This is a genomic window from Streptomyces sp. NPDC102406 (assembly GCF_044765725.1).
GTDB lineage: Bacteria > Actinomycetota > Actinomycetes > Streptomycetales > Streptomycetaceae > Streptomyces.
In genome coordinates this window covers 111,606-167,093 of the sequence record NZ_JBIWKP010000009.1, presented here as the reverse complement: position 1 = coordinate 167,093, position 55,488 = coordinate 111,606, and the positions used below count along the sequence as shown (strand labels likewise).

General features: G+C 71.0%; 53 protein-coding genes and 7 tRNA genes (2 of these 60 running past the window's edge). 16 read left to right on the top strand and 44 right to left on the bottom strand.

What is annotated here, in order from left to right; all coding sequences use genetic code 11:
* The 3 genes in view from alaS to ACIRF8_RS29670 are tightly spaced (at most 7 nt apart) and all read right to left on the bottom strand, a layout consistent with a single transcriptional unit that may run on beyond the window.
* On the bottom strand, positions 1–647 hold the start of the coding sequence (alaS, locus tag ACIRF8_RS29680; protein ID WP_404219667.1) for an alanine--tRNA ligase. 2,026 nt of this gene lie to the left of the window's left edge; only the first 647 of its 2,673 coding nucleotides appear in the window; its start codon is at positions 645–647; the stop codon falls past the left edge of the window.
* Positions 647–976 carry a DUF6167 family protein gene (locus ACIRF8_RS29675; RefSeq protein ID WP_404219665.1) on the bottom strand — a complete coding sequence of 110 codons (330 nt, stop codon included), beginning with the start codon at positions 974–976 and terminating at the stop codon, positions 647–649. The genes alaS and ACIRF8_RS29675 overlap by 1 nt, the downstream gene beginning before the upstream one ends.
* 7 nt (positions 977–983) lie before the next feature.
* The gene (locus ACIRF8_RS29670) at positions 984–1,430 is read right to left on the bottom strand and encodes a DUF948 domain-containing protein (RefSeq protein WP_404219663.1); all 447 of its coding nucleotides are present in this window, start codon (positions 1,428–1,430) and stop codon (positions 984–986) included.
* Positions 1,431–1,587: 157 nt separating this feature from the next.
* Between ACIRF8_RS29670 and ACIRF8_RS29665 the strand changes: the two genes are divergently transcribed.
* Positions 1,588–3,798, top strand: coding sequence for an ATP-binding protein (locus tag ACIRF8_RS29665; RefSeq protein ID WP_404219661.1), 2,211 nt, complete (start codon positions 1,588–1,590; stop codon positions 3,796–3,798).
* A 30-nt stretch (positions 3,799–3,828) separates the two neighbouring features.
* Here the strand turns inward: ACIRF8_RS29665 and rpsD are convergent, their stop codons facing one another.
* The 5 genes from rpsD to ACIRF8_RS29640 form a co-directional block, all read right to left on the bottom strand.
* A complete protein-coding gene (gene rpsD, locus ACIRF8_RS29660; RefSeq protein WP_404219659.1) occupies positions 3,829–4,443 on the bottom strand; it encodes a 30S ribosomal protein S4 in 615 nt (204 codons plus the stop codon).
* A 376-nt stretch (positions 4,444–4,819) separates the two neighbouring features.
* The gene (locus ACIRF8_RS29655) at positions 4,820–6,178 is read right to left on the bottom strand and encodes a replication-associated recombination protein A (RefSeq protein WP_404219657.1); all 1,359 of its coding nucleotides are present in this window, start codon (positions 6,176–6,178) and stop codon (positions 4,820–4,822) included.
* Between the two features lie 45 nt (positions 6,179–6,223).
* Entirely contained in the window at positions 6,224–6,865 is a 642-nt protein-coding gene (locus tag ACIRF8_RS29650; RefSeq protein WP_404219655.1) for a vitamin K epoxide reductase family protein, read from the bottom strand.
* Between the two features lie 137 nt (positions 6,866–7,002).
* A complete protein-coding gene (hisS, locus tag ACIRF8_RS29645) occupies positions 7,003–8,265 on the bottom strand; it encodes a histidine--tRNA ligase (protein ID WP_404219653.1) in 1,263 nt (420 codons plus the stop codon).
* A gap of 13 nt (positions 8,266–8,278) precedes the next feature.
* On the bottom strand, positions 8,279–8,989 hold the full coding sequence (locus ACIRF8_RS29640; RefSeq protein WP_404219651.1) for an MBL fold metallo-hydrolase: 711 nt from the start codon (positions 8,987–8,989) through the stop codon (positions 8,279–8,281).
* Positions 8,990–9,156: 167 nt separating this feature from the next.
* On the opposite strand from ACIRF8_RS29640, the gene ACIRF8_RS29635 reads away from it, so the two are divergent.
* Both ACIRF8_RS29635 and ACIRF8_RS29630 read left to right on the top strand, forming a co-directional pair.
* Entirely contained in the window at positions 9,157–10,011 is an 855-nt protein-coding gene (locus tag ACIRF8_RS29635; protein WP_404219649.1) for a peptidylprolyl isomerase, read from the top strand.
* A 136-nt stretch (positions 10,012–10,147) separates the two neighbouring features.
* Complete coding sequence (locus ACIRF8_RS29630) at positions 10,148–11,380, top strand: DUF349 domain-containing protein (RefSeq protein WP_404219647.1); 1,233 nt, start codon at positions 10,148–10,150, stop codon at positions 11,378–11,380.
* A gap of 75 nt (positions 11,381–11,455) precedes the next feature.
* Here ACIRF8_RS29630 and ACIRF8_RS29625 read toward each other — a convergent pair whose 3' ends face one another.
* The 15 genes from ACIRF8_RS29625 to pgsA form a co-directional block, all read right to left on the bottom strand.
* Positions 11,456–14,002: a RelA/SpoT family protein gene (locus tag ACIRF8_RS29625; protein ID WP_404219645.1), complete on the bottom strand. Its 2,547-nt coding sequence runs from the start codon at positions 14,000–14,002 to the stop codon at positions 11,456–11,458.
* A 170-nt stretch (positions 14,003–14,172) separates the two neighbouring features.
* The gene (locus ACIRF8_RS29620) at positions 14,173–14,712 is read right to left on the bottom strand and encodes an adenine phosphoribosyltransferase (RefSeq protein WP_404219644.1); all 540 of its coding nucleotides are present in this window, start codon (positions 14,710–14,712) and stop codon (positions 14,173–14,175) included.
* Between the two features lie 155 nt (positions 14,713–14,867).
* Complete coding sequence (secF, locus tag ACIRF8_RS29615) at positions 14,868–15,986, bottom strand: protein translocase subunit SecF (protein WP_404219643.1); 1,119 nt, start codon at positions 15,984–15,986, stop codon at positions 14,868–14,870.
* Position 15,987: 1 nt separating this feature from the next.
* A complete protein-coding gene (gene secD / locus ACIRF8_RS29610) occupies positions 15,988–17,766 on the bottom strand; it encodes a protein translocase subunit SecD (RefSeq protein WP_404219642.1) in 1,779 nt (592 codons plus the stop codon).
* Positions 17,767–17,915: 149 nt separating this feature from the next.
* Positions 17,916–18,419, bottom strand: a complete 504-nt coding sequence (yajC, locus tag ACIRF8_RS29605; protein ID WP_404219641.1) for a preprotein translocase subunit YajC — start codon at positions 18,417–18,419, stop codon at positions 17,916–17,918.
* A gap of 168 nt (positions 18,420–18,587) precedes the next feature.
* Positions 18,588–19,661: a Holliday junction branch migration DNA helicase RuvB gene (ruvB, locus tag ACIRF8_RS29600; protein WP_404219639.1), complete on the bottom strand. Its 1,074-nt coding sequence runs from the start codon at positions 19,659–19,661 to the stop codon at positions 18,588–18,590.
* Positions 19,662–19,712: 51 nt separating this feature from the next.
* Positions 19,713–20,324, bottom strand: a complete 612-nt coding sequence (ruvA, locus tag ACIRF8_RS29595; RefSeq protein WP_404219637.1) for a Holliday junction branch migration protein RuvA — start codon at positions 20,322–20,324, stop codon at positions 19,713–19,715.
* Positions 20,321–20,869, bottom strand: coding sequence for a crossover junction endodeoxyribonuclease RuvC (gene ruvC / locus ACIRF8_RS29590; protein ID WP_404219635.1), 549 nt, complete (start codon positions 20,867–20,869; stop codon positions 20,321–20,323). Before ruvC ends, ruvA begins: the two co-directional genes overlap by 4 nt.
* A 105-nt stretch (positions 20,870–20,974) precedes the next feature.
* Complete coding sequence (locus tag ACIRF8_RS29585; RefSeq protein ID WP_404219633.1) at positions 20,975–21,727, bottom strand: YebC/PmpR family DNA-binding transcriptional regulator; 753 nt, start codon at positions 21,725–21,727, stop codon at positions 20,975–20,977.
* A gap of 47 nt (positions 21,728–21,774) precedes the next feature.
* Entirely contained in the window at positions 21,775–22,383 is a 609-nt protein-coding gene (gene pdxT, locus ACIRF8_RS29580) for a pyridoxal 5'-phosphate synthase glutaminase subunit PdxT (RefSeq protein WP_404219631.1), read from the bottom strand.
* Positions 22,384–22,388: 5 nt separating this feature from the next.
* Complete coding sequence (pdxS, locus tag ACIRF8_RS29575; RefSeq protein ID WP_404219629.1) at positions 22,389–23,333, bottom strand: pyridoxal 5'-phosphate synthase lyase subunit PdxS; 945 nt, start codon at positions 23,331–23,333, stop codon at positions 22,389–22,391.
* Positions 23,334–23,432: 99 nt separating this feature from the next.
* Entirely contained in the window at positions 23,433–23,978 is a 546-nt protein-coding gene (locus ACIRF8_RS29570) for a hypothetical protein (protein WP_404219627.1), read from the bottom strand.
* 85 nt (positions 23,979–24,063) lie between these two features.
* The gene (locus tag ACIRF8_RS29565; RefSeq protein ID WP_404219625.1) at positions 24,064–25,227 is read right to left on the bottom strand and encodes a glycosyltransferase family 4 protein; all 1,164 of its coding nucleotides are present in this window, start codon (positions 25,225–25,227) and stop codon (positions 24,064–24,066) included.
* Positions 25,224–26,117: a phosphatidylinositol mannoside acyltransferase gene (locus ACIRF8_RS29560; RefSeq protein ID WP_404219865.1), complete on the bottom strand. Its 894-nt coding sequence runs from the start codon at positions 26,115–26,117 to the stop codon at positions 25,224–25,226. Before ACIRF8_RS29560 ends, ACIRF8_RS29565 begins: the two co-directional genes overlap by 4 nt.
* A gap of 17 nt (positions 26,118–26,134) precedes the next feature.
* Positions 26,135–26,794, bottom strand: a complete 660-nt coding sequence (gene pgsA / locus ACIRF8_RS29555) for a phosphatidylinositol phosphate synthase (protein WP_404219623.1) — start codon at positions 26,792–26,794, stop codon at positions 26,135–26,137.
* A gap of 258 nt (positions 26,795–27,052) precedes the next feature.
* On the opposite strand from pgsA, the gene ACIRF8_RS29550 reads away from it, so the two are divergent.
* Both ACIRF8_RS29550 and ACIRF8_RS29545 read left to right on the top strand, forming a co-directional pair.
* Positions 27,053–29,269, top strand: a complete 2,217-nt coding sequence (locus ACIRF8_RS29550; protein ID WP_404219621.1) for an elongation factor G-like protein EF-G2 — start codon at positions 27,053–27,055, stop codon at positions 29,267–29,269.
* Positions 29,270–29,436: 167 nt separating this feature from the next.
* The gene (locus tag ACIRF8_RS29545; RefSeq protein ID WP_404219619.1) at positions 29,437–31,185 is read left to right on the top strand and encodes a hypothetical protein; all 1,749 of its coding nucleotides are present in this window, start codon (positions 29,437–29,439) and stop codon (positions 31,183–31,185) included.
* 87 nt (positions 31,186–31,272) lie between these two features.
* Here ACIRF8_RS29545 and ACIRF8_RS29540 read toward each other — a convergent pair whose 3' ends face one another.
* Positions 31,273–31,836: an HIT family protein gene (locus ACIRF8_RS29540; protein ID WP_404219617.1), complete on the bottom strand. Its 564-nt coding sequence runs from the start codon at positions 31,834–31,836 to the stop codon at positions 31,273–31,275.
* 67 nt (positions 31,837–31,903) lie between these two features.
* On the opposite strand from ACIRF8_RS29540, the gene ACIRF8_RS29535 reads away from it, so the two are divergent.
* Positions 31,904–32,587, top strand: a complete 684-nt coding sequence (locus tag ACIRF8_RS29535) for a potassium channel family protein (RefSeq protein WP_404219615.1) — start codon at positions 31,904–31,906, stop codon at positions 32,585–32,587.
* Positions 32,588–32,589: 2 nt separating this feature from the next.
* Here the strand turns inward: ACIRF8_RS29535 and thrS are convergent, their stop codons facing one another.
* From thrS to ACIRF8_RS29520, 3 genes are all read right to left on the bottom strand, one after another.
* Positions 32,590–34,569, bottom strand: a complete 1,980-nt coding sequence (gene thrS / locus ACIRF8_RS29530) for a threonine--tRNA ligase (RefSeq protein ID WP_404219613.1) — start codon at positions 34,567–34,569, stop codon at positions 32,590–32,592.
* A 120-nt stretch (positions 34,570–34,689) separates the two neighbouring features.
* Positions 34,690–35,898 carry a hypothetical protein gene (locus ACIRF8_RS29525; RefSeq protein WP_404219611.1) on the bottom strand — a complete coding sequence of 403 codons (1,209 nt, stop codon included), beginning with the start codon at positions 35,896–35,898 and terminating at the stop codon, positions 34,690–34,692.
* 50 nt (positions 35,899–35,948) lie between these two features.
* On the bottom strand, positions 35,949–36,515 hold the full coding sequence (locus ACIRF8_RS29520; RefSeq protein ID WP_404219609.1) for a DUF4365 domain-containing protein: 567 nt from the start codon (positions 36,513–36,515) through the stop codon (positions 35,949–35,951).
* A gap of 212 nt (positions 36,516–36,727) precedes the next feature.
* On the opposite strand from ACIRF8_RS29520, the gene ACIRF8_RS29515 reads away from it, so the two are divergent.
* Complete coding sequence (locus tag ACIRF8_RS29515; protein ID WP_404219607.1) at positions 36,728–37,453, top strand: 3'-5' exonuclease; 726 nt, start codon at positions 36,728–36,730, stop codon at positions 37,451–37,453.
* A gap of 92 nt (positions 37,454–37,545) precedes the next feature.
* Here ACIRF8_RS29515 and ACIRF8_RS29510 read toward each other — a convergent pair.
* The 9 genes from ACIRF8_RS29510 to ACIRF8_RS29470 all read right to left on the bottom strand — a co-directional run bounded on the left by ACIRF8_RS29510 (position 37,546) and on the right by ACIRF8_RS29470 (position 45,489).
* Positions 37,546–37,617, bottom strand: a tRNA-Val gene (locus ACIRF8_RS29510).
* Positions 37,618–37,656: 39 nt separating this feature from the next.
* The gene (locus tag ACIRF8_RS29505; protein WP_404219605.1) at positions 37,657–38,112 is read right to left on the bottom strand and encodes an SRPBCC family protein; all 456 of its coding nucleotides are present in this window, start codon (positions 38,110–38,112) and stop codon (positions 37,657–37,659) included.
* A gap of 38 nt (positions 38,113–38,150) precedes the next feature.
* A complete protein-coding gene (locus ACIRF8_RS29500; protein ID WP_404219603.1) occupies positions 38,151–40,907 on the bottom strand; it encodes a Tat pathway signal sequence domain protein in 2,757 nt (918 codons plus the stop codon).
* A gap of 71 nt (positions 40,908–40,978) precedes the next feature.
* Complete coding sequence (locus tag ACIRF8_RS29495) at positions 40,979–41,557, bottom strand: hypothetical protein (RefSeq protein ID WP_404219601.1); 579 nt, start codon at positions 41,555–41,557, stop codon at positions 40,979–40,981.
* Positions 41,554–42,429 carry a carbohydrate ABC transporter permease gene (locus ACIRF8_RS29490; protein WP_404219599.1) on the bottom strand — a complete coding sequence of 292 codons (876 nt, stop codon included), beginning with the start codon at positions 42,427–42,429 and terminating at the stop codon, positions 41,554–41,556. The genes ACIRF8_RS29495 and ACIRF8_RS29490 overlap by 4 nt, the downstream gene beginning before the upstream one ends.
* Entirely contained in the window at positions 42,426–43,388 is a 963-nt protein-coding gene (locus tag ACIRF8_RS29485; RefSeq protein ID WP_404219597.1) for a carbohydrate ABC transporter permease, read from the bottom strand. Before ACIRF8_RS29485 ends, ACIRF8_RS29490 begins: the two co-directional genes overlap by 4 nt.
* Before the next feature lie 13 nt (positions 43,389–43,401).
* Positions 43,402–44,709, bottom strand: a complete 1,308-nt coding sequence (locus tag ACIRF8_RS29480; protein ID WP_404219595.1) for an ABC transporter substrate-binding protein — start codon at positions 44,707–44,709, stop codon at positions 43,402–43,404.
* Positions 44,710–44,918: 209 nt separating this feature from the next.
* Positions 44,919–44,990, bottom strand: a tRNA-Val gene (locus ACIRF8_RS29475).
* A gap of 61 nt (positions 44,991–45,051) precedes the next feature.
* The gene (locus tag ACIRF8_RS29470) at positions 45,052–45,489 is read right to left on the bottom strand and encodes a TIGR02611 family protein (protein WP_404219593.1); all 438 of its coding nucleotides are present in this window, start codon (positions 45,487–45,489) and stop codon (positions 45,052–45,054) included.
* Positions 45,490–45,679: 190 nt separating this feature from the next.
* Between ACIRF8_RS29470 and ACIRF8_RS29465 the strand changes: the two genes are divergently transcribed.
* Positions 45,680–46,093, top strand: coding sequence for an SsgA family sporulation/cell division regulator (locus ACIRF8_RS29465; protein ID WP_004002642.1), 414 nt, complete (start codon positions 45,680–45,682; stop codon positions 46,091–46,093).
* Between the two features lie 257 nt (positions 46,094–46,350).
* Complete coding sequence (locus tag ACIRF8_RS29460) at positions 46,351–46,920, top strand: CGNR zinc finger domain-containing protein (protein ID WP_404219591.1); 570 nt, start codon at positions 46,351–46,353, stop codon at positions 46,918–46,920.
* A gap of 15 nt (positions 46,921–46,935) precedes the next feature.
* Here ACIRF8_RS29460 and ACIRF8_RS29455 read toward each other — a convergent pair whose 3' ends face one another.
* Positions 46,936–47,145, bottom strand: a complete 210-nt coding sequence (locus ACIRF8_RS29455) for a hypothetical protein (protein ID WP_404219589.1) — start codon at positions 47,143–47,145, stop codon at positions 46,936–46,938.
* A gap of 152 nt (positions 47,146–47,297) precedes the next feature.
* Complete coding sequence (locus ACIRF8_RS29450; RefSeq protein ID WP_404219587.1) at positions 47,298–47,765, bottom strand: hypothetical protein; 468 nt, start codon at positions 47,763–47,765, stop codon at positions 47,298–47,300.
* Positions 47,766–47,954: 189 nt separating this feature from the next.
* On the opposite strand from ACIRF8_RS29450, the gene ACIRF8_RS29445 reads away from it, so the two are divergent.
* Positions 47,955–48,458 (top strand): DsbA family protein, encoded by a 504-nt coding sequence (locus ACIRF8_RS29445; protein ID WP_404219585.1) that lies wholly within the window; start codon positions 47,955–47,957, stop codon positions 48,456–48,458.
* 24 nt (positions 48,459–48,482) lie between these two features.
* Here ACIRF8_RS29445 and ACIRF8_RS29440 read toward each other — a convergent pair whose 3' ends face one another.
* The 3 genes from ACIRF8_RS29440 to ACIRF8_RS29430 are packed head-to-tail and all read right to left on the bottom strand — an operon-like array spanning position 48,483 to position 51,283.
* Entirely contained in the window at positions 48,483–49,307 is an 825-nt protein-coding gene (locus tag ACIRF8_RS29440) for a GNAT family N-acetyltransferase (RefSeq protein ID WP_404219583.1), read from the bottom strand.
* A gap of 43 nt (positions 49,308–49,350) precedes the next feature.
* Positions 49,351–50,172: an aminotransferase class IV gene (locus ACIRF8_RS29435; protein ID WP_404219581.1), complete on the bottom strand. Its 822-nt coding sequence runs from the start codon at positions 50,170–50,172 to the stop codon at positions 49,351–49,353.
* Between the two features lie 46 nt (positions 50,173–50,218).
* A complete protein-coding gene (locus ACIRF8_RS29430) occupies positions 50,219–51,283 on the bottom strand; it encodes a chorismate-binding protein (protein ID WP_404219579.1) in 1,065 nt (354 codons plus the stop codon).
* A gap of 167 nt (positions 51,284–51,450) precedes the next feature.
* Here ACIRF8_RS29430 and ACIRF8_RS29425 point away from each other — a divergent pair.
* The 5 genes from ACIRF8_RS29425 (at position 51,451) to ACIRF8_RS29405 (ending at position 51,947) form a co-directional block, all read left to right on the top strand.
* A tRNA-Gly gene (locus ACIRF8_RS29425) sits at positions 51,451–51,523 on the top strand.
* A gap of 35 nt (positions 51,524–51,558) precedes the next feature.
* Positions 51,559–51,632: transfer RNA gene (locus ACIRF8_RS29420), tRNA-Cys, on the top strand.
* A 1-nt stretch (position 51,633) separates the two neighbouring features.
* Positions 51,634–51,705, top strand: a tRNA-Val gene (locus ACIRF8_RS29415).
* 52 nt (positions 51,706–51,757) lie between these two features.
* Positions 51,758–51,829: transfer RNA gene (locus ACIRF8_RS29410), tRNA-Val, on the top strand.
* 43 nt (positions 51,830–51,872) lie between these two features.
* A tRNA-Val gene (locus tag ACIRF8_RS29405) sits at positions 51,873–51,947 on the top strand.
* Between the two features lie 58 nt (positions 51,948–52,005).
* Here the strand turns inward: ACIRF8_RS29405 and ACIRF8_RS29400 are convergent.
* The 3 genes from ACIRF8_RS29400 to ACIRF8_RS29390 all read right to left on the bottom strand — a co-directional run bounded on the left by ACIRF8_RS29400 (position 52,006) and on the right by ACIRF8_RS29390 (position 53,737).
* On the bottom strand, positions 52,006–52,299 hold the full coding sequence (locus tag ACIRF8_RS29400; RefSeq protein WP_404219577.1) for a zf-TFIIB domain-containing protein: 294 nt from the start codon (positions 52,297–52,299) through the stop codon (positions 52,006–52,008).
* A gap of 69 nt (positions 52,300–52,368) precedes the next feature.
* Positions 52,369–53,319 carry a phosphotransferase gene (locus ACIRF8_RS29395; RefSeq protein ID WP_404219575.1) on the bottom strand — a complete coding sequence of 317 codons (951 nt, stop codon included), beginning with the start codon at positions 53,317–53,319 and terminating at the stop codon, positions 52,369–52,371.
* A gap of 208 nt (positions 53,320–53,527) precedes the next feature.
* Positions 53,528–53,737 carry a hypothetical protein gene (locus ACIRF8_RS29390; protein ID WP_404219573.1) on the bottom strand — a complete coding sequence of 70 codons (210 nt, stop codon included), beginning with the start codon at positions 53,735–53,737 and terminating at the stop codon, positions 53,528–53,530.
* Positions 53,738–54,369: 632 nt separating this feature from the next.
* Here ACIRF8_RS29390 and ACIRF8_RS29385 point away from each other — a divergent pair.
* On the top strand, positions 54,370–55,488 hold the 5' portion of the coding sequence (locus tag ACIRF8_RS29385) for a serine/threonine-protein kinase (protein WP_404219571.1). The gene runs 114 nt beyond the window's last position; only the first 1,119 of its 1,233 coding nucleotides appear in the window; the start codon lies at positions 54,370–54,372; the stop codon falls past the right edge of the window.

Here is a 55,488-nt window from a genome sequence, read left to right as displayed (position 1 = left end):
TCCTCCTTGCCGATGCCCTGGCCGCGCTCGTACTGCATGAAGACCAGGTTCCAGATCTCCACGTACCGCTCGTCGTTGACCGCCGGGCCGCCCTCTTCGCCGAACTCGGGGCCGCGGTCGTAGTTGATCTCGGAGCAGGGGCCGCAGGGGCCGGGGACGCCCATGGACCAGAAGTTGTCCTTCTTGCCCAGGCGCTGGATGCGCTCCTTGGGGACGCCGACGACCTCGTGCCAGATGCGCTCGGCCTCGTCGTCGTCGAGGTAGACGGTGATCCAGAGCTTCTCCGGCTCCAGGCCGTAGCCACCCTTGTCCTGGGGCGAGGTCAGCAGCTCCCAGGCGTACTTGATGGCGCCTTCCTTGAAGTAGTCGCCGAACGAGAAGTTGCCGCACATCTGGAAGAACGTGCCGTGGCGGGTCGTCTTGCCGACCTCTTCGATGTCCGGTGTCCGCACGCACTTCTGCACGCTGGTCGCGCGCGGCGCGGGCGGCTTGACCTCGCCCAGGAAGTACGGCTTGAAGGGGACCATGCCCGCCGGCACGAGCAGCAGAGTCGGGTCGTCCGCGATGAGCGACGCCGAGGGCACGACCTTGTGGCCACGCTCCTCGAAGAAGCTCAGCCAGCGGCGACGGATTTCAGCCGACTCCATCAGTGGTCCTCATTCCCATGGTTCTCGATGTACTTGGGGTGTGTCGTGGTGCGGTTCTCGACGATCGCGAAGCGGCGCGCGGGCAGGGGCTCGGCGTCGACCGGGCCGGTCAGGCCCAGGGCGTCGCCGAGCTGGGCCTCGCGGTCGGCCATGTTGTCGCGGACGTCGAGAGCGAAGTCCTTGAGCTTGTGACCCGCCTCGACCGCCTTGTTGGCGGCCTGCACGGCGAGGCTCTCGGGCGTCAGTTGCCTGAGCTTGCGGTTGACCTTGGTGGTGGCCCACACGCCGGCGGCGGCGCCGGCGCTGAACCAGAACGTACGACGGAACATCGCTGGGTCAGTCCCTCTTATTCCGGTTGGCCCGCTCGGCCCGGCGCGCCTTCGTGACCGGGCGCCCCACGATCACGGTGCGACGGGTCTGCTTGGGGGGCGCGTCCTTGGTGCGCCCGCCGATGGCCCGGCGCACCCCGTACCCGAACGCCGCGACCTTGACCAGCGGGCCGCCGAAGGTGGAGGCCACGGTGGAGGACAGGGCCGACGCGTTCGACGTGACTTCCTGGACGTCCGAGGCGATCGCGTCGACCCGGTCGATCTGGGTCTGCGCGGAGCGCACCGCGCTCGACGCGTCGGCGAGCAGCGGGACGGCCTGGTCGGTCACGTCCGCGACCAGCTTCGTGGTCGCCCTGAGCGTCTGGGCCAGTCTCGCGAGCGCCACCGCGAGGAAGGAGACCAGGATCGCCCAGAAGACAGCCACCAGGATCCCGGCCACCTCTCCACCGGACACTCGGCACCGCTCCCTAGCTCTGCTGGACATCGAAAAGTCGTCCCCCGAGCCTATCGCGCCCCGCCCCGCTCTCCGTACCGCATTCCCGCTGGGTGCGGGGCCGGTTCGGCCGGAGCGATTGTACGGACTGCGTACGGATGGGTACGCTCCGTGTCCCATGCGACGCTTTCCGCGCCCCGACGGCCCCGCGGCCGGTCCTCCGCGCCCCGGGAACCTGCCCCATGAGACGAACCGTTTCATCGGTCGTGCCGCCGAACTCGGCGCGCTGCGCGGGACGCTGGAGACCGCCCGCCTGGTCACGGTCACCGGCGCGGGAGGGGTCGGCAAGTCCCGGTTCGCCGCGCATGTCGCCGCCCGCACGCCGGAGCACACGCGCCCGGACGGGGTGTGGCGGGTGGAGCTGGCCGCGGTGCGGCAGCCCGAGCTCGTCGCGTACACGGTCCTGGAGGCGCTCGGGCTGACCGACCACACCACGCGCCCGCCGCGCCGGGTCCTGGTCGACCATCTCGCCGAGCGACGGCTCCTGCTCGTCGTCGACGGCTACGAGCATCTCGTGGACGCGTGCGCCTCGCTCGTCCGGGACCTGCTCCGGGCCGCGCCCGGGCTGCGGGTCCTCGCCGTGGGCCGCAGGCCGCTGTCGCTGGAGGGCGAGCATCTGTTCCCGCTGGCCCCGCTGACGGCGGCGGACGCCGTGGAGCTGTTCGCGGACCGCGCGGCGGCGCTGCTGCCCGGCTTCGCCCTGGACGACGACCGCCTGGGCGACGTGACGGAGGTGTGCCGGCGCCTGGACTGCCTGCCGCTGGCGGTGGAGCTGGCGGTGGGGCGGCTGCGGGCCCTGTCCCCCGCCCAACTGATGGAGCGCCTCGACGACCGGTTCCGGCTGCTGACGGGCGGCGGCCGGGACACGCTGCCGCGCCACCAGACGCTGCGGACGGCGATCGGCTGGAGCCATGAACTGTGCACGGCGCAGGAGCGGCTGCTGTGGGCACGGCTCTCCGTCTTCTCCGGCCAGTTCGACCTGGAGGCGGCCGAGTACATCTGCGGCGGTGAGGGGCTGCGCGCGGACGCGGTCCTGGACGTGCTGCACGAACTCCTCGCCCAGTCCGTCGTCGCCCGCGAGGAATCGGCGGCCGGGGTGCGCTACCGGATGCTCGACACGGTGCGGGCCTACGGCGCCGAGTGGCTGGAGCAGACCGGCGACGGCCGCCGGATGCGGCGCCGGCACCGGGACTGGTACATGGGCCTGGCGACCTGGTGCGAGCTGGACTGGTTCTCGGCGCGGCAGGGCGAGGTGGCGGCCCGGATCGACGCGGAGCTGGCGAATCTGCGGACGGCGCTGGAGTTCTGCCTCACCGAGCCGGGCGAGACGCACCTGGGCCAGTATCTGGCGGGCACGCTGTGGTTCTACTGGGCGGGCTGCGGGCGGCTCGCGGAGGGGCGGCACTGGCTGGAGCGCAGCGTCGGCCTGGACGACCCGGCCGGCGGGGACGCGGCCACGGAGTACGGCGGCTCCCGCCTCAAGGCGCTGTGGGTCCTCGGGTACGTGGCGATCCTCCAGGGCGACACCGTGTCCGCCCTCGCGGCGCTCCAGGAGTGCCGCGAGGAGGCGGAGCACAGCGGTGACGCGACGGCGCTCGCGTACGCGGTGCACCGCACCGGCTGTCTGGCCCTGGTGACGGACGACATGCCGCGCGCCGAGCGGCTGCTGCGGGCGGCGCTCACCCGTTACCGCGAGATCGGCGAGCTCAACAGCAATGTGCTGATGGGCCAGGTCGAGCTGGCGATGGCGGTGGCGTTCCAGGGAGATCTGGCGCAGGCAGTGGCGCTGTGCGAGGACGTGCGCCAGGTGTGCGAGGCCCACGGTGAGCGCTGGACCCTCGCCTACGCGCTCTACGTCCTCGCGTACGCGGCGTGGCACGACGGCGATCTGGCCGGGGCCCGTGCGCTTCTGGAGGAGTGCCTGGTCATCGACCACCAGTTCCACGATCTGCTCGGCACGGTGTTGTCGATGGAGCTGCTCGCCCTGATCACGCTGACGGAGGGGGACGCGGCGGAGGCCGCGGTGCTCCAGGGCGCGGCGGGCGGGATCTGGCCCTCGGTCGGACTGCCGCTGTTCGGTTCGGACCACTACAACGGGCCGCACGAACTCTGCGAGCGGCGGGCCCGCGCCGATCTGGGCGATGCCCGGTTCGACGAACTGGCGCGCGCCGGCGAGCGGTTGGGGCACGACGAGGCCGTGGCCCGGGCGCTCGGCCGGGGTGAGCGCGAGCGGGTGGCGGCGGTGCTGCGTCCGGTGCGTGCGAGCGCCCCGGAAACGCGTGAACCCGCCGCCTCCCCCACCGCGAACGGCGGGGAGACGACGGGCTGAAACGCAGGGTGAGCTACGTCCGCCGGTCGGTCAGCGGGCGTAGTACTCGACGACGAGCTGCTCGTCGCAGATCACGGGGATCTCCTTGCGGTTCGGGTCACGGTCCAGGCGGAAGGCCAGGGCCTTCAGGTTCACCTGGAGGTAACGCGGGGTCTCGCCGTCGGCGGCGAAGCCACCCTCACGCGCGACCTGGAACAGCGGCTTCTCGCGGCTGCGCTCGCGGACCATCACGACGTCGTCGGGACGGACGCGGAACGACGGCTTGTCGACCTTGCCACCGTTGACCTCGATGTGGCCGTGGACGACCATCTGACGGGCCTGGTAGATCGTGCGGGCGATGCCCGAACGCAGCAGCAGGGCGTCGAGACGCCGCTCCAGCTCGATGACCAGGGCCTCGCCGGTCTTGCCCTCGGCCTTCTTGGCGCGGTCGTAGGCGCGGGCCATCTGCTTCTCGCTGATGTCGTACTGCGCGCGCAGACGCTGCTTCTCGAGCAGACGGACCTTGTAGTCCGAGTTCTGCTTGCGGCCGCGGCCGTGCTCACCCGGCGGGTAGGGGCGGGCCTCGAAGTACTTGACGGCCTTCGGGGTCAGCGCGATGCCGAGGGCACGCGACTTCTTGACCTTGGGGCGGGACTGGTTCGCCATGAACCAAACACCTCATGTTTCGGATGCGAATACGGCTTCACCAGGGTTTGGGGAGGTCGCATCCGCAGCTCGGGAAACCCTTCACGTCACAAGGACGGGCAGGGCAGCCGCTCCCGGGGCTGGGCACATACGTGCAGCACGCGAGTGGCCCACCGACCGGTTCCCGAAGCTTCGGGGGGTGGTGGGCTGCCCGCGACACCTTCGACGGTGCGCGACGCTCCTGGATCCCCATGCCTCGCGGTGTGGGGGATCCGGCTGGATGTCCCGCTCTGGTGGTGCCGGTCTCCCTTTCGGGACACCGGGCGCGGGACGCAGCACTTCGCAGAAGTCTACCGGATGTGACGGGAGCGCGGCGCCGGGCCCCGCAGCGGCCGGGTCATCCGCTCGATTCGCCGCGCAGCCGCTCCCTGACCCGCTCCACCACGTCCGCGTACCGCGCCTCCGCGCCGTAGCGCGTCGGCTCGTAGTAGCGGCGGCCGGCGATGGCGTCCGGCGCGTACTGCTGGGCCGCGATGCCCCCGGGCACGTCGTGCGGATACACGTAGCCCTGCGCGTGGCCGAGCTTGGCGGCGCCCTTGTAGTGGCCGTCGCGCAGGTGCGGCGGGACCGGGCCCGCGAGCCCCTTGCGTACGTCCTCCATGGCGGCGCCGATGGCGGTCGTCGCCGCGTTCGACTTGGGGGCGAGGGCGAGGGCGATCGTGGCGTGGCTCAGGGTGAGGGCGGCCTCGGGGAAGCCGATCATCGCGACGGCCTGGGCCGCGGCGACGGCGGTGGGCAGCGCCGTCGGATCGGCGAGCCCGATGTCCTCGCTGGCCGAGATCATCAGGCGGCGGGCGATGAAGCGGGGGTCCTCGCCCGCCTCGATCATGCGGGCCAGGTAGTGCAGGGCCGCGTCCACGTCCGAGCCGCGGATGGACTTGATCAGGGCGCTGGCGACGTCGTAGTGCTGGTCGCCGTCGCGGTCGTACTTCACCGCGGCGCGGTTGACCGTCTCCTCGACGCTTTCGAGGGTGACGCTCTCCTCGCCCTTGTCGAGAGCGGCACCCGCCGCCGCCTCCAGGGCCGTCAGCGCGCGGCGCGCGTCGCCGCCCGCGACCCGCAGCAGGTGCTCCTCGGCGTCCGCGTCGAGCGTCAGGGCGGAGCCGAGGCCCCGCTCCTCGGTCAGGGCCCGGGACAGCAGGCTCCGCAGGTCGTCGTCGGTGAGCGGTTCGAGCGTCAGCAGCAGGGAGCGGGACAGCAGCGGGGAGATCACCGAGAAGTACGGGTTCTCGGTGGTCGCCGCGATCAGCGTCACCCAGCGGTTCTCCACGGCGGGCAGCAGCGAGTCCTGCTGCGCCTTGCTGAAGCGGTGGATCTCGTCGAGGAAGAGGACGGTCTCCTTGCCGTGGCCGCCCATCGCGCGGCGGGCGCCCTCGATGACGGCGCGGACCTCCTTGACGCCCGCGGTGATCGCGGACAGCTCCACGAACCGCTTGTTGGTGGCCTTGGAGACGACGTACGCCAGGGTGGTCTTGCCGGTGCCGGGCGGGCCCCACAGGATCACCGAGGACACCCCGGCCGGGCCGCTGCCGCCCTCACCCACCAGGCGGCGCAGCGGCGAGCCCTGCTTGAGCAGGTGCTGCTGTCCGACGACTTCGTCGAGGGTGCGCGGGCGCATCCGGACGGCCAGGGGACTCGCGGACGGGTCCTTCTCCTGGCGGTCCTCGGCTGCGGCGGTGAACAGGTCGGGCTCCACGACGAAAACCCTATGTCACGCCACTGACAACGCCGGAGACGGTGGTCAGGCCCAGAGCTTGTCGCCCCAGCGCGTGAAGATCAGCACGGCGATGATGCCGATGTGCACGACGGGCAGGGCCCAGGTGAAGTCGGTGAAGAACGTCTTGAGCCAGCGCGGCGCCGGCAGGAAGTCGTTGCGGACGTTGAACGACGTGACGTACCAGAACATCAGGATCGTGGCGACCCAGGCGAGGGAGCACCACAGGCACAGCGCGTTGATCCGGTACAGGGACTCGAACTGGAGCCAGGTCACGAAGCCGACGCCGAAGAGGCAGCCCGCGTTGAAGACCAGCCAGTACCAGCGCGGGAAGGTCGCCCGGGCCAGCAGGCTCATGCCGACGCAGACGACGATGCCGTACGCGACGAGTCCGAGCATCGGGTTCGGGAAGCCGAAGACCGACGCCTGGTCGCTCTTCATGATGCTGCCGCAGGAGATGACCGGGTTGATGGAGCAGCCCGGTGTGAAGCCCGGGTCCTCCAGGAGCTTGAACTTGTCGAGCGTGATGACCCACGCGGCGAGCACGCCCGCGGCTCCGGTGATCACGAGGAGCAGCGCCAACGCGCGGCTGCCACCGGCAGGCCGGGGTCGGCCCACGGCGCCGGAGTCGTGGGAGACGCTGTCACCTGCTGTTGTCGTCTTGCTCATCACGCCGATCCGTAGGTGAGGAGTGGGGCCTGCGGGCAGGGTCATTGTGCCGTACGGGCGCCGCTGTCCACCGTTCGATCGGCATAAGGAAGCGGGGCCACGCGGGTCTGTCTCCCCGTGGCCCCGCTCCTCGGAGATCAGCCGAGCTTGTTCTTCAGGACGGTCACGACCTCGGCCACCGCGACGGCCTCCTGCTCGCCGGAGGCCATGTCCTTGAGCTGGACGACGCCCTCGGCGAGATCCCGCTCACCGGCCACGATCGTGTAGCGGGCGCCCGACCGGTTGGCGTTCTTCATGGCGCCCTTGAGTCCCTTGCCGCCGAAGGAGAAGTCCGCCGAGACGCCGGCCCTGCGCAGCTCCGTCACCTTGCCGAACAGGACGCGGCGCGCCTCGTCGCCGAGCGGCACGGCGAACACGCTGGTCGTGGCGGGCAGTTCCAGTGCGACGCCCTCCGCCTCCAGGGCGAGGACCGTGCGGTCGACGCCGAGGGCCCAGCCGACGGACGGCAGCGAGGGGCCGCCGATCATCTCGGACAGGCCGTCGTAGCGCCCACCGCCGCCCACCGCGGACTGCGAGCCGAGACCGTCGTGGACGAACTCGAAGGTCGTCCGCGTGTAGTAGTCGAGGCCGCGCACCAGCTTCTCGTCGTCCTCGAAGGCGACGCCCTCGGCGAGGAGGAGCTCCCGCACCTGCTCGTGGTACGCCTTGCACGCGTCGCACAGGTAGTCGCGCAGCGAGGGCGCCCCGACGAGCTGCTTCTGGACGTCGGGGCGCTTGTCGTCGAGGACGCGCAGCGGGTTGATCTCGGCGCGGCGCAGCGTCTCCTCGTCGAGGTCGAGGCCGCGCAGGAAGTCCTGGAGAGCGGCCCGGTAGACGGGACGGCACTCCTTGTCGCCGAGCGAGTTCAGCAGGATGCGGAAGTCGCGCAGACCCAGCGAGCGGTACGCCTGGTCGGCCAGGATGATCAGCTCGGCGTCGAGCGCCGGGTCCTCCGCCCCGATCGCCTCGGCGCCGACCTGCGAGAAGTGGCGGTAGCGGCCCTTCTGGGGGCGCTCGTAGCGGTAGTACGACCCCGAGTACCAGAGCTTGACCGGGAGGTTGCCCGCCTTGTGGAGGTTGGCCTCCAGGGCGGCGCGCAGCACGGACGCGGTGCCTTCGGGGCGCAGGGCGAGCTTGTCGCCGCCCTTGGTCTCGAAGGCGTACATCTCCTTGGTGACGATGTCGGTGGACTCGCCGACACCGCGCGCGAACAGCTCGACGTTCTCGAAGCCGGGCGTCTCGATGTAGCCGTAGCCGGAGTCGCGCAGCGGCGCGGAGATCGCCTCACGGACGGCGAGGTACTTCGCGGAGTCCGGCGGGGTCAGGTCGTACGTGCCCTTGGGGGCCTGAAAGGTGCTCACGGGGTTCTTCTCGTCACATTCCTCGTCGGGGAGCCTCGGTCGAGGGTCCCTGGCCGGCGGCCACCTGCCGCAGATACGGGTTGGTGGCGCGTTCCTGGCCGATGGTCGTCTGGGAGCCGTGCCCGGAGAGGACCACGGTCGAGTCGTCGAGCGGCAGGCACACGCGGGCCAGCGATTCGAGCATGTCGTCCATGGAGCCACCGGGCAGGTCGGTGCGTCCGACGGAGCCGGCGAAGAGCAGGTCGCCCGAGAAGAACACCGGCGGTACGTCACCGGTCTCGGGCATCCCGAACGTCACCGACCCCTTGGTATGGCCGGGCGCGTGCGCGACGGTGAAGTCGAGACCGGCCAGGCGCAGGGCCGCGCCGTCGGACAGCTCCCGTACGTCGTCGGGCTCCCCCACCGTGAGCTCACCCATCAACTGGGCGCCGATGGAGCGCCCCAGCGCCTTCTCCGGGTCGCTCATCATGTAGCGGTCGCAGGGGTGGATCCAGGCGGGCACGTCGTGCGCGCCGCAGACCGGGACGACCGAGGCGACGTGGTCGATGTGGCCGTGCGTGAGGATGACGGCGACCGGCTTGAGCCGGTGCTTCCTGAGCGCTTCCTCGACTCCCTGGGCGGCCTGGTGGCCCGGGTCGATGATCACGCACTCCTCACCGGCGGCGGGGGCGACCAGGTAACAGTTGGTGCCCCAGGCCCCGGCGGGGAACCCGGCAATCAGCACGATCGTCCTTCGTATGTCGTCGGTACGGCGTCGGAACCACGGAATGCGGCAGATCAGAGCCTACCGGCGCTGCCGTTTCCACAGCGAACCCATATACGGTACGGGGCACCAACTGACGGTCCGACCCGCGAAGAACACGGTCACGAGACGTACGAGGAGAACACCCGGTGGTCACCAAGGATCAGCGGCAGCGTCAGCTCGCCCGGGAGAAGTTCCTGCGCCAGCAGCAGCGTCGTGAGACCGCGCGGCGCAAGGCCCGCACCCGTAACACCGTGATCGCCGCGGTGCTCGCGGTGGCCGTGCTCGGCACGGGCGGCGCGTACGCCGCCGGCGCCTTCAAGAGCGACGACAAGAAGACGTCCGCCGGTTCCGAGCCGAGCGCGAGCCCGTCCGCGTCGAAGGCCCCGGACCCCTGTGAGAAGCCCGCCGAGGGGAAGGCGAAGACGGCCACCTGGAAGAAGGAGCCGGCGATGACGATCGACAAGTCGGCGGACTACTCGATGAAGCTGGCCACGACCTGCGGCGACATCGACATCGACCTGAAGGCGTCGGCCGCGCCGCACACGGTGAACTCGTTCAACTACCTGGCGGGCAAGGGCTTCCTGGACCACACCAAGTGCCACCGCCTGACCACCGAGGGCATCTACGTCCTTCAGTGCGGCGACCCGACGGGCACCGGCCAGGGCGGGCCGGGGTACACGATCCCGGACGAGAACCTGAAGGACTCCTCGCTGAAGAAGGCGGAGAAGCAACAGGGCACGCAGCTCTACACGTTCCCGGCAGGCACCCTCGCGATGGCGAACACCGGGCAGAAGCACACCGGCGGAAGCCAGTTCTTCCTCGTCTACAAGGACAGCAAGCTCCCGGCGACGTACACCCCGTTCGGAACCATCTCCGATTCCGGCATGAAGGTGCTGAACAAGATCGCGAAGGCGGGGGCGCAGCCGGCGGACCAGACCACGGGCAACACGGCGCCGAACGCGACCGTGGTGATCAACAAGGGGACCGTGACCAAGTCCTGACCTGCTGGCTGCCAAACTTCGGTCGCACGGGATGCGGACAGCCGCCCCGCCGGTCGCCTATGTTGGCCGTGACGAAACTGTGGACGATGCCCGGGGGCCCACGAGTCCCCCGCAGGCATCATGTGGAGGAGGCGCTGTGAGCAGCGACCCGTGGGGCCGCGTCGACGAGACGGGGACCGTGTACGTGCGTTCGGCCGACGGCAGTGAGCGAGTCGTCGGCTCGTGGCAGGCAGGCTCTCCTGACGAGGCCCTGGCCTACTTCAAGCGCAAGTACGACGGTCTGGTCGTCGAGATCGGGCTCCTCGAGCGCCGGGTGCAGACGACCGACCTGTCGGCGAAGGACGCCTCGGCCGCCATCGAGCACCTGCGGGAGCAGGTGACGGACGCGCATGCGGTCGGCGACCTGGACGCGCTGGGCAAGCGGCTCGACAAGCTCGTGGAGTCCGTCGAGGCGCGCCGCGAGGAGCGCAAGGTCCAGAAGGCCAAGCAGTCCGACGAGGCGCGGCACGCCAAGGAGGCGCTGGTCGTCGAGGCGGAGGAGCTGGCCCAGTCCGAGCAGTGGCGGGCGGCGGGTGAGCGGCTGCGCGCCCTGGTGGACATCTGGAAGGGTCTGCCGCGCCTGGACCGCAAGTCGGACGACGAGTTGTGGCACCGCTTCTCGCACGCCCGGTCGGCGTTCTCCAAGCGCCGCAAGGCCCACTTCGCGTCGCTCGACGCGCAGCGCGAAGAGGCCCGCAAGGTGAAGGAGCAGTTGGTCGCCGAGGCCGAGGCCCTGTCGAGCTCGCAGGACTGGGGCGCCACGGCGGCCCGGTACCGCGAGCTGATGACGGACTGGAAGGCGGCGGGCCGGGCGCAGCGCGAGCACGAGGACGATCTGTGGAACCGCTTCCGCGGCGCCCAGGACGTGTTCTTCGCGGCCCGCAGCGCGGTCTTCGCCGAGCGCGACGCCGAACAGGGCGAGAACCTCAAGCTCAAGGAGGAGCTGGCCGCCGAGGCGGAGAAGCTCCTGCCGGTCGGCGACCTGAAGTCGGCCCGTGCCGCGTTCCGCTCGATCAACGAGCGGTGGGAGGCCATCGGCCACGTACCGCGTGACGCCCGCCCGAAGGTCGAGGGCCGGATGCACGCGGTGGAGCGCGCCCTCCAGGAGTCGGAGGAGGCCGAGTGGCGCCGGACGAACCCGGAGGCACGCGCGCGTGCCGCGGGTCTGACGGGCCAGTTGCAGGCAGCGGTCGACAAGCTCACGGGCCAGGTCGAGCAGGCGCGCGCGCAGGGCAACAACGCGAAGGCGGACAAGCTCCAGAAGGAGCTGGACGGCCGTCAGGCGCTGCTCGACCAGGCGCTCAAGGGCCTGGAGGAGTTCGGCGGCTGACGCCCGTCGAGTACGGAGTGTGAAGCGGCCCCGGGGTGCACCCCGGGGCCGCTTCCCGTGCGTCGGCGCGCCGGACTACGGCCGCCGGGTCGACGTCACGCGGTACACGTCGTAGACACCCTCGACCCCGCGGACCGCCTTGAGGACGTGGCCCAGGTGCTTGGGGTCGCCCATCTCGAACGTGAAGCGGGACGTGGCCACCCGGTCGCGCGAGGTCTGCACGGCCGCGGACAGGATGTTGACGTGCTGATCCGAGAGGACCCGCGTCACGTCCGAGAGCAGCCGGGAGCGGTCCAGAGCCTCGACCTGGATGGCGACCAGGAAGACCGACGACTGGGTGGGCGCCCACTCGACCTCGAGGATGCGCTCGGGCTCGCGGGACAGGGAGTCCACGTTGACGCAGTCGCTGCGGTGGACCGAGACGCCGCTGCCGCGCGTGACGAACCCGATGATGGGGTCGCCCGGCACCGGCGTGCAGCAGCGCGCCAGCTTGACCCAGACGTCGTCGACGCCCTTGACCACCACACCCGGGTCGGCGTTCGCCCGGCGCTTGGAGCGGCCCCGCGAGGGCGGTGCGCTCTCGGCGATGTCCTCGTTGGCGGCTTCCTCGCCACCGAGCGCCTGCACGAGCTTCTGCACGACGGACTGGGCCGTGACATGGCCCTCGCCGATGGCGGCGTACAGGGAGGAGATGTCGGGGTAGCGCATCTCGTGCGCGAGGGTGACGAGGGAGTCGCCCGTCAGGATCCGCTGGATCGGCAGGTTCTGCTTGCGCATGGCGCGCGCGATGGCGTCCTTGCCCTGCTCGATCGCCTCGTCGCGGCGCTCCTTGGAGAACCAGGCGCGGATCTTGTTGCGCGCCCGCGGCGACTTGACGAAGCCCAGCCAGTCCCGGGAGGGCCCGGCGCCGGCCGCCTTGGAGGTGAAGACCTCCACCAGGTCACCGTTGTCCAGGGTCGATTCGAGCGGTACGAGCCGCCCGTTGACCCGCGCTCCTATGGTGCGGTGACCGACCTCGGTGTGGACCGCGTAGGAGAAGTCGACGGGGGTGGCGCCCGCGGGGAGCGCTATGACGTCCCCCTTCGGGGTGAACACGAACACCTCGTTGCGCGACAGGTCGAAGCGCAGGGACTCCAGGAACTCGCCCGGGTCCTCGGTCTCCTTCTGCCAGTCGAGGAGCTGGCGCAGCCACGCCATGTCGTTGAGGTGGTCGTCCTTGCCGGTGGTGCGCGGCGCGTCGCTGCGCACCTTGGAGGCACCGGCGACGGCCTCCTGCTTGTACTTCCAGTGCGCGGCGATGCCGTACTCGGCGCGGCGGTGCATGTCGAACGTACGGATCTGGAGCTCGACCGGCTTGCCGTTGGGTCCGATCACCGTGGTGTGCAGCGACTGGTACATGTTGAACTTGGGCATCGCGATGTAGTCCTTGAACCGCCCCGGAACCGGGTTCCAGCGGGCGTGGACCGTGCCCAGTGCCGCGTAGCAGTCGCGGACCGTGTCGACGAGGACGCGGATGCCGACCAGGTCGTAGATCTCCGCGAAGTCACGGCCGCGGACGATCATCTTCTGGTAGACGCTGTAGTAGTGCTTCGGTCGTCCGGTGACGGTGGCCTTGATGCGGGCCGCGCGCAGGTCGGACTGCACCTCGTCGGTCACTATGGCCAGGTACTCGTCGCGCTTGGGCGCGCGCTCGGCCACGAGCCGCACGATCTCGTCGTACATCTTGGGGTAGAGGATCGCGAACGCGAGGTCCTCCAGCTCCCACTTGATGGTGTTCATGCCCAGGCGGTGGGCGAGCGGCGCGTAGATCTCCAGGGTCTCGCGCGCCTTCTTCTCCTGCTTCTCGCGCTTGAGGTAGCGCATGGTGCGCATGTTGTGCAGGCGGTCGGCGAGCTTGATGACCAGGACGCGCGGGTCCTTGGCCATGGCGACGACCATCTTGCGCACGGTCTCAGCCTGCGCGGCCTCACCGAACTTGACCTTGTCCAGCTTGGTCACGCCGTCGACGAGGAGGGCGACCTGGTCGCCGAAGTCGCGGCGCAGCGTGTCCAGGCCGTACTCGGTGTCCTCCACGGTGTCGTGCAGCAGACCCGCCATGAGCGTGGCCGGGTCCATGCCGAGTTCGGCGAGGATCGTCGTCACGGCCAGCGGGTGCGTGATGTACGGGTCGCCGCTCTTGCGCTTCTGCCCGCGGTGCCAGCGCTCGGCGACCTGGTAGGCGCGCTCGATCTGGCGCAGCGTCGACGTCTCGATCTTGGGATCGTTGCCGCGCACGATCCGCAGCAGCGGCTCCAGGACCGGGTTGTACGGGTTCGAGCGCTGCACACCGAGGCGGGCGAGGCGGGCACGGACGCGGTTGGAGGAGCCGGAGCGGGCCGCGGGCTGGTTCGCGGTGGCGCGGGCGGGGGGTGCCGGCGTGGCGCGGGCGGGGGGTGTCGGGGTGGCGCGCGAGGGCTCGGCGGAGGGCTTGGGACGTGGCTGCTCGGCCGCCTTGCCGTCCTGGGCACCGGTGGGCTTCGTGGGGCTCTGCCCGTGCTTGGCGGGCGTGCCGGAGGAAGCCGCGGCCTGGTCGGCCTGCTGGTCGGGCTTGGCGGCGATGAGTGGCTTGGCCTCGTCTGGCAACGGCGCTCCTCGTGCGCGACGGGTCCCCGTTCAGGTCCCGGAGACTCCATGGTATCGATCCTGCGCCGGACGAACGCATTCGGCCGGTGGGAGACCCCTGATACGGGAGAAACACCGGAGGCGGGCACCGGATTCCGCCGGGCCCGCCTCCAAGGCCGTGTTCCGGGGGCCTAGACGGCCAGGAGGGCGTCCAGCGGGGCGCCTCCGAGCGCCGGTTCCACGCGTGCGCGGCCGGGCAGGAAGCCGAGTTCCATCAGGACGGCCACGCCCGCGATCTCGGCGCCGGCCCGGCGGATCAGGTGCAGGGCGGCCTCGGCGGTGCCGCCGGTGGCCAGCACGTCGTCGATGACCATGACGCGGTCGCCGACCGCCAGGTCCTCGGCGTGGACCTCGATCTCGGCGGACCCGTACTCCAGGTCGTAGGACTGCGAGAGCGTCGCGCCGGGGAGCTTGCCCGCCTTGCGTACGGGGATGAAGCCGAGGCCCGCGCGGACGGCGACGGGGGCGCCCAGGATGAAGCCGCGCGCCTCCAGGCCGACGACCTTGGTGGCGCCGCGTCGCACGCACAGCTCGGCGAGCGCGTCGGTGAGGGCCGTGAAGGCCGCCGGGTCCGCGAGGAGCGGGGTGATGTCCTTGAACATCACCCCGGGCTGCGGGTAGTCGGGAACGTCGCGGATACGGCTGAGGAGCAGTTCCTGGATGTCGGTCATTTCTGCACCTCAGGGCGTGTGTGCGGGGATTTTCGACGAGTGTGCGGCGGTTTCGCGCGGTCGAAACCCTAGCAGCCGTTCCCCGGCAGGAACGGCGCGGGCGCCAGGAGCCTGGTCGGCTCCTGGCGCCCGTGTGACGCGATGCGGTGGCCGGGTCAGCGGCGCTTGCCCGAGGGGCGGCCGCGACCGCGGTTGCGGGACGGCTGGTTGCGCGGGCCCGCGCCCGCGGGGGCGGCGTCCTCCGGCTCGCTCTGCGGTCCGCCGTCCGCCTGGTGGCCCACGAGGGCGGCGGTGTCGGGCTGTGCCGCCGCGGAGGCCCGCTTGGCGAGCACCCGCTTCTTGAGGGCCTTCATCTTCGGGTCGCGTTCCTTGAGGTCGGCGACGAGCGGAGTGGCGATGAAGATCGACGAGTACGCACCGGCGGCAAGGCCGACGAAGAGCGACAGCGAGATGTCGTTCAGCATGCCGGCGCCGAGGAAGCCGCCGCCGATGAACAGCAGGCCCGCGACGGGCAGGAGCGCCACGACCGTGGTGTTGATCGAGCGCACCAGGGTGCTGTTGATCGACCGGTTCGCGATGTCGCTGTAGGTCCAGCGGGTCTGCTTCTCGATGCCCTTCGTCTGCTCCTTGAGCGAGTCGAAGACGACGACCGTGTCGTAGAGCGAGTAACCGAGGATCGTGAGCAGACCGATCACCGTGCCCGGCGTGACCTCGAAGCCCACCAGGGCGTAGATCCCGACGGTGATGGTGATGTCGTGGATCAGGGCGACGAGCGCCGCGACCGCCATGCGCCACTCGAAGGCGATCGCCAGATAGATCACGACCAGGACCATGAAGATGGCCAGGCCCTGCCAGGCCTTGTTGGCGATCGTGTCACCCCAACTGGGGCCGACCAGATCGGCGTTGATCTTGTTGGCGTCGATGCCCATGTCCTTGGACAGCTCGTCCGCGATCTGGTCCGACTTGCCGGTGTCGATGCCCGCGATCTGGATGCGCAGGCCGCCCGTGCCGAGCTCCTGCACGATCGCGTCGTGACCGGACGCCTTCTCCGCGTACTCCTCCGCCTTGGCGGCCGAGACGCTGGTCTTGGGCGTCGTGAAGACGGCGCCGCCCTCGAAGTCGATGCCCATGTTCAGGCCGCGGACCCCGAGACCCAGGATGGCCGTGATGGTGATGAGGATGGAGACGCCGTACCAGATCTTGCGCTTGCCGATGAAGTCGTAGCCGACCTCACCGCGGTGGAGCCTGGCACCGAGATTGCCGAGCTTCGACATCTCACGCCTCCTTCGGGTCGACAGGGCCGGCGGTGGCACGGCGGGTGGAGCTCCGGCGCAGCGGGGGCTGGACACCGAGGCCCTTGGGGTCGAGACCCGACCACTTGTGTCCACCGGCGAAGAACTTCCTGCGGGCCATGAGCGTCATCAGCGGCTTCGTGAAGAGGAAGACGACGACGACGTCGAGCAGGGTGGTCAGGCCGAGCGTGAACGCGAAGCCCTGGACCTTGCCGACGGTCACGATGTAGAGCACCGCGGCCGCGAGGAACGACACGAAGTCGGAGACGAGGATCGTGCGCCGGGCGCGCGGCCAGGCACGCTCGACGGCGGGCCGCACGGAGCGGCCCTCGCGGATCTCGTCCCGGATCCGTTCGAAGAACACGATGAACGAGTCCGCGGTGATACCGATGGCCACGATCGCACCGCAGACGGCCGGCAGGTTCAGCGCGAAGCCGATGGCAGGGCCGAGCAGGGTCATGAGCGTGTACGTGAGGATGCCGGAGGCGACAAGCGAGGCCAGGGCGATGAACGACAGGCCCCGGTAGTAGAGCACCAGGTAGATGACGACCAGGGCGAGGCCGATGGCGCCCGCGATCAGACCGGCGTGGAGCTGCTCACCGCCGAGGGCCGCGGTCACCGTGGTGACGCTCTGCTCGTGGAAGGTGAGCGGCAGGGCGCCGTATGACAGCACGTTGGCCAGGTCCTGGGCGGATTCCTGGGTGAAGCTGCCGGAGATCTCGGCGTTGGCGCTCAGCGTCGAGCTGACGCTGGGGGCGGAGACCACGTCGCCGTCGAGCACGATGGCGAACTGGTTCATCGGCGACTGCTGGTCCTTGAGCTTGCTGGTCGTCGCCGCGAACTTCTTCGAGCCGCCGCCCGTGAAGTCCATGTTGACGACCCACGCGCCGGACTGCTGGTTGATGGTCGCCTGGGCCTTCTTGACGTCCTTGCCGTTCACCTCGGAGGGGCCGAGGATGTACTTCTCCCACTGGCCCTGCGAGTCCTTGCCGCACGCGACGATGGTGTCGGCCGGCTTGGCGCCCTCGTTGACCTTCGTCCGGGCCGCCTTGTCGGTGCAGTCGAGGTCCGTGAACTTCTTCTGCAGCGCGGCGGTCGCCGGGTCGGCGGACGCGCTCGCGGACGGCGTCGGGGAGGCCTTGTCGTCCGCCTTGTCGCTCGCGGAGGCGCTCGGCGTGGCGTCGGCCTTCAGGGCGTCGCTGACGGCGCGGCCCTGGGAGGTGGCACCGGCGGACGGCGTGGACGAAGCCTTGTCGGTCGCCTTGTCGGTCGCCTTGTCCGTGCTCTTGTCGGTCGCCTTGTCCGGGGCCGAGGCGCTCGGGGACGGGCTCGCGGAGGGGTTGCCCGTGGGGGCGCCCGCGGCCACCGTCAGCACGGGGCGGAAGTAGAGCTGAGCGGTCGTGCCGACCTGCTCACGCGCCTGCTTCTGGTTCGTGCCCCGGGGGATGTTGACGATGATGTTGTTGTTGCCCTGCGTCTGGACCTCGGCCTCGGAGACACCCATGCCGTTGACACGGCGGTTGATGATGTCCGCCGCGGTGTCCATGTTGGTCTTGTTGATCGCGTTGGGCTGGCCCGGCTCGTTCTTGGCCTCCAGCGTGATGCTGGTGCCGCCCGCGAGGTCGATGCCGAGGCGCGGCGTGAACGTACCGGAGAGGAACATCCCCCCGACGAGCGCCACCATGATGATCACGATCAGGCTCAGAGCACGGCCGGGCTTGCTCTGTGCGCCTGCCCCTCGGCTCTTGGTAGGTGTGGCCACCTTCTCGTACTCCCTCTCCATCCGTCCGGCATCGGGGGTTCGTGCCCGAGATTGACCGGACGGCCATGAAATGGTCGAGAATCCACGCGGGTGCCGCACGAGACGGAACCGCGGCGACGCAAGCGGTCGCCCCGCGGCTCCGGTCGTGACTACTTCGCGTCGGACTCGCCGTCGGTCTTCTTCGGCTCCGCATCGGCGGCCTTGTCGCCGTCGGCGACGGGCTCGGCGGCCGGGCCGGCCTCGGCCGCCTCGTTCTTGCCGAGGTCGACGCGCGAGTCGTCAGCGGCGGCGGTCTCGTCGGTCGCGGTGAGGGAGGACGCGTCGTCCGGCACGAGGGGGGTGTCGGTCGCCTCGTCGTCCTCCGTGGCTTCCACACCGTGGACGATGCGGTTGTACTCGTCGTCGGAGAGCACGGCGCCGATCGCGTTCTTCGCGAACATGAGGTGGACGCCGGGGCCGGCGTCCAGGAGGACCGTGTCCTCGTTGACCTCCTTGACCGTGGCGTACATGCCCCCGATCGTGCGGACGCCGGAACCGGGCTGCATGTCATTGCGCATCGATGCGGCCGCCTGCTGCTTCTTCTTGGCGGACCGGGTCATCAGGAACATGGCCCCGATGAGCACGATGAACGGGAGGAGGGTCACGAGACTCACGGGTGGGAACTTCCTTCAGGCGACCGCGTCGAACAAAGCGGCCTTGTTGGGTTTGGGGGTGCACCGTCGCCCAAAAGGCGACCGTCGGCGGAGTCTAAGCGAGTCCGCACTGTGGGAACAACGCTCAGCATGGCACCGGGGTTCCAGGCCCGGCGAGTACCCGCGCCGTCACGCCCCGAAGAGGTCCCCTTGTCCGGTTGCGCCCGTTCTTCCCTGGGGCGGGGTGAGACCCAGGTGGGCCCAGGCGGCGGGGGTGGCGACCCGGCCCCTGGGCGTGCGCGCCAGAAGTCCCTCGCGTACGAGGAAGGGCTCGGCGACCTCCTCGACCGTCTCGCGCTCCTCCCCCACCGCGACGGAGAGCGTCGACAGGCCGACGGGACCGCCGCCGAACAGCTTGAGCAGGGCCTCCAGGACGGCGCGGTCGAGGCGGTCGAGGCCGCGGCCGTCCACCTCGTACACGGCGAGCGCGGCGGCGGCGATGTCCCGGTCGATTCGCCCGTCGGCCTTGACCTGCGCGTAGTCACGGACGCGGCGCAGCAGCCGGTTGGCGATGCGCGGGGTGCCGCGGGAGCGCCCGGCGATCTCCGCGGCCCCCTCGGTGTCGATCTCCAGGTCGAGGAGGTGCGCGGAGCGGTGGATGACCCGCTCCAGCTCGGCCGGCTCGTAGAACTCCATGTGTGCGGTGAAGCCGAAGCGGTCGCGCAGCGGGGGCGGCAGGAGGCCCGCGCGCGTGGTGGCGCCGACCAGGGTGAACGGGGGCAGTTCGAGGGGGATGGCGGTGGCGCCCGGCCCCTTGCCGACGATGACGTCGACGCGGAAGTCCTCCATCGCCATGTAGAGCATCTCCTCGGCGGGCCGGGACATGCGGTGGATCTCGTCGAGGAAGAGGACCTCGCCCTCCTGGAGGGAGGAGAGGATCGCGGCGAGGTCACCGGCGTGCTGGATGGCGGGGCCCGAGGTGATGCGGATCGGGGCGCCCATCTCCGCTGCGATGATCATGGAGAGGGTGGTCTTGCCGAGGCCGGGGGCGCCGGAGAGCAGGACGTGGTCGGCGGTGGCCCCGCGCGCGCGGGCGGCCCGCAGGACCAGGTCGAGCTGTTCCCTGACCTTCTCCTGGCCGATGAACTCGCCCAGGTCCTTGGGGCGCAGCGCCGCCTCGACGGCCTGGTCCTCGCGGTCGGCGACGGAGTCCACAAGGCGTTCGGGGTCCGGCGCCGCGTCGGTCGGGTCGTCCCAGTTCATTACGTGTGCCTCGCGTTGCGGTTCGGGAAGGGGGCGGTTCGGGGCGGGCGGCTAGCGGGTGCGGTTCAGGGTCTGCAGGGCCGCCTTGAGGAGCTGCCCCACCTGCGGTGCGCCCTCGGCCGCCTCGGCCTGCGGGGTGACCGCCGTGACCGCCTCGTCTGCCTCCCGGGTGGCGTACCCGAGGCCGATGAGCGCGGCGTGCAGTTGGTCGCGCCAGCCGCTGGTGACGGCGGTGCCGAGAGCGGGGCCGCCGGTGCCGAGGGGCTCGCCGAGACGGTCCTTCAGCTCCAGGAGCAGCTTCTGGGCACCCTTCTTGCCGATGCCGGGGACCGCGGTGAGCGCCTTCTCGTCGCCGGTGGAGACGGCGCGGCGCAGGGCGTCGGGGCTGTGCACGGCGAGCATGGCCTGGGCGAGGCGCGGGCCGACGCCGCTGGCGGTCTGGAGCAGCTCGAACGTCTGCTTCTCGTCGTCGTCCGCGAAGCCGTACAGGGTGAGCGAGTCCTCCCGTACGACGAGGGAGGTGGCGAGCTTGGCCTGCTGGCCGACCCGGAGCGTGGACAGGGTGTTCGGCGTGCACTGAACGGCCATGCCGACACCGCCGACCTCGACCACCGCGGCGTCGGGGGCGAGGGCGGCGACGGAGCCGCTGACGAAGGCGATCATGCGGTACGGCCTTTCGATGCGTGAGCTGCTTGAGCCGCGTGCAGCGCCACGGCTTGCTGGAGTCGGTTCTGCGCGGGGGCGCGCCAGATGTGGCAGATGGCGAGGGCGAGCGCGTCGGCGGCGTCGGCCGGCTTGGGCGGCGCGTCGAGCCGCAGGAGCCGGGTCACCATGGCGCCGACCTGGGCCTTGTCGGCGCGGCCGCTGCCGGTGACGGCGGCCTTGACCTCGCTGGGGGTGTGCAGGGCGACGGGGATGCCGCGGCGCGCCGCGCACAGCATGGCGACGGCGCTGGCCTGGGCGGTCCCCATGACCGTACGCACGTTGTGCTGGCTGAACACCCGCTCCACGGCGAGGAGTTCGGGCCGGTACTCGTCGAGCCACCGCTCGATGCCCTGCTCGATGGCGACCAGGCGGCTGCCCAGCTCGGCGTCCGCGGGCGTGCGGACGACGCCGACGCCGCGCATCGTCAGGGGCCGGCCCGCGACGCCCTCGACCACGCCGACACCGCACCGGGTCAGCCCCGGGTCCACGCCCAGTACGCGCACGCCGCTCCCCCACCTTCGATTGCCTGTTCCCGCAGGCTATCGGCTGTCACTGACAAAGCGGCGGGCCGACGGGGTGTGTCCCGTCGGCCCGCCGCTGGTGTCGCGTCAGGCGTCGACCTTCTCCATGACCTCGTCGGAGACGTCGAAGTTGGCGAAGACGTTCTGCACGTCGTCGCTGTCCTCGAGGGCGTCGATCAGCTTGAAGATCTTGCGCGCGCCCTCCTCGTCCAGCTCGACCTGCATGGTCGGGACGAAGTTGGCGTCGGCCGAGTCGTAGTCGATGCCGGCCTCCTGGAGGGCGGTGCGGACCGCGACCAGGTCGGTGGCCTCGGAGAGCACCTCGAAGGACTCGCCCAGGTCGTTGACCTCCTCGGCGCCCGCGTCGAGCACGGCGCCCAGGACGTCGTCCTCGGTCAGCTCGCCCTTGGGGACGACGACGACGCCCTTGCGGTGGAACAGGTACGACACCGAGCCCGGGTCGGCCATGCTGCCGCCGTTGCGGGTCATGGCGACGCGGACGTCGGAGGCGGCGCGGTTGCGGTTGTCGGTGAGGCACTCGATGAGCACCGCGACACCGTTCGGGCCGTAGCCCTCGTACATGATCGTCTCGTAGTCGGCGCCACCGGCTTCGAGACCGGCGCCGCGCTTGACCGCGGAGTCGATGTTCTTGTTCGGGACCGAGCTCTTCTTGGCCTTCTGGATGGCGTCGAAGAGGGTCGGGTTACCGGACACGTCGGCGCCGCCCGTGCGGGCCGCGACCTCGATGTTCTTGATCATCTTCGCGAAGAGCTTGCCGCGCTTGGCGTCGATCACGGCCTTCTTGTGCTTCGTCGTAGCCCATTTAGAGTGGCCGGACATCTGCCTGTCTCCTTCGCGTAACCAACCTCAGTACGAACGCACAGATCCTACAAGGAACCCGAAGCGTCCTTCGCCCGCACCATGTCCACGAACAGAGCGTGGAGCCGGTGGTCCCCGGTGAGTTCCGGGTGGAAGGACGTGGCGAGCGCGTTGCCCTGGCGTACGGCGACGATGTGTCCTTCGTGCTCGGCGAGCACGTCCACGGCCGCGCCCACGGACTCCACCCAGGGGGCCCGGATGAAGACGCCCTCCACAGGATCGCCCTCGACGCCCCGCACGTCGACCGCCGCTTCGAAGGATTCGTTCTGTCGCCCGAAGGCGTTGCGGCGCACGATCATGTCGATGCCGCCGATGGTCTCCTGCCCTGAGCGCGGGTCGAGGATCTTGTCGGCGAGCAGGATCATGCCCGCGCAGGTGCCGTAGACGGGCAGACCGGCGCGCACGCGCGCGCGGAGCGGCTCCAGCAGGCCGAACAGGGCGGCCAGCTTGGAGATGGTGGTCGACTCCCCTCCGGGGACCACCAGGCCGTCGACCTCGGCCAGTTCCTCGGGGCGCCGCACCGGCCTGGCCACGGCGTCGGCCGTGGCCAGGGCGATGAGGTGCTCCCGTACGTCGCCCTGGAGGGCCAGGACGCCGATGACGGGGGTGTCGCTCATGGTGACTACCAGCCCCGGTTCGCGTAGCGCTCGGCCTCGGGCAGGGTGTCGCAGTTGATGCCGACCATGGCCTCGCCGAGGTTGCGGGAGGCGTCCGCGATGATCTTGGGGTCGTCGTAGAAGGTGGTGGCCTTCACGATGGCGGCGGCGCGCTTGGCCGGGTCGCCCGACTTGAAGATGCCGGAGCCGACGAAGACGCCCTCCGCGCCGAGCTGGCGCATGAGCGCGGCGTCGGCCGGGGTGGCGACACCACCGGCGGAGAAGAGGACCACCGGCAGCTTGCCCAGCTCGGCGACCTCCTTGACCAGCTCGTAGGGGGCGCGCAGGTCCTTGGCGGCGGCGTACAGCTCATTGTTGTCGAAGCCGCGCAGGCGGGCGATCTCGTTCTTGATCTGGCGCAGGTGGCGCACCGCCTCGACGACGTTGCCGGTGCCGGCCTCGCCCTTGGAGCGGATCATGGCCGCGCCCTCGGCGATGCGGCGCAGGGCCTCGCCCAGGTTGGTGGCGCCGCAGACGAAGGGGGTGGTGAAGGCGAACTTGTCGCTGTGGTTGACCTCGTCGGCCGGGGTCAGGACCTCGGACTCGTCGATGTAGTCGACGCCGAGGGACTGGAGGACCTGGGCCTCGACGAAGTGGCCGATGCGCGACTTGGCCATCACCGGGATCGACACGGCCTCGATGATGCCCTCGATCATGTCCGGGTCGGACATGCGGGCCACGCCGCCGTCCTTGCGGATGTCCGCCGGGACCCGCTCCAGGGCCATGACGGCGACGGCGCCCGCGTCCTCGGCGATCTTCGCCTGCTCGGGCGTGACGACGTCCATGATCACGCCGCCCTTGAGCTGCTCGGCCATGCCGCGCTTGACGCGGGCGGTGCCGGTGGCGGGGGCCTCGGGAGAAGCGGAGGACGCTGCGGACTGCGGGGTGCTGGTGGACACGGGTGACCTCATTCGGTGACGAAGGCTTGCTGCATCACTGAGGTAACTCCTGGGGACCAGGCCACTGCAAGAGCCAATGGGTAGGCGGTGGCTCTTTCGCGGGTCCCGGGGTCAGGTGGTGGGGCGGTCGGCGAGAGCCGTCGGGGGCTCGTCGTCCATCTCGAAGGCCAGTGGGAACGGGGCGTGTCCCGCCAGCCGGAACCAGCGGACCGTGCGGTGGCGGCGCAGGGCGCGGGCCGCGCGGACCGCGTCGTTGTGGAAGCGGCGGGCCATCGGGACGCGGCGCACCGCCTGGGCCAGTTCCTCGGCGGCCTCCTCGCCCCCGGGGGCCTCCCGCACGGCCTCGACCTGATCGGCCTCGCCGAAGATCGCCCTGAGCGCCTGGCTGAGCTCGCTCTCGGCGACCTCGCGGTGATCCTCCTCGGCCTGCCGGGCGGCGTGCGCGGCCTCGTAGAGCACGATCGACGCGGCCGGGTCGAGGACGCCGGACGTGGCCAGTTCCTGGGCGACGGAGGCCCGGCGCAGGAGTTGGGCGTCGAGGGCGGCGCGGGCCGCGTCGATGCGGGCGTGCAGCCGGTCCAGGCGCCCCGCGGTCCAGCTCAGGTAGAGGCCGATCGCGAAGAGGGCTACGGCGATCCAGATCAGGGTGGCGGTCACGGGCGGCAAGGTTACCGGTGCCCCGCCACGTGCCCGCGCGGCTCCGGGCGGGCCTGGACCTCGGCGCGGGGGTGTCCGGCCGGCGTCAGTCCCTGGCCGCCAGGCCGAAGCGGGCTCGCAGGCCCGTGCGTTCGTCCGCGGCGACGACCGTCGCCCCGTGCGTCACCGTCTCGTAGACCGAGAGGATGTCGGCGCCGACGGTCGACCAGTCGAAGCGGCGGACGTGTCTGCTGCCGCGCTCGCGCAGTTCGGCACGGCGTCCGGGGTCGCCGAGCAGGCGCAGCGCGGCGGCGGCCAGCGCGTCGGCGTCCTCGTTCGTGAAGAGTTCGCCGGCCGCGCCGTGGTCGAGGACCTGGGCGAAGGCGTCCAGGTCGGAGGCGAGCACGGGGGCGCCCGCCGACATGGCCTCGACCAGGATGATCCCGAAGCTCTCGCCGCCGGTGTTCGGGGCGACGTACACATCGACGCTGCGCAGCAGCCGCGCCTTGTCCACGTCGCTGACCATGCCGAGGAACTCGACGCGTTCGCGCATCTCCTCGGGCAGCGACTCGACGGCCTCCACCTCGTCGCCGCGCCCTGCCACCAGGAGCCGCGTCCGCGGGCGCTCCGCGAGGATCTTCGGCAGTGCCTTGATGAGGACCGGCAGGCCCTTGCGGGGTTCGTCGATGCGGCCGATGAAACCGATCGTCCCGCCCTGCCACTCGGCCTTGGGCTCGGCCCGCTCGAAGAAGTCGACGTCGACCCCGTTCGGGATGACCACGGCGTCGCCGCCGAGGTGTTCCACGAGGGTGCGCCGCGCGTACTCGCTCACCGCGATGCGGGCACTGATCTTCTCCAGGGCGGGCTGGAGGATCGGGTACGCGGCGATCATGGCGCGTGAGCGGGGGTTGGAGGTGTGGAAGGTCGCGACGATGGGCCCCTGCGCCGCCCAGCACGTGAGCAGGCCGAGGGAGGGCGAGGCCGGTTCGTGGATGTGGATGACGTCGAACGTGCCGTCGTGCAGCCATCGGCGTACGCGCGCGGCGCTCAGAAAGCCGAAGTTGAGGCGCGCGACCGAGCCGTTGTACGGCACGGGGACCGCGCGGCCCGCCGACACGACGTACGGCGGCAGGGGGGTCTCGTCGTCCGCCGGGGCGAGGACGGAGACCTCGTGCCCGAGGGCGATGAGATGCTCCGCCAGATCGCGGATGTGGAACTGGACGCCGCCCGGCACGTCCCAGGAGTAGGGGCAGACGATTCCGATCCTCACGCGGACCGCTCCTCGACGTGTTCCAGGTCGGCGAGCCACAGACGTTGCAACATGTGCCAGTCCTCCGGATGGTCCGCGATTCCCGTGGCGAAGGCGTCGGCCAGCGCCTGTGTCATCACAGACGTCTTCTCGGCGCGCGTACCTGTCTCGGGTACGTCGACGGGCGGGTGCACACGGCCCCGCATGGTGGAGGAGGAGTCGTACCAGAGGGTGACGGGCAGGAGCAACGCGCCCGTGTGCTGGGCGAGCATCGCGGGGCCCGCGGGCATCCGCGTCGTCTCGCCGAAGAACTTGACCTCGACGCCCGTGGACGACAGATCGCGGTCGGCGACCAGGCAGACGAGGCCGCCCGCGCGCAGCCGGCGGGCGAGGATGCCGAAGGCGGCGCCGCCGGTGTGCGGCAGCACCTCCATGCCGAGGCCCTCGCGGTAGGCGACGAAACGGTCGTACAGGGTCTCGGGCTTGAGGCGTTCGGCGACGGTCGTGAAGGGGGTGTCCAGCGTGGTGGTGACCCAGGCGCCCGCGTGGTCGTAGTTGCCCATGTGGGGCAGGGCGAGGACGACGCCCTTGCCTGCCGCCAGGCCCTCGGTGAGGTAGTGCAGGTCCTTGACGTCGAGGCCGTCCTTGATGCGCTGCCTGCTCCAGGTGGGGAGCCGGAAGGACTCCATCCAGTAGCGCAGGTAGGAGCGCATGCCCGCCTTGGAGAGCTCGGCGAGCCGCTGCGGCGTCGCGTCGGGCACCACCCGGGCCAGGTTCGCCTCCAGGCGGAGCACGCCCTTGCCGCGCCGTTTCCACACGGTGTCGGCGATCGTCCTGCCCAGACGGGTCGCGACCGGTTCCGGGAGCTTCTTCACCGTGGCCCAGCCGAGCCCGTACAGCGCGTCCGACATCCGTTCCTGCGCGCCGCTCACGAGGCGGTCTCCTCCCGGGCGGCCGCGGCGTCGGCCTCCGCGGATTCCCGGCGGACGGTCACCACCCGCTGGATCAGTGTGACGAGGCTGCCCACGGCCACGATCCACAGGGCGACCGGCAGCAGGTACTGAATGCCGGGTACGCCGAACTTGTGCAGGCCCGCGAAGCCGGCGGCGACCAGCGAGATGACGAGGCGTTCGGCGCGCTCCACCAGGCCGTTGACGGCGACGGGCAGGCCGATCGACTCGCCGCGTGCCTTCGTGTAGGAGACGACCTGGCCGCTGGCGAGGCAGAAGATCGACACCGCGCACAGCACGTTGTCGTTGCCCGAGCCCGCGTACCAGAGGGCGAGGCCACCGAAGATGGCGCTGTCCGCGACCCGGTCGAGTGTGGAGTCGAGGAAGGCGCCCCAGCGGCTGGAGCGGCCGAGCTGGCGCGCCATGTTGCCGTCGACGAGGTCCGAGAAGACGAACAGCGTGATGACGACGGTGCCCCAGAAGAACTCTCCGCGCGGGTAGAAGACCAGCGCGCCCGCCACGACTCCGGCGGTGCCGAGGAGCGTCACCGTGTCGGGGCTGACCCCGCGACGGATGAGAAACGCGGCGAACGGTGTGAGGACACGCGTGAAGAATGCACGCGCGTACTTGTTCAGCATGGCCTTCCCGAGGGTCGGTGCCGCGTGACCCCTCTGGCCACCGGCTGGCCCATCGTAGTCACGCGCGCACGGGTACGGCCGCCCGGCCACCACGCGCGCGTGCGATCCCGTACGACGTATGGACGCACAGTGACCGGAGTGGAAAGCTCGGTGGCACCGCGGGCGTCGCCGAAGCCGCCTCCGCACGCGGATCAGCGTGTCCGCGTCGTTCACGTCCCACAGGGACCACCTCACCGTGCGACAACCGGGAGGCAAGGTATGGGCGACAAGGCGAACGGACACCCCGGAGCCGCCGGCAGGGCAGCGACGGCCGACCATCCCGCGTCCGTACGGAATGTGGTGCTGGTCGGCCACAGCGGATCGGGCAAGACGACTCTGGTGGAGGCTCTCGCGTTGACGGCGGGGGCGGTCAACCGGGCGGGCCGTGTCGAGGACGGCACCAGCGTCTCCGACTACGACGAGATCGAGCACCGCCGGCAGCGCTCGGTCCAGCTCTCGCTCGTTCCCGTCGAATGGGGCGGCTACAAGATCAATCTGCTGGACACCCCCGGTTACGCGGACTTCGTCGGGGAGTTGAGGGCCGGTCTGCGCGCCGCGGACGCGGCCCTCTTCGTCGTCTCGGCGGCGGAGAGCCCGGAGACGATGGCGGGCGCCACGCGCATGGTGTGGGAGGAGTGCGCGGCGGTCGGGATGCCCCGCGCGATCGTCGTCACGCATCTGGAGGCGGCGCGCGCGGACTTCGAGGAGATGACGCGGACCTGCGCGCGCGTGTTCGGCGGTGACGACCCCGACGCCGTGCTGCCGCTGTACCTGCCGCTGCACGGCGTGGCGGGGGCGGACGGGCACGCGCCCGTGACGGGTCTGATCGGCCTGCTCTCGCAGCGCCTGTACGACTACGCCTCCGGTGAGCGCAAGGAGTCGGAGCCCGGTGAGGACCAGGTGCCGGGCATCGAGGAGGCCCGCGACCGGCTCATCGAGGGGATCATCGCGGAGAGCGAGGACGAGACCCTCATGGACCGCTATCTGGGCGGGGAGGCGCTCGACTTCAAGACGCTGGTCGACGATCTGGAGCGGGCCGTCGCCCGGGGCGTCTTCCACCCGGTCCTCGCGGCGGCTCCGGCGGCCGAGGGCGCGCGGCAGGGCATCGGCACGGTGGAGCTCCTGGAGCTGATCACGGGCGGTTTCCCCTCGCCCCTGGAGCGCGAGGCGCCCGCGGTGAGCGCGCGCTCCGGCGCGGCGCGGACGGTCGACGGCTGCGATCCGGACGGACCGCTGGTGGCCGAGGTCGTGAAGACCGCGTCCGACCCGTACGTGGGCCGGATCTCCCTCGTACGGGTCTTCTCGGGCACCCTGCGTCCCGACGAGACGGTGCACGTGTCGGGCCACGGGCTCGTGGACCGGACGCACGAGCCGCGCGCGCTGCACGAGTCGGACGAGCGGATCGGCGCGTTGTCGGCGCCGTTCGGCAAGCAGCAGCGCACCCTCACGCACTGCATCGCGGGCGATCTCGCGTGCGTGGCGAAGCTGCACAGGGCGGAGACCGGCGACACCCTCTCCTCGAAGGACGACCCGGTCCTGATGGCGCCGTGGGACATGCCGGCGCCTCTGCTGCCGCTCGCCATCCAGGCGCACAGCAAGGCCGACGAGGACAAGTTGTCGCAGGGGCTCGCGCGGCTGGTCGCGGAGGATCCGACGATGCGGCTCGAACAGAACCAGGACACCCATCAGGTGGTGCTGTGGTGTCTGGGCGAGGCGCACGCGGACGTGGCGCTGGAGCGGCTGCGCAGCCGGTACGGGGTGCAGGTCGACGTGGTCGGGCACAAGGTCTCGTTGCGGGAGACGTTCGCGGGGAAGTCCGCGGGGCGCGGCCGGCACGTGAAGCAGTCCGGCGGGCACGGGCAGTTCGCGATCTGCGAGATCGAGGTGGAGCCGCTGCCCGGCGGGTCCGGCATCGAGTTCGTGGACAGGGTGGTCGGCGGCGCGGTGCCGCGGCAGTTCATCCCGTCCGTGGAGAAGGGCGTACGCGCGCAGGCCGCGCGAGGGGTCGCGGCCGGGTATCCGCTGATCGACGTCCGGGTGACGCTGCTGGACGGCAAGGCGCATTCCGTGGACTCCTCGGACGCGGCGTTCCAGACGGCCGGCGCGCTGGCGCTGCGGGAGGCGGCGGCCGACGCCAGGATCCACCTCCTGGAGCCGGTGGCCGAGGTGCGGGTGCTCGTCGGCGACGACTACGTGGGCGCCGTGATGAGCGATCTGTCGGGGCGGCGCGGGCGCGTCGTCGGGACCGAACAGGCGCAGGGCGGGCGGACGTTGATACGGGCCGAGGTGCCGGAGATCGAGATCGGGCGGTACGCGGTGGATCTGCGGTCGCTGTCGCACGGCACGGCGCGGTTCGACCGCGGGTACGCGCGGCACGAGCCGATGCCGCCGCAGCTCAGCGAGAGGATCCGCGAACAGGCGCAGGACACGCCGTAGCCGGACGCCGCCGTCCCCGGAACCACCGGCTTCCGCCTTCGTCGGGGTGGATGTCGGTGGTGGCCGTTACGCTGGTCCACGATCGGACGGATCAGGACGATCAACTGATCAACAGGTGTGCGGGGCGCGGAAGTCGGGAAAAGCCGCAGCAGCGATGATGTGCGGTGATGGGGGCGGCAGTGGCGGACGATGCATTCGATTTCAGGCCCGGGGCGCAGATCCCGCTCCAGGGCTCGGCGGGGCAGACCGCCGCGACCTTCGCCATCGCGTCGGCCGCGTACCGCGACGACCGGGCCTCGAAGATCGAGGAGGCCAACAACGAGTGGCACAAGACCGAGGCGAAGGCGGGTACGTGGTCGCTGTTCGCGCCGAATCTCGGTGAGGCGTTCTCCCGGGCGGTGCAGGTGCGGATGCTGGGCGGCGGCCGCAAGCCGTTGATCCAGTCGTTCGGCACGGAGCCGCAGGTCGTCGTCGAGCACTGTCTGGCCGCGAACCGGATCAGGCGGCAGCGCGACAGCCTGCTGACCATCGTGACCCTGGTCTTCGGCGTCCTCTTCCTCCCCGGCTTCCTCCTGTGGCTGGCGGCGTTCCAGATCCGCCGTACGAACAACGCGCGCGTGGAGCTGGCCGAGAAGGTCGTCAAGGAGAGCGAGGGCAAGTCCGCCAAGGAGCGGGGCGAGGCGAAGAAGCGGGAGCGCGCGGCGCGTGGCCGTGCCGCCGTGGCCATGACGATCATGACCGTCGTCGGCATCGCCCTCGTCGTCCTGCTCATCCGGCTCCCCTTCGGCGGGTTCTGGGCCTGGTACCTGCGGGCCGCGTTCGTCGCCCCGGTCATCGGCGGCCTCTGGGCGCGGCGGATCTGCGAGCGCACCGCGAAGGACCTGCGTGAGCGGTGGGACGGGCTGCTCTCCGGCGGCGGTGTCCCCGCGAAGATCCCGGAGGCGGTGCCCGGCAGCCCGGGCGAGACCGCGGCCGAGCAGCTCCGCCAGAACCTGGCCAAGCTCACGGCGGAGCAGCAGTCGAACACGGTCTTCTACGCGGGCCCCAAGGGCATCCTGGGCATGGGCACGCGGTGGGGAAGCTGGCAGCTCGCCGAGGATCTGGTGTCGGCGGAGGAGGGCAAGGAGATCCATCCGTTCCGGAGCTGGGACGTGATCCGCGCGATCCAGGACCAGCTCCGGCTCCTGGAGCGGGGCCCGTTGCACACGGGCGGGTTCCCGACGCCGTCGGTGAAGGACTGGATCGTCACGCCGATCGGGGAGAACGCGAAGAGTGTGGCCCGCCCGACGGGCGAGGATGTCGCCGCGTTCCAGATCAAGCCGCACGAGATACAGCGGATCTGCAACGAGCAGCAGTTCGGCAGCGGCGACCGCCACTACCTGGGCGTGCAGTTCACGCTCTGGGACGGCCAGTTGGTCATCACCATGATGATCACGGTGACGGTGCTGCACGAGACGCTGCGCATCGAGGTGACGGGCCACGCCCTCGGCCCGGTCAACTCCCTGTTCACCTCGAAGCCGGATCCGAAGACGAAGGAAGTCGCCAAGTCGATACGGTTCTGGGAGACGACCAAGAAGACGCTCCCGCTGGTCGACGCGGACGAGGCGGTCCGGGTCGCGGTCCGCGCCCCCCTCACCTGGTACCCGCCGCTCCTGGACCACCTGGGCGGCCGGATCGTCCTGCCCGAGCCGTTCGGCCTGCGGCACGCCTGGGCGGACCAGCCCTGGCGCCACCGGTTCATGGCGGACGACGCGCTGCGTACCGCGACCCCGGTGCTGCGCGTGGTGCACGCCGCGGCCATCAAGGTCCTGGAGGACCACGGCGTGGACACGGAGAAGTTCGGCAACCGTTCGAGCGTGCTCAGCGGCCTGGTCCAGGACCCGGCGCCGCGCAAGGCCGACCTGTACGACGCGTAGGCGCGTGAGCCCGGCCCCGGTCGGCCGGGGCCGGGCTCACGGCCCGCGTCGTGGGGCCTGTGTTCTGGGTCCGGGGCCCGGGGTCCCTCAGGCGTCCGGCCACGCCTTGGCCAGGGCGGTACGCGTGTCGCCGAGCAGTTGCGGCAGCACCTTCGTGTGACCGACGACCGGCATGAAGTTCGTGTCGCCGCCCCAGCGCGGGACGATGTGCTGATGCAGATGGGCGGCGATGCCCGCCCCGGCGACGGCGCCCTGGTTCATGCCGATGTTGAACCCGTGCGCCCCGGACGCGGAGCGCAGCGCGGTCATGGCGAGCTTGGTGAAAGCGGCCAGCTCGGCGGTCTCCGCCTCGTCGAGGTCCGTGTAGTCGGCGACGTGCCGGTAGGGCAGCACCATCATGTGCCCGCCGTTGTACGGGTACAGGTTGAGGATCGCGTAGACGTGCTCGCCGCGCGCCACGATCAGGGCGTCCTCGTCGGTCTTGCCGGGAGCGGCGCAGAAGGGACAGCCGTCGTCGGCCCCGGGGCCCGTCGGCTTGCCCTCACCTTGGATGTAGGCGATGCGGTGCGGGGTCCACAGACGCCCGAACCCGTCCGGTTCACCCACAGGACCGCTCTGCTGCTCCGGCTCACTCGTCATGAAGTGCAGCATATGGCGTCGCCCCGGCATGGCGTGTCGGCGGGTGTCGCCCCCGCCCGGCAGGGGCGATGCTGTGCGGATGACCGACAGCCCCCTCGCCCGCTGGGAGCGGCACACCGGCGCCGTCCTCGCGGTGGCGTCCCTGTTCTTCCTCGCCGCGTACGCGATCCGGGTGCTCGGCGGCGGCCTGCCCGCTCTGGTGCGTGCCCTGTGTCTGGTGGTGCTGTTCGCGGCGTGGGCGGTGTTCGTCGTGGACTACGCGGTGCGCTGGCGGCTGAGCCGACAGCGCTTCCCCCGCTTCCTGCGCGCCCATCTGCTGGACACCCTGGTCCTGCTGCTGCCCATGCTGCGTCCGATCCGGATCGTGCAGACCTACGAGGCGGTGCAGCGCCACCGTGACCGGCCGCGGCTCGCGCTGCACGCGCGGGTCATCACGTACGCGGGTGTCTCGGTGGCGCTGCTGGGCTTCGCGGGGTCGCTCGCCGTGTACCAGCAGGAGCACGCGACGCCGGGGGCGAACATCCGCACGTACGGCGACGCCGTCTGGTTCACCTGCACGACCCTGTCCACGGTGGGCTACGGCGATCTGGCGCCGGTGACCGGGCTCGGCCGGCTGGTGACGGTGGGCGTGATGGCCTGCGGCCTGGCTCTGCTCGGCGCGGTCACGGGCTCGTTCTCGTCCTGGCTGTTGCAGGTCTTCGCCCGGGAGGGCGAGAGGCCCCCGGGGGACTCCCCGGGGGCCTCGCGCCGTACGGACGACTGACGTCAGACCTGCGCCCGCTCCTCGACGACCTTCGCGATCTTCGCGATGGCCTCGTCGACCGGGATGCCGTTCTCCTGCGAACCGTCGCGGTAGCGGAAGGAGACCGAACCGGCGTTCATGTCCTCGTCGCCCGCGATGACCATGAAGGGCACCTTGGCCTTCTGCTGGTTGCGGATCTTCTTCTGCATCCGGTCCGAGGACGAGTCGACCTCGACGCGCAGCCCCTGGGCGCGCGCCTTCTCGGCGAACTCCTCCAGGTACGACACATGCGCGTCGCCGATCGGGATGCCGACGGCCTGCACGGGCGCGAGCCACGCCGGGAAGGCGCCCGCGTAGTGCTCCAGGAGCACACCGAAGAACCGCTCGATGGAGCCGAACAGCGCGCGGTGGATCATGACGGGCTGCTGGCGCGAGCCGTCGGCCGCCGTGTACTCCAGGTTGAACCGCTTGGGCTGGTTGAAGTCGACCTGGATGGTCGACATCTGCCAGGACCGGCCGATGGCGTCCTTGGCCTGCACGGAGATCTTCGGGCCGTAGTAGGCGGCGCCGCCCGGGTCGGGCACGAGCGGCAGGCCCTGCTTCTCGGCGGCGAGGCGCAGGGCCTCGGTCGCCTCCTCCCACTCCGCGTCCTCACCGATGAACTTGTCCGAGTCGTCGCGGGTGGACAGCTCCAGCTCGAACTCGTTCAGGCCGTAGTCGCGCAGCAGGTCGAGCACGAAGGTCAGGAGCGTGTCGAGCTCCTGCGGCATCTGCTCCTTGGTGCAGTAGATGTGCGAGTCGTCCTGGGTGAAGCCGCGCGAGCGGGTCAGGCCGTGCACGACGCCCGACTTCTCGTAGCGGTACACGGTGCCGAACTCGAAGAGGCGCAGCGGCAGTTCGCGGTAGGAGCGCCCGCGCGACTTGAAGATCAGGTTGTGCATCGGGCAGTTCATCGCCTTGAGGCGGTAGTTCTGCTCGTCGAACTGGATGGGCGGGAACATGCCCTCCGAGTAGTGCGGCAGGTGCCCGGAGATCTCGAAGAGCTTCTCCTTCGAGATGTGCGGGGTGTTCACGAACTCGTACCCGGAGACCTCGTGGCGCTTGCGCGAGTAGGTCTCCATCTCCTTGCGGATCACGCCGCCCTTGGGGTGGAAGACCGCGAGGCCCGGGCCCAGCTCGTCCGGGAAGGAGAACAGGTCGAGCTCGGCGCCCAGCTTGCGGTGGTCGCGCTTCTCGGCCTCGGCGAGGAAGTCGAGGTACGCCTTGAGCTCGTCCTTGGAGGGCCACGCGGTGCCGTAGATCCGCTGGAGCTGCGGGTTCTTCTCGCTGCCCCGCCAGTACGCGGCGGCGGAGCGCATCAGCTTGAACGCCGGGATGTTCCGGGTGGTGGGCAGGTGCGGGCCGCGGCAGAGGTCCTTCCAGCACAGCTCGCCGGTCTTGGCGTCGAGGTTGTCGTAGATGGTCAGCTCGCCGCCGCCCACCTCGGCATCGGCGCCGTCGGCGGCCTGTGCCGCGTTGCCCTTGAGGCCGATGAGCTCCAGCTTGTAGGGCTCGTCGGCCAGCTCGACGCGGGCGTCCTCGTCGGTGGTGACGCGGCGCGCGAAGCGCTGCCCCCGCTTCTGGATCTCCTGCATCTTCTTCTCGATGCGCTTGACGTCCTCGGGGGTGAACGGCTCCTTGACGTCGAAGTCGTAGTAGAAGCCGTCCTTGATGGGCGGGCCGATGCCGAGCTTCGCCTCGGGGAACAGCTCCTGGACAGCCTGGGCCATCACGTGCGCGGTGGAGTGCCGCAGGATGCCCAGACCGTCCTCGGAGGAGATCTCGACGGGTTCGACGGTCTCGCCGTCGGCCACGGTGTACGCGAGGTCCTTCAGCTCACCGCCCACACGGGCCGCGACGATGCTGCGCTCACCGGCGAAGAGCTCGGCGGCCGTAGTGCCCGTCGTCACCACGCGCTCTTCCCGCTCGGAATCGCGTTGGATGACTACACGGACGTCTGACACCGGTCTCTCCTGCCTGAAGGTGGAACGCCACGCCATTACCTGTGACGCGCGCACTGAGGATCGTACCGAGTCACCGGGGCCGCTCGCGAAGCGGTTGTCGTGGCACCGCGGCGCGGCCGGCTACGCGTCCCCCGCGCAGGCCTCCTCGAAGCAGTCCGGATTCTCCTGGAGCGACTTCATCAGGCGGTCCCGCTCGGCCTCCTCCACCTGGACGGGGACGACGTCACGGGCCCCCGTGAGGCGCCGGAAGCCGCCCCTGCTCTCCAGGCGCCCGTGCACCCGGATCGGCAGGCCGACGAGGTGGGCGTGGCCCGCGGTGCGGTACGCCTCCTCGTCGAGCGTCATCCGTACGTGCGGGATGTCGGCGCCCGCGATGACGCGCAGCCGCACCGTGCCCTCGCCGCACGGCCCCGACCTGCGCATCCGCACGACGGTGCCGGTGACGCGGACGGGGACGGCGGGTTCGGCGTGCCGGTAGCGGGCGCCCGCGGTGCGCAGCACGTCCAGGTCTCCGGGGGAGAACTCGACGGGCGCGTCGCCGTCCGTGCACTCCCGCGGCACCCCGGCGGCGGGCGCCCAGGCGACGCCGACCCGGGCGCCCTCGGTGCCGCGCACCAGCGCGACGAGCGCCTCGGTCAGCTCGTGGCTGGCGCCCGCCTCGACCGCGCCGTCGAAGGCGTCCATGCCGCCGGTGGCCCGCCGGTAGTCGATGGCCTCGCGCACCGCGTAGAGCGCCTGGTGCAACCGGACGGCGAGGGGGCGGCCCGCGGTGACGGGAACGAAGGCGGTGAGCCGGTGGCCGCCGGGCGCCGTCTGCACCAGTACGTGTTCCAGGGCCGCCGCGGCGGCCCGCCGGTGCCGGGCGCCGTGGTATCCGGCGCGCTCGCGGGCGGCGAGGGCCCCGGCGAGCAGGATGCGCCGTGCGGCGGACCGCAGGTGTTCCTCGGCGGGCCAGGTGGAGGCGTCGGCGGGCCCCTCGGGGGCATCGCGCCACCAGCGGATCTCGTCGCTCGGCACGGCGAGGGAGACGAGGATCTCCCGGGCGGACGGCGTGCCGCTGCGCTCCAGGGCGAGGAGCGCCTCGCCGAGCAGGTCCTCGCTGTCGGGGAAGGCCGGGCTCTCGGGGACGAGCAGGCTCGCCCGGGCGTCGGACCCGGGCGGGGTCCAGCGGGCGTAGCGCCCGGCCGCGCCGCCGCGCCGCCGCCAGCCGTGCCGGTCGAGGAGGGCGCCGAGGACGGCGGGGTCGACGTGGGCGGGGTCGGGTCCCGCGAGGTCGCCCGGGCGGGCGCCGAGGGGACGTACGGGTTGGTCGGCCGAGCGGTACTGCATGGCGTGACTCCCTTGCGGGTCCGGCGCGTCGACCGGGTACCGGTGGCCCGTCAGGGCCGTCCGCCCGTCCCGACGCGGGTCATGATGGCGCGGAGCGCGCGGTCGTCGAAGATCCGCGTGGTCGGGACGCGCACGGTGGTTCTGCGCCGGCCGGTGACCGGGTGGCCCGCGAGGTTGGTCCAGTAGCAGCAGTGCCGCAGGTCGAGCCCGTCGTGGGTGGCGCGCAGCCAGTCGTCCTGGGAGCGCGGCACGAGCATCACGACGAGGATCTTGTGCACGGAGACCGGGGTCCTGGCGAGTTTTTCCAGGTGCGCGTTGTCGAGCGTGAAGGAGAAGGACGGTCCGGGCGGGTTCGGTGGGATCTGGTAGGTCGCTTTGAGCTGGATCTTGATGGTGACCTCGTCGTCGACCGTGTGCCCGGGGGCGCTGTGGCTGACGTGCCAGTCGATGCCGTTGTCGGGGAAGGGCTGCGAGAGCGAGCATCCGGCGGCCGCCGCCACGGCGTGCAGGTAGCCCACCTGGAGGGTCTCCATGCAGGCGGTGGTGGCGAGTGTGCCGCGCGGCGGTGCGATCCGCTCGGGCAGCAGCCCGCCCTGTTCGGGCTGCGCGAGCGCCATGTGCAACTGGCCTTTCGAATGCGATGGATGCGCGCGGAGTTCGGTCGTGCGCCGGGGCCGAGTCGTCGGCACCCCGCTGAACTGCCATGACGCGTAACTGTGTTGTCACCGCTCCGCGTACGACGCAAACGGCCCGGGTATCACCGGGAGGGCGGCGGGCGCAAATTCGACGGGACGTCAGCCGCCGTGCGGATGCTGGGAGTTGCATTGTCATGACGTGCTGGTACGAAGGACCGCTCGCCGCCTTCGACACGGAGACGACCGGTGTGGACGTGGAGAGCGACCGCATCGTGTCGGCGGCGATCGTGGTGCAGGACGCGCCGGGTACGCGGCCGAGGGTGACGCGCTGGCTGGTCAATCCGGGTGTGCCGGTGCCGCCCGGGGCGACGGAGGTGCACGGTCTGACCGACCTGCATCTTCAGCGCAACGGCCGCTGGCCGTCGCCCGTGATGGAGGAGATAGGTCATGAGCTGGCGGACCAGGCGGCGGCCGGCCGGCCCTTGGTGATCATGAACGCGCCGTTCGATCTGACCCTGCTGGACCGGGAGTTGAAGCGGCACCGGGCCTCGTCGCTGGCCCGCTACCTGGACGGCGCTCCGCTGTACGTCCTGGATCCGCGGGTCCTCGACAAGCATCTGGACCGCTATCGCAAGGGCCGCCGCACGCTGACGGATCTGTGCGCGCACTACGAGGTGGAGCTGGCGGAGGCGCACGACGCGGCGGCGGACGCGCAGGCGGCGCTCGACGTGGCGCGTGCGGTGGGCCGGCGCTTCGCGAGCCGCCTGGAGCGCCTCTCCCCCGCCGAGCTCCACACCCTCCAGGAGGTCTGGCACGCGGCGCAGGCGCGCGGCCTCCAGGCGTGGTTCGCCCGGAGCGGCACACCCGAGGTGGTCGATCCGGCGTGGCCGCTGCGCCCGGAACTTCCGGCGGCGGCCTGATCGTTCCCCCTGCCGGGGGCCCGACAAGCAGAAACGAAAATCCGACCCAACGAAAAACCGGCCCGTCGACTGACGGACCGGTCTTCCCGGGGTGGGCGATACTGGGTTCGAACCAGTGACCTCTTCGGTGTGAACGAAGCGCTCTCCCACTGAGCTAATCGCCCGGGAACGGGTTGAACCATACAGGGCGCGGCGGGCTCTGTTCAAACCGGTCGCAGGTGGTCGCGCAGACCCCGCCGGCCGCCGCGCATCATCCACGCGTGGTTGGCGACGAACACGGGCCTGCCGACCAGGGCGAGGCGGCGCATGAGCGGTTTGCCCACCTCGACCTGCTGGTCGTAGAGGGCGCGGGTGCCGGTGCCGCGGGCGGTCAGCGTCCACCGTGCCCAGCCCGCGAGGTCCCCGCTCATGCCGATCTCCAGGACCCCGGCGGCCGGGTCGCGGCGCTGTTCGCGCGCCGTGACCGTGAGCTCGTAGGGCAGGAACGAGCGGAAGACGGTGACACCGCTGGTCTCGTCCAGCGGCGTCACCGACCGCACCTGGGGCCACCACCGCGGGTAGTCCTCGGCCCGCTCCAGGACCGCGTAGACGGCGGCCGGTGGTGCGGGCAGGTCCCAGACGCTGTGGAAGCGGTATCGGCTGAGCGCGCTCGTGTCCATGGTCCGAGTCTGCGCCAGGGACCGCGCCCCGGGGCACCTCAGGGCATCTTGTTCCCGACAAGGGCCAGGTTCTCGATGGCGGCGAGGCCGTACAGGGCGGTGTCGTTGGTGTAGACCCAGTTCGCCTCGGTGCCGGGGACGAGGGTGACCGGGCCGCCGACCTTCTCGGTCCTCCAGGGCGAGGACTCGGTGTAGCCGTCGCTCTTGTAGAACTTCTCCCACGCGCGCGTGGCGAGCTTGGCGTCGCCGGTGCGCACGGCGGCGTACGCGTCGAGCCGGGAGTGTCCCTGGAAGAGCAGCAGGGAGCCGAAGTCGGTCCCGTAGCGGGCCTTCTGTTCCGCCTTGGTGGCGTTGAAGTAGCGGCAGTAGTCGTAGTACGCCTCCTCGAACTCCGGCATGTCGACGAGGTCGATGAGTTCCGCGCACAGTTCGTTGAGGCCGAAGACGGCCGAGAGGTGGGAGACGCCGACGGCCGGTTTGTCGGCGATGGCGAACTTCCCGGTGTCGAGGTCGTAGAGCCCGCTGCCCTGCACGAACCCGTTGGGCTGCGCGGCGATGGTCTCCATGGTGGACAGCACGCGGGCCCTGGCCTTCTCCCACTTGGGTCCGCGCCGCTCCCACTCGGTGAGCCAGGCGGAGACGAGGCCGCTCCAGTCGGTGCCGAAGCCGATGGACAGGGCGTGCGGGTCGGGCTTGTAGTCGGGGTCGGGACGGACCTTGCGCTGCGGGTCGAGCACGAGGAAGGTCTCGTCGGAGTCGACGTTGGCGTGCATGAGGTCGCCGACGCGTTCGTCGCCGGTGAGGAAGTAGTAGTAGCGGCGGTACGTGGTGTTGGCGATGCGCTGCTGCTTCGCGGAGTCGGCGTAGTGCTGGACGCCGTGGCGGGTGCCGAGCCCGGCCCACTTGCCGAGGTGGTAGACGTCGACCTCGCCGGTGTGCCGGGTCATGGCCTCGGCGAAGCGGAAGATGTCGGCGCGGCCGGAGCGCAGGTAGGCGAACCAGAGCCACAGGTCGGGTGAGAGTTCGGAGTTGTCCCAGGCGTAGCCGCCGACGTCGTAGCGCCACTGGTGGCGTACGGGGTCGTAGGAGTGCATGACGTCGCCGAAGTCCCAGAAGCCGTACCAGCGCCGCATCTCCACCTGGTCCTTGTAGTAGGTGAAGAGGAAGTCGAGGTGGTCCTCGATCTTGGCCTTGGCGGGGGTGGAGCGGTCGGGCTCGGAGTAGAGGCCGGGGCCGAAGACGCCTGCCTCGATGAGCTGCTTGGGCGGGGCGGCGAGCTGGGGCAGGACGCGGACGGCCCGCACCTGCTGGGCGAGGACCTCGGGCTTCGGTGTCGCCTCGTTGGCCCAGAACAGCAGTTCGCTGGTGCGTGCGATGCCGTAGGGGGTACCGAAGCCGCCTTCGTAGTCCTCGTAGGTGATGTTGAGGCCTTCGAGCTGTTCCGCGTACGTGTCCTGGCCCATGCCGTCGTGGTAGAAGCGCAGGTCCATGGGGGGTGCCTCCGGTGACCAGAGCCAGAGGGTGACCTCGGCCTCGTCGGTCGCCGCGTCGCGGATGTCGAGGCCCGCCGGGTGCTTCTCCCAGAAGTCGCGCAGGCCGAAGGAGAGGCCGCCGCCGGGGCCGCCCACGTAGCCGAAGCCGCTGGCCCGGCGTCCACCGCCGGCGCCGATCCAGCCGTGGCCCTTCTTGGTCCGCTTGCGCAGGGTGAAGCCGTCGGCCGAGAGCTGGGAGAGGGTGTAGTCGCCCCATTCGGGGATGTACTGGAGTCGGGTCGTGACGCGCTGGTCCCAGGTCGAGGGGTCGGGCAGTCTCTCGCCCGCGAACTGGGCGGCCTGGACGGCCGCGCCGGGGTCGCGGCGCAGGCCCGTGATGCCCTTGACGGCCTCCCTGAGCAGGCCGGTGTCCTCGCCGCCGATGCGGATGTGCCGGTCGTAGGCGGCGTCGCGCATCGGGACGGTGAAGCGGACGCCGAGTCCGCGGATGAAGTCGCCGGAGGACTTGCCGGGTTCCTGGGTCCCGTCGAAGGTGATGGTGTGGACCATGCGGAAGGAGTCGGCGCCCGCGTAGAAGTAGAGGCGGATCGAGAAGGGCAGCCAACTCCGGTCGCCCTTGCGGTGTTTGCCGTCGATGCGGACGACGGCGCGGACGGGCCCGTCCTGTTCGACCTCGGTCTCGCCGATGACGCTCTCGAACCGTTCGTACTTCTGGGTCCCCTGGTCGCCGTCCTCAATCTCGCCCTGGCGCAGCAGGACGAGCCGCCCGTTCCTGGCGATCTCGGTGGAGCCGCGGGTGACGGACTTGACGAGGGCCGAGCCGCTCCTGCCGAGCTTGGCGACGATGACGCCGGTGTCGACGGTGACGGTGCCGCCGTTCGTCGTGACGGTCACCTTCTTCGCGGGTGCGGCGGCGGTACCGGCGGTCAGGGTGAGTTTCCCGGCCCCGGCGCCGGGGCCGACGGCGTGCGCGGTCCACTTGAGCGAGCCGTCCGGCCACTGCGCCAGCGGCCAGGTCTGTACGGGGACCTGGTGGCCGCCCGCGTCGGTGAGGGCGAACTGCTGGCCCTTCTCGTACGCGCCCTTGGGCCAGGGCACGCCCACGGTCGAGCCGGGCGCCGCGCCGAGTCCGCCGTCCTCCAGCCAGCCGAGGGTGACGGGCTCGGGCCCGGCGGGCTCCGCGCCCGGTGCGGCCTGCGCGTCCTTGCTGCCGAGCGCCCAACTGAACTGGGCGGCGGCCCCGGCGACGGCGGCGGCCTTGAGGAGGGATCTGCGGGGCAGTCCAGCGGGAACTGGGGACATCGTCGTTCCTTTCCGTGCATGCCAAACGTGCTGTACGAGAAGGGAGATGGGGGTTCGGGTGGGCGCGGGCGTCAGCGGGTCCGGCCGCGCTCCTCCACGGCGACGGCCGCGGCGGCGAGGATGCCGAGCACGGGCACGGCGAGCGGCGCGAGGAACCCGGCGCACAGGGCCGTGACCGCGAGGCCGCAGACGAGCAGGAAGGAGCCGGCGGGGGCCAGGACGGTGCGCCGGGCGGCGTCGGCGAGCAGGTGGCGCCAGCGCGCCCCCGGCTCCCAGACGGCGGCGGCCCGCAGCACGGCGACGGCGCCGCCGATCAGGGCGAACAGTCCTACCCCTGCGGCGAGTTGGCCGCCGGGCAGTCCGGCGCGCGCCACCTGGAGGTCGACCCGGACGGCCGCGCAGGCCGCGATCCCGGCGAGCCCGACCAGCCATCCGCGCCGGGCCGCACCGCGGAAGTCGGCCAGGAACTCCCGTCGGCCGCCCACGTGGTGGCCCAGGTGTCGGCGCAGATGCCGGGAGCCCGCGGCGAACGCGGCCGGCGCGGTGACGACGGGCACGGACGCCAGCGCGATCCAGACGCCGGTGAGCAGGCACTCGGCGAAGACGCCGAACCCGACGCGGCGCCGGGACTCGACCGGTGCGGCGCTCATCCCTTGAGTCCGGAGGTCGCCATGCCGTCGATGAGGTAGCGCTGAAAGGCGAGGAAGAAGGCGATGACCGGGATCAGCGCCACCATCGACATCGCGATCATGCCGCCGTAGTTGGAGATGCCCTCCTGGTCGCGGAACATCATCAGGCCGAGCGAGACGGTGTACTTGGAGGGGCTGTTGAGGTAGATCAGCGGCCCCATGAAGTCGTTCCAGGCGTTGATGAAGGTGAAGATGGCGCTGGTGATGATCGCGGGCCGGCTGAGCGGCAGCACGATCGACCAGTACGTGCGCAGGTGTCCGCAGCCGTCGAGCTTGGCCGCCTCGTCGAGTTCCCTGGGCAGACCGCGCATGAACTGCACCATCAAGAAGACGAAGAACGCCTCAGTGGCGAGGAACTTGCCCGCGACGAGCGGCACGAGCGTGTCGATGTAGCCGAGGTTGCGAAACAGTACGTACTGCGGGATGAGCAGCACGTGGTACGGCAGCAGCAGGGTGCCGATCATCAGCGTGAAGAGCAGGTTCCGCCCGGCGAACCGGATCTTGGCGAAGGCGTAGGCGGTCAGCGAGCTGGACAGCACGACACCGACCACGGCGAGACCCGCGTACATCAGCGAGTTGACGAAGAAGCTGCCGATGGAGATGCCGGAGATGCCGTCGGCGAGCCCGGAGAAGTTCGACCAGATCGGCTTGACCGGCAGCAGGTCGAGGCTGCCGACGATGTCCTTGCTGGGTTTGACGGAGGCGCCGACCACCCAGATCACGGGGTAGAGGACGACGGCGAGCACGACGAGCGCGCCCACGTGCCAGACGAGGGATCCGCTGCGCCGCCGCTCGCCCGCGGTGCGGACGGCGGGGCTGCTGACGCTGGTCACTTGGTGGCCTCCGCGTTGTCGTAGTGCACCCACTTCTTCTGCGACCAGAACAGGACCGCCGTGACGAGCGCCACCGCGATCACCAGCGTCCAGGCCATCGCGGAGGCGAAGCCCATCTGGGACTCCTTGAAGCCCTTCTGGTAGAGGTAGCAGGTGTAGACGAGGGTGGCGTCGGCGGGCCCGCACCGGGTGTCGGAGACGACGTAGGCGGAGCCGAACACCTGGAAGGCGTGGATCGATTCGAGCAGCACGTTGAAGAACAGCACCGGCGAGATCATCGGCAGGGTGATGTTCCAGAACCGGCGCAGCGGCCCCGCCCCGTCGACCTCCGCGGCCTCGTACAGCTCCTGCGGCACCTGCTTGAGCCCGGCCAGGAAGATGACCATGGGCGCGCCGAACTGCCAGATGCTCAGGGCCACCAGGGCGTACAGGACGTAGTCGGGGTTCCCGATCCAGCCGCCCACGTCGATGCCGAAGATCTTCTGCGTACGGTCCACGACGGCGTCGTCGGAGAACAGGGCCCGCCACACGAAGCCGACGGAGACGCTGGCGCCGATGAGCGAGGGCAGGTAGAACGCGGCCCGGTAGAGCGCCTGTCCGCGGCGCTTCTGGGCGAGGAGCAGGGCGACACCGAGCGCGAGCAGCAATTTCAGGGGCGTGGCGACGACCACGTACTTCAGCGTGACCTGGACCGACTTCTGCCAGCGCGGGTCCTGGAACATGGTGGTGAAGTTGTCGAGCCCCACCCATTGCGGTGGGGTGAAGAGGTTGTAGCTGGTGAAGGCGTAGTACAGCGAGGCGATCATGGGCCCCGCGGTGAGCAGCAGGAACCCGGCGATCCACGGCGACATGAAGAGGTAGCCGGCGAGGTTCTCACGGTGCCGCCCCCGGCGCCCGGGGGCGGGGGCGGCGGACCGCGCCGCTCCTCGTGCCGCGGGCGCTTCCTTGACGAGCGTCATGACGTACGTCCCCTCAGCCCGCGAACGCGGCCTTGGCCTCGCCGAAGAACTGCTTGGCGGCAGCGGCCGGCTTGGACTTGCCCTGGGCGACCTCGCCGCCGATGCGCAGGAACGCGGCCTCGATGACGTCGGCTCCGGACGGGTGCGGGGTGATCTTGCCGAGCACCCCGGCGGCGGCGACCTCGTCCTCGTAGGCGGCGACGCCCTTGTTGTTGGCGTCGGCCGGCTTGTACGCCTCGTACTGCTCGGTGGTGGCGAGGATGCCGCGGTCGTACCCCATGATCTTGCCGACCTCGGGGTCGTGGACCATGAAGTCGATGAACTGGGCGGCTTCCTTCGGGTGCTTGGTGCCGGTGAAGGCGCTCAGCATCAGCGAGCCGAGGTACTGGCCGGTGTCCTTGCCGTCGGTGGTGGGGATCGGCGCGAGCCCGTAGTCGGACTCGCCCTCGCCCGCATAGCGGATGGAGAAGTTGTCCCAGGTGAATTCGGAGGCGGCGAGCCCGGCCGAGAGACCGGACTTGGGCTTGACCTGCTCGATCTTCTTCGGGTCGGCGACGAGGCCGGACTTCACGCGCTTGTGGCCGTCGGTCCACCACTGCGTCAGATCGGCCTCGGTGAAACCGAGTTCGGTGTCGGTGAAGAACGCCTTGCCGTTCTGCCGGAGATACAGGTCGTAGAGGTACATGATGGTGAAGTAGCCGGTGTCGCCCGCGATTTTCTGGGTGTCCTGGATCTTCTGGAGCGCGTCGAAGTAGTCGTCCCAGGTCCAGCCCATCTCGGGCGCGATGCCCGCCTTCTTGAAGACCTTGAGGTCGATGACGAGCGACATGGTGTTGGCGCCGACCGGTATGCCGAGTTGTTTGCTTTCGACCTGACCGGCCGTCAATACGCCGTTGCGGAAGCCCTTGAGATTCAAGTTCCCGGCGTCCGCCTGGGACTTGAGGTCCATGAGGACACCGCGCTTGTCGTACTTACGGAGAAAGGCGACGGAATTCTGGAAGACGTCGGGCGGATTTCCGCCGGAGGCCTGCGTCTGGAACTTCTCCCAGAACGACTCGTAGTCGGTGAATTCGGGCTTGATCTTGATCTTCGGGTACTTCTTCTCGAAGAGGGCGATCGACTTCTTGATCGCGACGGTCCGCGGCTCCCCGCCCCACCACGCGTACCGGAGGGTCACCGGGCCGTCGCCCGAACCGCTGCCACCGCCGCAGCCGGCCGCCGTCAGACCGAGCGCCGCGAGCGACCCCCCGGCGACCTTCAGCAGGCCACGCCGGTCAAGATCCCAGTTCGTAGGCACAGTTAGCCCCTCCACCCTGCGCATTGAATCGTTTTAGGAAAGCGCTTGCCGGGCAAAGGTAGAGACGGGGCGGGTGCACGTCAACGGTTCGGGCAAGAATTGAATCGACTCGCTTCCAACGGCCAGCTCAGAGCGGTGGCCGACCATCGCCCGCACTGTTCGGCCCGTCGTACGGGGCGACGGGAACGCCGAAGGCCCCGGAGACGTGATGTCTCCGGGGCCTTCGGTCCGGGTGGGCGATACTGGGTTCGAACCAGTGACCTCTTCGGTGTGAACGAAGCGCTCTCCCACTGAGCTAATCGCCCGGGCGCAGGAAGAACATTACCCCATGTCAGGGACGGCTTGGGACCACCCCGCGCCCTGCGGTCACTGCCTGATGTTCCACGGCATCTCGAACCCGAACTTCCACACGTAGACGCCGACCAGCACCGCGATGATCACCAGGCCGACCGTGGTCAGGATGATGTTCCGCCGCCGCACCTTCGGGTCGAGCGCGCGCTGCGTGGCCTCCGTGACCTTGCGCTTCGTCCAGCGCAGCACGAGCTGGGCCCAGACGAACTCGGTCGCCCAGATCGCCATTCCGCCGAAGATCACCAGCCAGCCGGGACCCGGCAGCGGCAGCATCACGATGCCCGCTCCCACGACCGCGAGCCCGATGATGAAGACACCGACCTGCCAGCTCAGATGCAGCGCTCTGCGCTGCTGGACGAACTCCGGCGCCCGGGAGCCCAGCGGCTTCGCCCCGGACTCGGTCTCGTCGGCACCGGCGACCTGACCGGCCGCCTCGTCACTCCCCGTATTCATGGCACCAAACCTACCCGACTCATTCGCGTCACCGGAATGGGCGTTACCCACCGGATAAGACTCGGCCGTACGAGCTACGTAAAGCAGCCCAAAACACTCAGAGGGGTTTACAACGGCACCGTAGGTGGCATGTCGATTTCGCCGACGTGCGAATCCCCGAGCGCACACTGAGCGAAAGGCCCTGGCGCTTATGAACACCACGGTCAGCTGCGAGCTGCACCTGCGCCTCGTTGTGTCGAGCGAGTCCTCACTGCCTGTACCGGCAGGACTGCGGTATGACACGGCCGATCCGTATGCCGTGCACGCCACCTTCCACACCGGAGCGGAGGAAACCGTCGAGTGGGTTTTCGCCCGCGATCTCCTCGCCGAAGGCCTTCACCGGCCGACCGGCACCGGCGACGTCCGAGTCTGGCCGTCCCGCAGTCATGGTCAGGGCGTCGTCTGCATCGCCCTGAGCTCTCCGGAGGGTGAGGCTCTGCTCGAGGCCCCGGCGCGGGCCCTGGAGTCGTTCCTGAAGCGGACCGACGCCGCCGTGCCACCCGGTACGGAGCACCGTCACTTCGATCTCGATCAGGAGCTCTCGCACATCCTCGCGGAAAGCTAGTCGCGCAGGAGGTTCGCGCCGGCAGCCGGTCGGCGGGAGCGCAGCGAGGGCGCCTCACGCTGTCGACTCGGGGAGACAGCGTGGTGCAGCAGACGCACAACAACCGCATAGGGCAGAGACCGGCGTCGCCGCCGTGGGACCTTCCACGGCGGCGGCGCCGTCGCGTCCCCGCCATGCCCCCGCCCCCGCGCCGGAAGGGCGCTAGGCTCGGCCAGCATCGGCGGGCGCCTGCCCGCCCCCAGGCCAGGGAGCGAATCGTGCTGATCACCCACGACACCCGGTGCGCGCTCGACACCGTGGTCGATCTGGTGAACACCGCACCGGACAGCCAGGACGGTTCGGCGGCGAGCGACGGTCTCGCGAGCGTGGCGGCGCTGGCCGAGTTCGTGGAGAAACACAGGATCAGCGACGTGGGCGTGCTTGCGGAGCGTGACCTCGCCACGATGCACGCGATCCGCACGAAGTTCGCTCAGGTGTTCGCCGCGCCGGATCCGCGCGGCGCGGCCACGCTGATCAATGAGGTGATCGCCGCGGCCGGCACCACCCCGCGCCTGACCGACCACGACGGCTACAACTGGCACGTGCACTATTTCGCCCCCGGCGCGTCCGTCGCGGACCATGTGGCCGCCGACTGCGGCATGGCCCTGGCGTTCTTCGTGGTCGCCGGGGAGCAGGAACGGCTGCGCCGCTGCGAGGCGCCCGACTGCCGGTACGCGTTCGTCGACCTGTCCCGCAACCGCTCGCGCCGCTACTGCGACAGCCGCACCTGCGGGAACCGGCTGCACGTGGCCGCCTACCGGGCGCGCCGCAAGGAGGCCGCGGGCTGAGCGCTCGATAGGCCCCTACAGCAGGAGCAGGTCGTGCAGGGCGGCCAGCAGGAGCAGGGTGCCGATCACTCCCAGGAAGATCATCAGTGGTGGCTGGGAGAGGGCGAAGAGGCAGCCTCGCTGTGGGGTGTCGGGTCGTACGGGCATGGGCGGCGCGGGCTCGGTGAGCGGCGCCTTCCCCGGGTCGGCGTCCAGCGGGTCGGCCGGCTTCGGTGTGTCCAGCATCTCGCCGTGATGATGTCGCAGGCAGCGGCCGACAGCCGCTCAGACTGCCTGTTCATCATGGGAGTTCGCCGGATTACGTGACCTTCGACCGGGCACCTGCGCGATAAGTCGGACCCGTCTCGCACAGGCGTCCGGCCGGGCGGGCGCCGGGGTCAGATGCCGTGCTTCTTCAGGATCGCCTCGATGTCGCTGAAGTCGTCGGCCGCGCCCGCCTTCTGCTTCGCCTCCGACCGCGGCCGGGGCTCGGGCCGGAGCTGCGGCTGGGCGGCCGGTGCGGTGCGCGTGCCCGGCCCGAACGAGGGGTCCGAGGCGGCGGGGGCCACGGCCTCGCGCCGCGCCGCCCTGCGCTCCTTGCGGGTGCCGCCGCGCCGCCGCTCGACCGCGCGGGTCCCCATGAACATCAGCCAGGCCGCGCCGAGCACGCCGAAACCGGCCCAGGCGGTCGGGCTGAACGCGGTGTCCACGACCCAGGCGACCGCGCCGGTCATCACCAGACCCAGCGGGACCAGGGAGTAGGCGGCGATGCGGGCGGCGGCGAGGAACCGCTTGCGGTAGGCGGTGACCGCGGCGATGCCCAGGCCCGCCACGGACACGGCGGAGCAGACGGTCTCGGCAATCATCCGGTCTCCTTCGTTCGGGCCGGGCCCGGGCCCTTCCGGTCGCGGGCGGGGCGTTCCGTCCCCTTCCATCCTGCACCGCGGGGGCCGCCCGGGGCCACGGCCCGGGCGGACCTCAGGGACATCTCGGGGTCGCCCGTCCTCCGCAGGTCCAGGTTGGGGGGCGGCGGGCCGGCCTGGAAGACTGGCCCCATGAACGCCCCGAAACCCCTTCTTGACGTGTGGTGCGAGTTGCAGTGCCCCGACTGCCGCTCGGCCCTGGACGACGTGCGCGCGCTGCGTGAGCGGTACGGCGACCGGCTCGACCTGCGCCTTCGGCACTTCCCGCTGGAGAAGCACAAGCATTCCTTCGCCGGTGCGCAGGCCGCCGAGGAGGCGTTCGAGCAGGGCAAGGGCTGGCCCTACGTCGAGGCGGTGCTGGGCCGGGTCGAGGAGTTCGACCGCGCGGGTGAGTCGTTCCTCGTCGAGGTGGCGGCCGAACTCGGCCTTGACTCCGAGGAGTTCGACACCGCGCTGATCGACGGGCGGCACATCCTGATCGTCGACGCCGACCAGGCCGAGGGCAAGGCGATCGGCGTCACGGGCACGCCGACGTACGTCATCGGCGGCGAGCGGCTCGACGGCGGCAAGAGCCAGGAGGGGCTGCGGGCACGCATCGAGGAGATCGCCGACCGGCTCCTCGCCGAGCAGCCGTAGCAGGGCGCCCTCGGCCCTGCCGCCTCAGAGGAGCTGCTTGTACAGGTGCAGCACGGTCGGTTCGTAGCCGAGCGACTCGTACAGGCCGAGCGCCGGGGCGTTGCCCGCGAACACGTTGAGGCCGATCCGCCCGGCGCCCGCGGCGATCGAGTCGGCCTCGGCGAGCAGCATCAGCGAGCGCCCGTGGCCCCGGCCCCGGTGGTGCGGGGCCACCTCCACGTCGTAGACGTACGCTCCGTCGGGGCGCTGGGCCAGCCACAGGGTGCCGACCGGCTCCGCGTCGTGCTCCAGGACGCTGAGCAGGACGTCCGGGCTCGCGACGCCCTCGGGCAGCAGGAGCGCGTGGTCGCGCTCGGCCTTCTCGCGGGCCTCCTGCGGAGTGGCGCCGCGCTCGACGACGGTGCGCGCGTAGCGCTCCTTGGCCCGCTCCAGCCACGGCCCGAACTCGGCCTCCGTCATCCGGCGCCCGCCGCTGCCCCCGGGGAGCGGCGGCGCCAGCTCGGGCAGCGGCTTCGCCATGTTCCGGTTGCGCTCGACGTAGCCGAGTGCGCCCGCGAGCCGCAGCAGGGCGCCTTCGCGGGCGGGGACCGACAGCTCGATGCGGCGGCAGTTCCACGAGCGGGCGACCTCCTCGGCGGCGAGGGCGGCGACGGTGCCGCGACCGCGCCCCCGGTCCTGCTCGTCGATGCGCAGATCGAGGAGCTGGGCGACGGTCGGGCCGAACGCGGGGTGCGTGGCGAGGTGGAGCGTGCCGACGGGACGGCTGTTCACGCACACCGTGTAGTGGCGCGAGCGTGACCCGTCGGCCGTGCGCTGAAGCGGCTCGGTCGGCCGCAGAGTCGTGGTCATCACGGGTGTTCTACCCGCCCGTACGCCGCGGACGACAGCGGATTTACGGGTCGAGGTGGTCTGCGGCCCGCTCGTCCCAGACGCGCATCGCCTTCGCCGTGACCGGGCCGGGCGCGCCGGGCAGGTCGCGGTCGTCGATCCGGTGCACGGCCTGGATGTCGCGCAGCGTCGACGTCAGGAAGATCTCGTCGGCCTGGGAGAGCACCGACAGCGGCAGGTCCGTCTCCTTGGCGCCGGTCCATTCGACGGCGAGCGCGCGGGTGATGCCCGCCAGGCAGCCGGAGGCGACCGGCGGGGTGTGGATCTCGCCGTCCAGGACGACGAAGACGTTCGAACCCGTGCCTTCGCAGAGGCGGCCCAGGGTGTTGGCGAACAGGGCCTCGGAGGCGCCGAGTTCACGGGCGCGGGCCAGGGCCACGACGTTCTCCGCGTACGAGGTGGTCTTCAGGCCCGCGAGGGCGCCGCGCTCGTTCCGGGTCCAGGGGACGGTGATGGCGGCCGTGGTGTCGGGGCGGCGGCCGGCCTCGCCGAGCGCGACGACGAGCGTGGTGCCCTCCTCGCCGCGGTCGGAGCCGAGCGGGGAGAGGCCGCCGGTGTAGGTGATGCGCAGGCGGCCGAGCGCCATCGGGTTGGCGTCGAGGACGGCGGCGCAGGCGCGGCGCACCTCGTCGAGGTCCGGTTCGGGCAGGCCGAGGCCGCGCGCCGAGCGGGCCAGCCGGTCCAGGTGCCGGGTGAGCGCGAACGGCTTGCCGTCGACCGTCTTCACGGTCTCGAAGATGCCGTCGCCCACGGTGAGCCCGTGGTCGAAGACGGAGACGCGCGCGTCCCGGGTGTCTGTCAGCCGGCCGTCGAGCCAGATCTTCACGTGAGGTCCCTCCACCTTGCCCGGACTACGGATCACGGACTACGGACTACGGACGAAGCACGGCGCACGGACCGTCCGCCGGCCCGCCGTGCCCCTGCGACGCTACCGCGAGCAGCCGCGACGCCTTCAGCTCGGTCTCCCGCCACTCCCCCTCCGGGTCGGAGCCCCAGGTGATCCCGGCGCCGGTGCCGAACCGCAGGACGGCCCCCGCGTCGCCCCGCTCGATCCAGAACGTGCGGATGCCGACGGCCAGTTCCCCGGTCCCCCGGTCCGCGTCGACCCAGCCGATGCCGCCGCAGTACGGGCCGCGCGGCGCCGTCTCCAGGGCGTCGATGATGCGCAGCGCGCTGGATTTGGGCGCCCCTGTCACGGAGCCCGGCGGGAAGGTGGCGTCGAGCAGGCCGGCCCAGCCGGTCCCCTCGCGCAGTTCGCCGCGTACGAGCGACACCAGGTGGACGAGGCCGGGGTGCTTCTCGACGACGCACAGGTCGGGGACGGTCACCGTGCCGGGCGCGCAGACGCGGCCCAGGTCGTTGCGGACCAGGTCGACGATCATGACGTTCTCGGTGTGGTCCTTCTCCAGGAGGTCCGCCTCCGTCCGTCCGGTGCCCTTGATGGGCCCGGACTCGACCGTCGTGCCCCGGCGCCGCAGGAACAGTTCGGGCGAGGCCGTCGCGATCTCGACGCCGTGGGCGGGCAGCCGGACGGTGCCGGCGTACGGGGCCGGGTTGCCGCGGGCGAGGAGGGCGGTGAGCGCGTCGACGTCCGCGTCGTCGGGTACGGGCGCCGACAGCACCCGGCACAGGTTGGCCTGGTAGACCTCGCCGGTCTCGATGTGGGCGCGTATGCGGCGCACCCCCGCCGTGTACGCGGTGTGGTCGAGCGACGACATCCAGTGCGTCGGCGCGGGGCCGTGCCAGGCGCCGGGGCGCGGGAGGGGCACCGCCTCTTCTCGTACGTCGCCGAAGCGGGCGCAGACCAGGCGTCCCTCGAAATCGGCGACCACCGCCCAGAAGCCGGTGGAGTCCAGGGCCGCGGGGTCGCTGGTCACGTCGCGCAGATCGGTCGCGAGGAGATCACCGAAGCGGGCGAGAGGAGGAAGGCCGATCACATGGTCGAGTCTAGAGCGGGTGACGGGGCGGTGACCTGGGGTGGACGCTCCGCGGTCGCTCCGGTGGTCGCACCTCAGCACGCTGCGCAAACGCGTTTTTGTACTGGCCCAGGAATCCGCTAGAGTTCAACACGTCGCCGGGACGCGCAAGCGGTTCGGAAAGACACGCGAACGTAGCTCAGTTGGTAGAGCGCAACCTTGCCAAGGTTGAGGTCGCCGGTTCGAACCCGGTCGTTCGCTCGATGTGGGGGATCTTCCCGAACCCCTACGCTCCTGGTGGAGTGGCCGAGAGGCGAGGCAACGGCCTGCAAAGCCGTCTACACGGGTTCAAATCCCGTCTCCACCTCCATGCGCGATTAGCTCAGCGGGAGAGCGCTTCCCTGACACGGAAGAGGTCACTGGTTCAATCCCAGTATCGCGCACTGGATCTTCGGACCCGGTTCCTCGGACTCTGGTTCGTATGTCATCCGCCCCGCGCGATTAGCTCAGCGGGAGAGCGCTTCCCTGACACGGAAGAGGTCACTGGTTCAATCCCAGTATCGCGCACGCAGCACACTCCGCGGAGCCTGATAGAGTCTGGCCCGTTCCCGCGCGATTAGCTCAGCGGGAGAGCGCTTCCCTGACACGGAAGAGGTCACTGGTTCAATCCCAGTATCGCGCACCAGCGAGAAGCCCCCGGTCCTCGGACCGGGGGCTTCTTCGTGCCCGGGGGCCGCGGAGGCTCAGGACGAGAAGAGCATCCGGCCGAATCCCTTGTTGTGGTGACCGTGGTGCCCGTGGTGTCCCTGGTGCCCGCCGTACTGCGGTGCTCCCCACGCGGGGGCCGGGGCGGCGGGGTACGCCTGCGGGGCGGGCGGCGCGGGCGGGGCCTGCTGCTGCCACTGCGACTCCAGGCGGGTCAGCGACTCCAGCTCGCCGTAGTCGAGGAAGATCCCGCGGCAACCGCTGCACTGCTCGATCTGGACGCCGTTGCGGTTGTACGTGTGCATGGGTGCGTGACACTTGGGACACTGCATGGTCGGGTCAACTCCTCGCCGTTCGGCACTGCTTCGCCGGAACCCTTCCCGGCTTCCGTCCCTGGCACCCTACTTGGCGGCGTCCCGGCCCAAGTCGGGCGGTACGCGCACCATTCGGTCGCAGGCGTCGACCACGGCCACCTCCGCCTCGTCGAGGGGGCGGCCCGCCGCCGTGGCCTTCGTGACGGCGAGGGCGGCCGTCTGCACGGTCAGGGCGCGGGCCGGCACGTCCAGGGCGGGCCACGGGTCGGGGGCGGCCAGTTCGCGGGCGCCGCCCGCCCGCCGGTACGCGGTGAGGAAGCGGGCCCAGTCCTCGGCGGGCAGCAGGCCGCAGGCGAACCAGGCCGCCGGGCGGGCCAGGTCCCAGGCGGGGTCGCCGATCCCGAGGTCGTCGATGTCGATGAGGTGCCAGTCCCCCGAACCGGCCGGCCGGCGGACGAGCTGGCCGAGGTGCAGGTCGCCGTGGCACAGGGCGCGGGCATGCGCGTAGGGCTCCTCGGCGCGGGCCCACGGCGGCAGGGTGTCCCAGGCGTGCCGGACGGGCCGGGCGGCGGGGTGGTCGGGGGCGGAGGCGTGCAGCCGGGCCAGGGCGCGGGCCGCCTTGAGGGGGCCTCTCATCGGTGGCAGGGCACGGGGAAGCCGGTCCATGGGCGTGGTGTGGAGCCGGGCCAGGAGCGTGGCGGCGGCTTCCCAGGGGGCGTGTTCCGGGTGGTCGGGGTCGACGGGGGTGCCATGCGGCCAGAACGTGACGAGGCGGTCCTCAAGGGGCTTCGCGGCGTCGTGCAGGGGTGGCAGGAGCACACCGGCGAGGGCGGGGTGGGCGGCCACGGCGAGGCGCAGCCGCAGCTCGGCCGGGTCCGTGCCGGGGGCGTGGACCTTGGCGACGGTGTGCCCGTGCCGGACGACGGTGCCGTCGGGCCGGTCGGCGAGCGTCACCGCGTCGCAGCCGCAGGGCCCGGGGCCCCGGTGGAGGGCGGCACGGGCGGCGGCCTGGAGCGCGGGCGCGATGGACGGGAGCACGGCCCCGAGGGTACGGGCCGGGCGCCCGGATGCGCGGGGCGGCCCCGGTGGTCGTCCGGCCGGTGCCCAATGGGCGGGGCAAGGCAATGCCGCGTGCAGCTCCCCAGCTGCACGCGGCATTTGTGCCGTCCGCCGCACCCCCGTCCCCACGGGGTTTCCTGGTCGGATGTTCCCGCCCGGACCGCTCATCCGGGCCTGGGGACGCCGCTCAGCGCCCCAGCATCACGCCCACGGACGACGCTTGTGTGACCACCGCGTCCCAGCCGCCGAAGACGACGACGAGAAGGGCCGCGAGAGGAAGAACCATGGCGGTCGCCACCAAGGGGTGACGGCGGCCGGTCGCGGGGCTGCCGAACGACACAGTCCTGCGGGCCCACGTGCTGCGGAACGCTGTCGTCCGCGGTGTCGTGTCCGCCATGGTCCTCTCCCGGTCGAATGCGCGGGTCCCCCGGACACATTCGGACAGGTCCGGGGGATCTTGAATTGTCGGCAGCGGCGGGTACCTGACCTCGGGGGACGAGTGCTGCACCCGCCGCTTGACCTCAAATCTATGGGCGGCGGCCCGTTCGGACGTCATGCCCTCGTACCGAATGCCGGGCCTCCCGGAGGATGAGCGCTCCCACCCCGTGTACTCCCCTGGGTGGAGATGAAGTCCTACGTCTCGGGGACTTCCCCGAGGGGAGGCCGCCGCGCAAGGCCACGGACGAAGACCTGGGGTGACATCCCTCACTTCCGTCCACCCCGTGCACACCGCGGTCGCCGCTTGGCGGGCCGCCCCGCCGACCACCTCCTCGTACGTGCGGACCGTGCCCGCAGTGATGGCGAGCGGCGTGCCCGGGTGGCTGATCATGGGGCCAATTCGCGGTCGGCGCCGGGTGGTTGGTGGCCGGGACGGGGCCAAGGGGCTTGTGCGGTGCGTTCCCTGACCGACTTTCACCTTTCCCGCCCCGCGGCGGCAAACGAATCCGGTGCGAGGGCGCGGCCTGAGCGCACAGTCGGCCGCGTAAACGTAAGCTGTCGCTCGTCAGACGAGACCGGGCAGCAGCGGGGATGAACATGGCGATGATGCGCCTGAGGCGCGAGGACCCGCGCGTCGTCGGCTCGTTCAGGCTTCACAGACGGCTCGGGGCGGGCGGGATGGGCGTCGTCTATCTCGGCTCCGACCGGCGTGGGCAGCGAGTCGCGCTCAAGGTGATCAGGCCGGACCTGGCGGAGGATCAGGAGTTCCGTTCGCGTTTCGCGCGCGAGGTCTCCGCCGCGCGCCGGATCCGGGGCGGGTGCACCGCGCGGCTGGTCGCCGCCGACCTGGAGGCGGACCGGCCGTGGTTCGCGACGCAGTACGTGCCCGGTCCCTCGCTGCACGACAAGGTCGCCGAGGAGGGCCCGCTCGCGGCGTCCGACGTGGCCGCCGTGGGTGCCGCGCTGTCCGAGGGGCTCGTCGCCGTGCACGAGGCGGGCGTCGTCCACCGCGACCTCAAGCCGTCCAACATCCTGCTCTCCCCCAAGGGCCCCCGCATCATCGACTTCGGTATCGCGTGGGCGACCGGCGCCTCGACGCTGACCCATGTCGGAACCGCGGTGGGCTCCCCCGGGTTCCTCGCGCCGGAGCAGGTGCGCGGCGCGGCCGTCACCCCGGCCACCGACGTGTTCTCCCTCGGGGCCACCCTCGCGTACACGGCCACGGGCGACTCGCCGTTCGGGCACGGCAGTTCCGAGGTCATGCTCTACCGCGTCGTGCACGAGGAGGCGCAGTTGCGCGGGGTGCCGGACGCGCTCGCGCCACTGCTGCGCGCATGCCTCGCCAAGGACCCGGAGGAGCGGCCCAGCACCCTCCAACTGTCGCTGCGGCTCAAGGAGATCGCGGCGCGTGAGGCGCAGGGTCTCGGCGCCGCGCGCCCACCCGCGCCGCGCACCGAGGCGGACCGGCCGACGGGACGGCTCGCCGAGAGCTACGCGGATCAGCGCACCCAGCGACGTACCCAGCCGGGCACGCCCGCGCCGCGGCCCGGCACCGACCGGGCGGACGGGCGGCGGACGGACGCACGGCGGACGGGCAGTGGACGGACGGGCGGCGGTTCCGGTCCGCGCTCCACCACGTCCCGTTCCGGGAAGCGGCCCGCGCCGCGCAGCGGTACCGGGCGCCCTGCTCCCCGGACGAACGGGACGGGC

Excerpts from the sequence above, each read along its gene's own strand:
- ACIRF8_RS29620 (WP_404219644.1), bottom strand. The coding sequence starts at position 14,712 with ATGACCGACATCCAGGAACTGCTCCTCAGCCGTATCCGCGACGTTCCC.
- ACIRF8_RS29540 (WP_404219617.1), bottom strand. The coding sequence starts at position 31,836 with ATGCTGCACTTCATGACGAGTGAGCCGGAGCAGCAGAGCGGTCCTGTG.
- ACIRF8_RS29495 (WP_404219601.1), bottom strand. The coding sequence starts at position 41,557 with ATGAGCGCCGCACCGGTCGAGTCCCGGCGCCGCGTCGGGTTCGGCGTC.
- ACIRF8_RS29440 (WP_404219583.1), bottom strand. The coding sequence starts at position 49,307 with ATGACCACGACTCTGCGGCCGACCGAGCCGCTTCAGCGCACGGCCGAC.
- ACIRF8_RS29545 (WP_404219619.1), top strand. The coding sequence starts at position 29,437 with ATGGGGGCGGCAGTGGCGGACGATGCATTCGATTTCAGGCCCGGGGCG.
- ACIRF8_RS29445 (WP_404219585.1), top strand. The coding sequence starts at position 47,955 with ATGAACGCCCCGAAACCCCTTCTTGACGTGTGGTGCGAGTTGCAGTGC.
- secF (WP_404219643.1), bottom strand. The coding sequence starts at position 15,986 with ATGTCGAAGCTCGGCAATCTCGGTGCCAGGCTCCACCGCGGTGAGGTC.
- ACIRF8_RS29535 (WP_404219615.1), top strand. The coding sequence starts at position 31,904 with ATGACCGACAGCCCCCTCGCCCGCTGGGAGCGGCACACCGGCGCCGTC.
- pdxS (WP_404219629.1), bottom strand. The coding sequence starts at position 23,333 with ATGAGGTCACCCGTGTCCACCAGCACCCCGCAGTCCGCAGCGTCCTCC.
- ACIRF8_RS29665 (WP_404219661.1), top strand. The coding sequence starts at position 1,588 with ATGCGACGCTTTCCGCGCCCCGACGGCCCCGCGGCCGGTCCTCCGCGC.
- ACIRF8_RS29525 (WP_404219611.1), bottom strand. The coding sequence starts at position 35,898 with ATGCAGTACCGCTCGGCCGACCAACCCGTACGTCCCCTCGGCGCCCGC.
- pdxT (WP_404219631.1), bottom strand. The coding sequence starts at position 22,383 with ATGAGCGACACCCCCGTCATCGGCGTCCTGGCCCTCCAGGGCGACGTA.
- ruvA (WP_404219637.1), bottom strand. The coding sequence starts at position 20,324 with ATGATCGCCTTCGTCAGCGGCTCCGTCGCCGCCCTCGCCCCCGACGCC.
- ACIRF8_RS29520 (WP_404219609.1), bottom strand. The coding sequence starts at position 36,515 with ATGGCGCTCGCGCAGCCCGAACAGGGCGGGCTGCTGCCCGAGCGGATC.
- ACIRF8_RS29585 (WP_404219633.1), bottom strand. The coding sequence starts at position 21,727 with ATGTCCGGCCACTCTAAATGGGCTACGACGAAGCACAAGAAGGCCGTG.
- pgsA (WP_404219623.1), bottom strand. The coding sequence starts at position 26,794 with ATGCTGAACAAGTACGCGCGTGCATTCTTCACGCGTGTCCTCACACCG.
- ACIRF8_RS29515 (WP_404219607.1), top strand. The coding sequence starts at position 36,728 with ATGACGTGCTGGTACGAAGGACCGCTCGCCGCCTTCGACACGGAGACG.
- ACIRF8_RS29450 (WP_404219587.1), bottom strand. The coding sequence starts at position 47,765 with ATGATTGCCGAGACCGTCTGCTCCGCCGTGTCCGTGGCGGGCCTGGGC.
- ACIRF8_RS29505 (WP_404219605.1), bottom strand. The coding sequence starts at position 38,112 with ATGGACACGAGCGCGCTCAGCCGATACCGCTTCCACAGCGTCTGGGAC.
- ACIRF8_RS29560 (WP_404219865.1), bottom strand. The coding sequence starts at position 26,117 with ATGTCGGACGCGCTGTACGGGCTCGGCTGGGCCACGGTGAAGAAGCTC.
- ACIRF8_RS29480 (WP_404219595.1), bottom strand. The coding sequence starts at position 44,709 with ATGCGCAGGGTGGAGGGGCTAACTGTGCCTACGAACTGGGATCTTGAC.
- ACIRF8_RS29465 (WP_004002642.1), top strand. The coding sequence starts at position 45,680 with ATGAACACCACGGTCAGCTGCGAGCTGCACCTGCGCCTCGTTGTGTCG.
- ACIRF8_RS29455 (WP_404219589.1), bottom strand. The coding sequence starts at position 47,145 with ATGCTGGACACACCGAAGCCGGCCGACCCGCTGGACGCCGACCCGGGG.
- ACIRF8_RS29470 (WP_404219593.1), bottom strand. The coding sequence starts at position 45,489 with ATGAATACGGGGAGTGACGAGGCGGCCGGTCAGGTCGCCGGTGCCGAC.
- ruvB (WP_404219639.1), bottom strand. The coding sequence starts at position 19,661 with ATGAACTGGGACGACCCGACCGACGCGGCGCCGGACCCCGAACGCCTT.
- ACIRF8_RS29485 (WP_404219597.1), bottom strand. The coding sequence starts at position 43,388 with ATGACGCTCGTCAAGGAAGCGCCCGCGGCACGAGGAGCGGCGCGGTCC.
- ACIRF8_RS29400 (WP_404219577.1), bottom strand. The coding sequence starts at position 52,299 with ATGCAGTGTCCCAAGTGTCACGCACCCATGCACACGTACAACCGCAAC.
- ACIRF8_RS29650 (WP_404219655.1), bottom strand. The coding sequence starts at position 6,865 with ATGAGCAAGACGACAACAGCAGGTGACAGCGTCTCCCACGACTCCGGC.
- ACIRF8_RS29500 (WP_404219603.1), bottom strand. The coding sequence starts at position 40,907 with ATGTCCCCAGTTCCCGCTGGACTGCCCCGCAGATCCCTCCTCAAGGCC.
- ACIRF8_RS29675 (WP_404219665.1), bottom strand. The coding sequence starts at position 976 with ATGTTCCGTCGTACGTTCTGGTTCAGCGCCGGCGCCGCCGCCGGCGTG.
- ACIRF8_RS29550 (WP_404219621.1), top strand. The coding sequence starts at position 27,053 with ATGGGCGACAAGGCGAACGGACACCCCGGAGCCGCCGGCAGGGCAGCG.
- ACIRF8_RS29390 (WP_404219573.1), bottom strand. The coding sequence starts at position 53,737 with ATGGCGGACACGACACCGCGGACGACAGCGTTCCGCAGCACGTGGGCC.
- rpsD (WP_404219659.1), bottom strand. The coding sequence starts at position 4,443 with ATGGCGAACCAGTCCCGCCCCAAGGTCAAGAAGTCGCGTGCCCTCGGC.